General features: G+C 59.7%; 47 protein-coding genes and 3 tRNA genes (2 of these 50 only partly in view). 29 read left to right on the top strand and 21 right to left on the bottom strand.

Annotation, left to right across the window (positions count from 1 at the left end):
* Nucleotides 1-703 carry the 5' portion of a CmpA/NrtA family ABC transporter substrate-binding protein gene (locus tag ACQ4LH_RS04135; RefSeq protein ID WP_430696049.1) on the bottom strand. Its footprint begins 581 nt before the window's first position, so the window shows 703 of its 1284 coding nt (coding positions 1-703); the start codon lies at nt 701-703; the stop codon falls past the left edge of the window.
* Nucleotides 704-1151: 448 nt separating this feature from the next.
* Nucleotides 1152-1469: a transcriptional regulator gene (locus ACQ4LH_RS04130; protein ID WP_090386771.1), complete on the bottom strand. Its 318-nt coding sequence runs from the start codon at nt 1467-1469 to the stop codon at nt 1152-1154.
* Between the two features lie 211 nt (nt 1470-1680).
* Between ACQ4LH_RS04130 and ACQ4LH_RS04125 the strand changes: the two genes are divergently transcribed.
* Nucleotides 1681-2073, top strand: coding sequence for a hypothetical protein (locus ACQ4LH_RS04125; protein WP_430696048.1), 393 nt, complete (start codon nt 1681-1683; stop codon nt 2071-2073).
* Nucleotides 2074-2109: 36 nt separating this feature from the next.
* On the opposite strand, the gene alaC is transcribed toward ACQ4LH_RS04125, so the two are convergent.
* From alaC to acnB, 5 genes are all read right to left on the bottom strand, one after another.
* Nucleotides 2110-3336 carry an alanine transaminase gene (gene alaC, locus ACQ4LH_RS04120; protein ID WP_430696047.1) on the bottom strand — a complete coding sequence of 409 codons (1227 nt, stop codon included), beginning with the start codon at nt 3334-3336 and terminating at the stop codon, nt 2110-2112.
* Between the two features lie 172 nt (nt 3337-3508).
* Entirely contained in the window at nt 3509-4873 is a 1365-nt protein-coding gene (locus ACQ4LH_RS04115) for a pyridoxal phosphate-dependent decarboxylase family protein (protein ID WP_430696046.1), read from the bottom strand.
* 177 nt (nt 4874-5050) lie between these two features.
* The gene (locus ACQ4LH_RS04110) at nt 5051-5629 is read right to left on the bottom strand and encodes an ANTAR domain-containing response regulator (RefSeq protein WP_160014173.1); all 579 of its coding nucleotides are present in this window, start codon (nt 5627-5629) and stop codon (nt 5051-5053) included.
* Nucleotide 5630: 1 nt separating this feature from the next.
* Nucleotides 5631-6827 carry a CmpA/NrtA family ABC transporter substrate-binding protein gene (locus ACQ4LH_RS04105; RefSeq protein ID WP_430696045.1) on the bottom strand — a complete coding sequence of 399 codons (1197 nt, stop codon included), beginning with the start codon at nt 6825-6827 and terminating at the stop codon, nt 5631-5633.
* A gap of 503 nt (nt 6828-7330) precedes the next feature.
* Complete coding sequence (gene acnB / locus ACQ4LH_RS04100; RefSeq protein ID WP_430696143.1) at nt 7331-9940, bottom strand: bifunctional aconitate hydratase 2/2-methylisocitrate dehydratase; 2610 nt, start codon at nt 9938-9940, stop codon at nt 7331-7333.
* Between the two features lie 406 nt (nt 9941-10346).
* Between acnB and ACQ4LH_RS04095 the strand changes: the two genes are divergently transcribed.
* Nucleotides 10347-10823, top strand: a complete 477-nt coding sequence (locus ACQ4LH_RS04095) for a DUF1289 domain-containing protein (RefSeq protein WP_275962601.1) — start codon at nt 10347-10349, stop codon at nt 10821-10823.
* A gap of 61 nt (nt 10824-10884) precedes the next feature.
* On the opposite strand, the gene ACQ4LH_RS04090 is transcribed toward ACQ4LH_RS04095, so the two are convergent.
* Nucleotides 10885-11748, bottom strand: coding sequence for a universal stress protein (locus ACQ4LH_RS04090; RefSeq protein WP_430696044.1), 864 nt, complete (start codon nt 11746-11748; stop codon nt 10885-10887).
* 249 nt (nt 11749-11997) lie between these two features.
* Here ACQ4LH_RS04090 and ACQ4LH_RS04085 point away from each other — a divergent pair, with 249 nt between their 5' ends.
* Nucleotides 11998-12603, top strand: coding sequence for a tRNA-(ms[2]io[6]A)-hydroxylase (locus ACQ4LH_RS04085; RefSeq protein ID WP_430696043.1), 606 nt, complete (start codon nt 11998-12000; stop codon nt 12601-12603).
* Nucleotides 12604-12615: 12 nt separating this feature from the next.
* Here the strand turns inward: ACQ4LH_RS04085 and lpxH are convergent, their stop codons facing one another.
* A complete protein-coding gene (lpxH, locus tag ACQ4LH_RS04080; RefSeq protein WP_430696042.1) occupies nt 12616-13335 on the bottom strand; it encodes a UDP-2,3-diacylglucosamine diphosphatase in 720 nt (239 codons plus the stop codon).
* Nucleotides 13332-13826, bottom strand: a complete 495-nt coding sequence (locus ACQ4LH_RS04075) for a peptidylprolyl isomerase (protein ID WP_304867762.1) — start codon at nt 13824-13826, stop codon at nt 13332-13334. Before ACQ4LH_RS04075 ends, lpxH begins: the two co-directional genes overlap by 4 nt.
* Before the next feature lie 163 nt (nt 13827-13989).
* Here ACQ4LH_RS04075 and ACQ4LH_RS04070 point away from each other — a divergent pair, with 163 nt between their 5' ends.
* The 3 genes from ACQ4LH_RS04070 (at nt 13990) to ACQ4LH_RS04060 (ending at nt 18105) form a co-directional block, all read left to right on the top strand.
* Nucleotides 13990-15654, top strand: a complete 1665-nt coding sequence (locus tag ACQ4LH_RS04070; RefSeq protein WP_430696041.1) for a glutamine--tRNA ligase/YqeY domain fusion protein — start codon at nt 13990-13992, stop codon at nt 15652-15654.
* Nucleotides 15655-15859: 205 nt separating this feature from the next.
* Nucleotides 15860-17242, top strand: a complete 1383-nt coding sequence (gene cysS, locus ACQ4LH_RS04065) for a cysteine--tRNA ligase (RefSeq protein ID WP_430696040.1) — start codon at nt 15860-15862, stop codon at nt 17240-17242.
* Between the two features lie 74 nt (nt 17243-17316).
* Entirely contained in the window at nt 17317-18105 is a 789-nt protein-coding gene (locus tag ACQ4LH_RS04060) for an alpha/beta hydrolase (RefSeq protein WP_430696039.1), read from the top strand.
* 92 nt (nt 18106-18197) lie between these two features.
* On the opposite strand, the gene ACQ4LH_RS04055 is transcribed toward ACQ4LH_RS04060, so the two are convergent.
* Nucleotides 18198-19106 (bottom strand): polysaccharide deacetylase family protein, encoded by a 909-nt coding sequence (locus ACQ4LH_RS04055; RefSeq protein ID WP_430696038.1) that lies wholly within the window; start codon nt 19104-19106, stop codon nt 18198-18200.
* A gap of 195 nt (nt 19107-19301) precedes the next feature.
* Nucleotides 19302-21173: a sigma-54-dependent Fis family transcriptional regulator gene (locus tag ACQ4LH_RS04050; RefSeq protein ID WP_430696037.1), complete on the bottom strand. Its 1872-nt coding sequence runs from the start codon at nt 21171-21173 to the stop codon at nt 19302-19304.
* A gap of 260 nt (nt 21174-21433) precedes the next feature.
* Here ACQ4LH_RS04050 and ACQ4LH_RS04045 point away from each other — a divergent pair, with 260 nt between their 5' ends.
* The 6 genes from ACQ4LH_RS04045 (at nt 21434) to ACQ4LH_RS04020 (ending at nt 27419) form a co-directional block, all read left to right on the top strand.
* Nucleotides 21434-22528 carry an ABC transporter ATP-binding protein gene (locus tag ACQ4LH_RS04045; protein WP_430696036.1) on the top strand — a complete coding sequence of 365 codons (1095 nt, stop codon included), beginning with the start codon at nt 21434-21436 and terminating at the stop codon, nt 22526-22528.
* Nucleotides 22528-23640 carry an ABC transporter ATP-binding protein gene (locus ACQ4LH_RS04040; RefSeq protein WP_430696035.1) on the top strand — a complete coding sequence of 371 codons (1113 nt, stop codon included), beginning with the start codon at nt 22528-22530 and terminating at the stop codon, nt 23638-23640. The genes ACQ4LH_RS04045 and ACQ4LH_RS04040 overlap by 1 nt, the downstream gene beginning before the upstream one ends.
* The gene (locus tag ACQ4LH_RS04035; RefSeq protein WP_430696034.1) at nt 23637-24500 is read left to right on the top strand and encodes a carbohydrate ABC transporter permease; all 864 of its coding nucleotides are present in this window, start codon (nt 23637-23639) and stop codon (nt 24498-24500) included. Before ACQ4LH_RS04040 ends, ACQ4LH_RS04035 begins: the two co-directional genes overlap by 4 nt.
* Nucleotides 24501-24508: 8 nt before the next feature.
* The gene (locus ACQ4LH_RS04030; RefSeq protein WP_430696033.1) at nt 24509-25309 is read left to right on the top strand and encodes a carbohydrate ABC transporter permease; all 801 of its coding nucleotides are present in this window, start codon (nt 24509-24511) and stop codon (nt 25307-25309) included.
* 11 nt (nt 25310-25320) lie between these two features.
* The gene (locus ACQ4LH_RS04025) at nt 25321-25593 is read left to right on the top strand and encodes a DUF2160 domain-containing protein (RefSeq protein WP_090386722.1); all 273 of its coding nucleotides are present in this window, start codon (nt 25321-25323) and stop codon (nt 25591-25593) included.
* Between the two features lie 83 nt (nt 25594-25676).
* Nucleotides 25677-27419 (top strand): ABC transporter substrate-binding protein, encoded by a 1743-nt coding sequence (locus ACQ4LH_RS04020; RefSeq protein WP_430696032.1) that lies wholly within the window; start codon nt 25677-25679, stop codon nt 27417-27419.
* A gap of 72 nt (nt 27420-27491) precedes the next feature.
* Here the strand turns inward: ACQ4LH_RS04020 and folD are convergent, their stop codons facing one another.
* Nucleotides 27492-28346 carry a bifunctional methylenetetrahydrofolate dehydrogenase/methenyltetrahydrofolate cyclohydrolase FolD gene (gene folD / locus ACQ4LH_RS04015; protein WP_305591633.1) on the bottom strand — a complete coding sequence of 285 codons (855 nt, stop codon included), beginning with the start codon at nt 28344-28346 and terminating at the stop codon, nt 27492-27494.
* A gap of 271 nt (nt 28347-28617) precedes the next feature.
* Between folD and ACQ4LH_RS04010 the strand changes: the two genes are divergently transcribed.
* The 9 genes from ACQ4LH_RS04010 to ACQ4LH_RS03970 all read left to right on the top strand — a co-directional run bounded on the left by ACQ4LH_RS04010 (nt 28618) and on the right by ACQ4LH_RS03970 (nt 37553).
* Nucleotides 28618-28694, top strand: a tRNA-Arg gene (locus ACQ4LH_RS04010).
* Between the two features lie 34 nt (nt 28695-28728).
* A tRNA-His gene (locus tag ACQ4LH_RS04005) sits at nt 28729-28804 on the top strand.
* Nucleotides 28805-28856: 52 nt separating this feature from the next.
* Nucleotides 28857-28941: transfer RNA gene (locus ACQ4LH_RS04000), tRNA-Leu, on the top strand.
* A gap of 127 nt (nt 28942-29068) precedes the next feature.
* On the top strand, nt 29069-30379 hold the full coding sequence (gene tig, locus ACQ4LH_RS03995; RefSeq protein WP_430696031.1) for a trigger factor: 1311 nt from the start codon (nt 29069-29071) through the stop codon (nt 30377-30379).
* Between the two features lie 95 nt (nt 30380-30474).
* A complete protein-coding gene (clpP, locus tag ACQ4LH_RS03990; RefSeq protein WP_275962616.1) occupies nt 30475-31110 on the top strand; it encodes an ATP-dependent Clp endopeptidase proteolytic subunit ClpP in 636 nt (211 codons plus the stop codon).
* 112 nt (nt 31111-31222) lie between these two features.
* Nucleotides 31223-32503, top strand: coding sequence for an ATP-dependent Clp protease ATP-binding subunit ClpX (clpX, locus tag ACQ4LH_RS03985; RefSeq protein WP_430696030.1), 1281 nt, complete (start codon nt 31223-31225; stop codon nt 32501-32503).
* Nucleotides 32504-32652: 149 nt separating this feature from the next.
* Nucleotides 32653-35046 (top strand): endopeptidase La, encoded by a 2394-nt coding sequence (lon, locus tag ACQ4LH_RS03980; protein ID WP_430696029.1) that lies wholly within the window; start codon nt 32653-32655, stop codon nt 35044-35046.
* A 136-nt stretch (nt 35047-35182) separates the two neighbouring features.
* Nucleotides 35183-35455 carry a nucleoid-associated protein HU-beta gene (gene hupB / locus ACQ4LH_RS03975; RefSeq protein ID WP_010490206.1) on the top strand — a complete coding sequence of 91 codons (273 nt, stop codon included), beginning with the start codon at nt 35183-35185 and terminating at the stop codon, nt 35453-35455.
* Nucleotides 35456-35675: 220 nt separating this feature from the next.
* On the top strand, nt 35676-37553 hold the full coding sequence (locus ACQ4LH_RS03970) for a SurA N-terminal domain-containing protein (RefSeq protein WP_430696028.1): 1878 nt from the start codon (nt 35676-35678) through the stop codon (nt 37551-37553).
* A gap of 69 nt (nt 37554-37622) precedes the next feature.
* Here ACQ4LH_RS03970 and fabI read toward each other — a convergent pair whose 3' ends face one another.
* The 6 genes from fabI to ACQ4LH_RS03940 are packed head-to-tail and all read right to left on the bottom strand — an operon-like array spanning nt 37623 to nt 45832.
* The gene (fabI, locus tag ACQ4LH_RS03965) at nt 37623-38417 is read right to left on the bottom strand and encodes an enoyl-ACP reductase FabI (protein ID WP_275962620.1); all 795 of its coding nucleotides are present in this window, start codon (nt 38415-38417) and stop codon (nt 37623-37625) included.
* Nucleotides 38418-38447: 30 nt separating this feature from the next.
* Nucleotides 38448-40055 carry an ABC transporter ATP-binding protein gene (locus tag ACQ4LH_RS03960; RefSeq protein WP_430696027.1) on the bottom strand — a complete coding sequence of 536 codons (1608 nt, stop codon included), beginning with the start codon at nt 40053-40055 and terminating at the stop codon, nt 38448-38450.
* Between the two features lies 1 nt (nt 40056).
* Nucleotides 40057-41076 carry an ABC transporter permease gene (locus tag ACQ4LH_RS03955; RefSeq protein ID WP_430696026.1) on the bottom strand — a complete coding sequence of 340 codons (1020 nt, stop codon included), beginning with the start codon at nt 41074-41076 and terminating at the stop codon, nt 40057-40059.
* Between the two features lies 1 nt (nt 41077).
* Nucleotides 41078-42151: a microcin C ABC transporter permease YejB gene (locus ACQ4LH_RS03950; RefSeq protein WP_430696025.1), complete on the bottom strand. Its 1074-nt coding sequence runs from the start codon at nt 42149-42151 to the stop codon at nt 41078-41080.
* 1 nt (nt 42152) lies between these two features.
* Nucleotides 42153-44006, bottom strand: a complete 1854-nt coding sequence (locus ACQ4LH_RS03945) for an extracellular solute-binding protein (RefSeq protein ID WP_430696024.1) — start codon at nt 44004-44006, stop codon at nt 42153-42155.
* Nucleotides 44003-45832, bottom strand: coding sequence for an extracellular solute-binding protein (locus tag ACQ4LH_RS03940; protein ID WP_430696142.1), 1830 nt, complete (start codon nt 45830-45832; stop codon nt 44003-44005). The genes ACQ4LH_RS03945 and ACQ4LH_RS03940 overlap by 4 nt, the downstream gene beginning before the upstream one ends.
* A 167-nt stretch (nt 45833-45999) precedes the next feature.
* Between ACQ4LH_RS03940 and ACQ4LH_RS03935 the strand changes: the two genes are divergently transcribed.
* Nucleotides 46000-47424 (top strand): HDOD domain-containing protein, encoded by a 1425-nt coding sequence (locus ACQ4LH_RS03935; RefSeq protein WP_430696023.1) that lies wholly within the window; start codon nt 46000-46002, stop codon nt 47422-47424.
* On the opposite strand, the gene ACQ4LH_RS03930 is transcribed toward ACQ4LH_RS03935, so the two are convergent.
* Together ACQ4LH_RS03930 and gloB are read right to left on the bottom strand one after the other, a co-directional pair.
* Entirely contained in the window at nt 47425-49002 is a 1578-nt protein-coding gene (locus tag ACQ4LH_RS03930; RefSeq protein WP_430696022.1) for a LysM peptidoglycan-binding domain-containing protein, read from the bottom strand. It abuts the gene before it with no gap.
* 98 nt (nt 49003-49100) lie between these two features.
* On the bottom strand, nt 49101-49874 hold the full coding sequence (gloB, locus tag ACQ4LH_RS03925) for a hydroxyacylglutathione hydrolase (RefSeq protein WP_430696021.1): 774 nt from the start codon (nt 49872-49874) through the stop codon (nt 49101-49103).
* A 74-nt stretch (nt 49875-49948) separates the two neighbouring features.
* Here gloB and ACQ4LH_RS03920 point away from each other — a divergent pair, with 74 nt between their 5' ends.
* The 7 genes from ACQ4LH_RS03920 to nudC all read left to right on the top strand — a co-directional run.
* Nucleotides 49949-50710 (top strand): class I SAM-dependent methyltransferase, encoded by a 762-nt coding sequence (locus ACQ4LH_RS03920; protein WP_430696020.1) that lies wholly within the window; start codon nt 49949-49951, stop codon nt 50708-50710.
* Nucleotides 50711-50760: 50 nt separating this feature from the next.
* Nucleotides 50761-51213: a ribonuclease HI gene (gene rnhA, locus ACQ4LH_RS03915; protein WP_397493250.1), complete on the top strand. Its 453-nt coding sequence runs from the start codon at nt 50761-50763 to the stop codon at nt 51211-51213.
* A complete protein-coding gene (gene dnaQ / locus ACQ4LH_RS03910; RefSeq protein WP_430696019.1) occupies nt 51206-51949 on the top strand; it encodes a DNA polymerase III subunit epsilon in 744 nt (247 codons plus the stop codon). Before rnhA ends, dnaQ begins: the two co-directional genes overlap by 8 nt.
* Before the next feature lie 129 nt (nt 51950-52078).
* Nucleotides 52079-54337 (top strand): Orn/Lys/Arg decarboxylase N-terminal domain-containing protein, encoded by a 2259-nt coding sequence (locus ACQ4LH_RS03905; RefSeq protein WP_430696018.1) that lies wholly within the window; start codon nt 52079-52081, stop codon nt 54335-54337.
* Between the two features lie 228 nt (nt 54338-54565).
* On the top strand, nt 54566-55378 hold the full coding sequence (locus tag ACQ4LH_RS03900) for a crotonase/enoyl-CoA hydratase family protein (protein ID WP_430696017.1): 813 nt from the start codon (nt 54566-54568) through the stop codon (nt 55376-55378).
* A 50-nt stretch (nt 55379-55428) separates the two neighbouring features.
* Nucleotides 55429-57108, top strand: coding sequence for a ferrous iron transporter B (locus tag ACQ4LH_RS03895; RefSeq protein ID WP_430696016.1), 1680 nt, complete (start codon nt 55429-55431; stop codon nt 57106-57108).
* Between the two features lie 2 nt (nt 57109-57110).
* Nucleotides 57111-57471: the start of an NAD(+) diphosphatase gene (gene nudC / locus ACQ4LH_RS03890; protein ID WP_430696015.1), read on the top strand. Its footprint extends 467 nt past the window's final position; only the first 361 of its 828 coding nucleotides appear in the window; its start codon is at nt 57111-57113; the stop codon falls past the right edge of the window.

Below are 57471 nucleotides of genomic sequence, written 5' to 3'. Positions count from 1 at the left end.
CCCGCGCGCCCCAAGGCTCGCCGACGCAGAAACCGTCCATATTGCCGACGCGCATATTGGCGACCATTTGTGGTGGCGGCACGACGATGGTTTTCACATCGCTCATCGGGTTGATGCCCAGGCTCGCCAGCCAGTAATACAGCCACATGGCGTGGGTGCCGGTGGGGAAGGTCTGGGCGAAGGTCAGCGGGTTGCCGCCTTTTTTCACATGCTCGGCCAGTTGCGCACCGTTGGTGACGCCGGCTTCCTTGAGCTGCTTGGAAAGAGTGATGGCCTGGCCGTTCTGGTTCAGCCCCATCAGCACGGCCATATCCTTCTGCGGCCCGGCGATACCCAGCTGTGCACCGTACATCATGCCGTACAGCACGTGGGCGGCATCCAGCTCGCCGGTATTGAGTTTGTCGCGCACACCAGCCCAGGAGGCTTCCTTGCTCGGGGTGATGGTCAGCCCGTATTTCTCGCCAAAGCCCTGGGTAGCGGCAACTACTACCGAGGCGCAGTCGGTCAGTGGAATAAAGCCGACTTTCAGCGCAGCCTTTTCTGGCGCATCGGAGCCGGCGGCCCAGGCGACGCTACGCAGCGAGGCGGGCGCGCTAAGGCCAAGGGCGGCGACACCGCCGACGGTGCCGGCGACGGCAATCGAGGTTTTCAGGAAGTTACGGCGGCTATGCAGGCTTGGGTTCTTCGAATCACGATCAGTCATAGGTCTGTCCTTTCTGGCCGATAAAACGGCTGAAACAAAAAACGGCGTACGCCAGGCCACCTCAAGGAGGGGGCCTGACGGACGCCGTTGTCCGTGATCCGCGGCTCACCGCCGTTGGTGGGCTGCGCAGGAATCTTGTGAGGACAATTGCAAGGGGCTTGCCAGTTTTACTGGGGCACGGCGGCTAACAACCGCCAGTGCGCTCTGAGAATGGCTCGAACGAGCCTTAGGTTGGCAGGCTTAAACGCTATAAATCATAGGCTTAAGCGCAGTATTGAATGTTGGCTAGAGCAGAGTTTTCTTGCCGTAGCAGTGCGCCATGCCGCAGATCAGCAGCGCTGCCAGCCGGCTTATTGAGCCAATGCTGTGCATGGTCAAGCCGCTGCCAAGCGCTTTTGCTTCGCCTTGGTGCTGGGCGAGCCCAGGTGTTGATCGCGTGCCCCCTGCCTTAGCGGGACAGCGATTTGCCCTGAGCTTCCTCAACAAACTCCTTGAGCCAGCGCAGCACCTCCACCGCCTCCCAGCGCGAGGGGTCGAACATGGCATAGGCCAATCCCTGATAGCCGACCACATCCAGCTGACGGTGATAACCGGCGCGCTGCAGCAAGGCTTCGATCTCGGCAAAACAGGTGTTGAAGTGCACCCGGGAAAACGGCGTCTTGCCTTCAGTAACGATGCCTTCAAGCTGCAATTCATTGACGGTGGCCCGGACTTTTTCCAGGGGCATGCGGTTTACGCTGTGTTTCAGCTGCAGTACGTCGAGCATCTGGGTACTCCTGTTAACGCCTTGTATGGGCCCGATCTGCCGGGCGACATGGTTGGCTGGATGGCATGACCAAGGGTAATCGAAAAATACTGTACAAATAAACAGTATTCGATAATAGTAAGCCCAAGGCCCTAACCGGCACCTACTCGATCACTCGCGCCATCTGCCCGCAAAGCCAATGGCCACAGGCACTGCAGAGGAGTCACTAACAATGCAACAGATGCTGATGACAATTGTGCTGTTGGGTCTTTTGGCCGGTTGTGCGCAACCGCAGCTTGATCAACCGAGGGCCAATGGCACCTACCTGGTGATCGAGAACGGGCAGGCCTGGGCGGTGCTCGTATCTGACGGCAAACGCGTGGAAGAGCAAGGTACGGTGGTGGATGTGATCAGGCTGCCGAGCGAGAGCTCTGCAGTTGCTGCCAGTTATGTGATCGAAACGGCCAATTGCGGCCGCGTGCAGTGGCTGAGCGAACGCTCGGATGCGGCCGATGGCATGACCAACCTGATGTCGCTGCACAGCAATAACCAGCTGGGGCAGAGCGGCTGCGTCATTACCAGTGGTCTGAGCAAGGTTTGGACGGTGCTGGATTATTCCGGCTGAAACGAAAGAGGGCACCCTTAGGTGCCCTCTGTTTGCTTACTCGTCAGCCTTGGCCTTCTTGCCGGGTAACAGGCCATCGGCGCGGAACATTGTCTTGATCCCGCGAATCGCCTGACGGATGCGGTCCTGGTTTTCGATCAGGGCAAAGCGCACATGGTCATCGCCATAATCGCCGAAGCCTATGCCTGGGGAAACGCAGACCTTGGCCTCCAGCAACAGCTTCTTGGCGAACTCCAGCGAACCGAGCTGGGCGTACTGCTCGGGAATCTTCGCCCAGACATACATCGAGGCTTTCGGGTTTTCGACCATCCAGCCCAGCTCATGCAGGCCTTTGACAAGCAGGTTGCGGCGCTGGCGGTATTGCTCGGCGATATCGCGCACGCATTGCTGATCACCTTCCAGTGCGGCAATCGCTGCCACCTGCAGCGGGGTGAAGGTGCCGTAGTCGTGGTAGCTCTTGATTCGCGCCAGTGCGCTGACCAGCTCCTTGTTGCCGACCATAAAACCGATGCGCCAGCCGGCCATGTTGTAGCTCTTGGACAGGGTGAAGAACTCCACGGCAATGTCCTTCGCGCCCGGCACCTGCATGATCGACGGGGCTTTCCAGCCGTCGTAGACGATATCGGCGTAGGCCAGGTCGTGAATCACCAGCACGTCGTATTGCTTGGCCAGGGCCACCACGCGCTCGAAGAAGTCCAGCTCCACGCACTGCGCAGTGGGGTTGGAGGGGAAGCCGAGGATCATCATCTTCGGCTTGGGGATCGACTCGCGAATCGCCCGCTCCAGCTCGGCGAAGAAGTCCACGCCGGGAATCAGCGGCACCGAACGCACCTGGGCGCCGGCGATTACCGCGCCGTAGATATGAATCGGGTAGCTGGGGTTGGGCACCAGTACGGTGTCGCCATGGTCCAGTGTGGCCAGCATCAGGTGCGCCAGGCCTTCCTTGGAGCCGATGGTGACGATGGCTTCGCTTTCCGGATCGATCTCGACCTCGTAGCGGTCCTTGTACCAGCGCGAGATGGCCCGGCGCAGGCGCGGAATGCCGCGTGAGGTGGAGTAGCCATGAGTATCTTCACGCTGGGCGACCTGCACCAGCTTTTCGACGATATGTGGCGGCGTGGGGCCATCGGGGTTGCCCATGCTGAAGTCGATGATGTCTTCGCCACGGCGACGCGCGGCCATCTTCAGTTCGGCAGTGATATTGAAAACGTAGGGGGGGAGTCGATCAATGCGCGCAAAGCGGCGCGAAGCTTGGTCAGCCATGCTTTCCTCGGATACGTAAGCGCCCGGAACCGTCCGAGCGACGTTGGCCAGTGCACTGGCCAGGCGGCGAAGATAAGCGCTGCTGGAGGGCTTTGTCGAGCCCCATGGCAGCGCCGCTATTTAGAACCTACTCAGGATCTCTGGTAGTCGGTAGCGACTGCAGCAGATGCTCTTAAGCCGGAATCTGCCGCTTTAGGCGTAGCAGCAAATCGGCCAGCAGTTCGATATCGGCGTCCATGGTGCGCCACGACGAGACGCTCAGGCGAAAGGCTGGGCGGCCCTGCCAAATTGTCGGGCCGAACCAGACTTCGCCGCTGGCCTGCGCTGCTTCGCGAATGACCACGGTCTGGGTGTCGCTATCACCGCGTACCAGCACCTGGTTGAGCACTACGCGATTGAGCAGAGGGTAACCGCCATCGCGCAGGCGCTCTGCCAGCCGGCCTGCTTGGCGAATATGCCGGTCGATCAGTTCGCGCAGGCCGTCGCGGCCGAGGCTGGCCAGGGCTGCCCAGATCGCCACGCCGCGGGCGCGGCGGGAGAATTCCAGGGTCAGGTTTTTCTGCGCGTCCTTGCTCGCGCTGGCATAGGCGGCGTCGCTGTTCATCGCCGTGGCCAGGGCGTCGGCATCACGGCAGATGGCCATGGCGCCGTCGTAGGGAGTGTTCAGCCACTTGTGGCCGTCGCAGGTCCAGCTGTCGGCCAGCTCCACGCCAGTGGCCAGATGCGCAGAAGAGGAGGCGCGGGCCCACAGGCCGAAGGCGCCGTCGACATGCACCCAGGCGCCGGCGGCTTTGGCTTTGGGGATCAGCTCGGCGAAGGGGTCGAACTCGCCGGTGTTCACCTCCCCGGCCTGCAGGCAGAGGATGCTCAGGTCATCCAGGGCTGGCAGCTGCGCGGGGTCGATGCGGCCTTGGGCGTCGGTGGGGGCGACGATCAGCCGGTTCATACCGAAGCCGAGGATGCGCAGGGCCTTCTTCACCGTGATGTGGCAGGTGGCGGATACCACCACGCGTAATTCCGGCGCACCGCTCAGGCCATCGCCATCGAAGTCCCAGCCCTTGCGCGCCAGCAACGCGCGGCGGGCGGCCGACAGGCTGGCCAGGGTGCAGGCGGTGGCGCTGGTGCCGAAACCGACGGCGCTGCTGCGTGGCAGATCGAGGGCTTCCAGCACCCAGCGTCCGGCGGTGCGCTCCAGCACATCGGCGACTGGGGCATTGTCGAAGGAGGAAGCGCACTGGTCCCAGGCCAGTACCATGCGTTCCGCCGCGGCGGCTGCGGGCAGGGTGGCGCCGATAACGAAGCCGAAGTAACGCGGGCCGTTGCTGGCCACGGTGGCGGGGGAGCCGATCTCGTCCAGCTGGCGTAGCACCTCCTGATCATTCAGGCCCTGTTCGGGCAAGGGCTGTTCGAAGGCCTGCAGGGCGGCTATGGCGGAGGGCGAGGGGTAGACCGGGCGGCTGTCGATGCCATCGTAATAGCCGAGGGCGCGGCGATCCGCTTCGGCCAGTAGCTGGCGTTCTTCATGGGAGGTGGGCATGGCGTTCTCGGCGCTGGTGGTAATGCCTTCACCTTAGCCAGTCAGGGCCTGCCAGCGCAGATACACAGTTGTTGGGAGTGAGCCGTACAGTTGAAGTTGCTACGGTACGGATGGGGTAACAGTGCAAGGTTGGCCGGTACAGTTATGGCGCCCGTAGGCCGGGCGCCGCTGCTTGTTTCAGCCGCCGAGCATGTCGTGCATGGCGATGATCTGTTCGGCCACCTGCGCGAGCTTCTGCTGACGGCTCATGGCCTGACGGCGCATCAGGGTGTAGGCCTGTTCCTCGTCGCAGCTTTTCATCTTCATCAGCAGGCCTTTGGCCAGTTCGATGCGCTTGCGCTCGGCCAGCTGGGCATCACGTGCTTGCAGCTGCGCGCGCAGCGCCTGGTCGCTCTCGAAGCGGGCCATGGCCACGTCGAGAATTGGCTGCAGACGCTGGGCGTGGATGCCTTCGACGATATAGGCACTGACGCCGCTCTGAATCGCCTGACGCATAACGCCGGGGTCGTGCTCGTCGGTGAACATGACAATCGGCCGCGGCTGATCGCGGCTGACCAGCACCACCTGTTCCATCACGTCGCGGCTGGGCGATTCGGTGTCGATCAGGATCACGTCAGGGCGTACCGCCTCGACCCGTTCCGGCAGGTCGATGGTCAATCCGGATTCGTCGATTACTTCGAAACCGGCCTCGGTCAGGGCGGTTTTCAGGCGGCCCACCTTCTTTGCGGTGTCGTTGATCAGCAGGATGCGCAGCATGTTAGCGACTCTCCTGTTGGGCGCCGATGGATGCATCGGCCAGGGTGTGCAGGGCAAAGCTGCGTGCGTAGCCGGCTGGGTCGCTGCCGTCCCAGATCTGGCCATCAAGCAACTGGCTGCTGCGCATGTCGCTTGGTATGTCGATGCCGAGCGCTTCGGCAGCCTGGCGGTAGAGGTCGAGTTGCTGCACCTGGCTGGCAATAGCCAGGTAGTCCGGATCTTCGCGCAGCAGGCCCCAGCGGCGGAACTGGGTCATAAACCACATGCCGTCGGACAGGTAGGGCTGGTTGACCGCGCCGTGCGCATGAAAACGCAGTGGATGGGCGTCTTGCCAGGCGTGGCCGAGGCCGTCCTGATACTGGCCGAGGAAGCGCGGCTGGATCGCCGACAGCGGCGCATCGACATACTCGCTGCCGCTGAGCAGTTGCGCCGTGCTGCGCTGGTTTTCCTCGCTCTCATCGATAAACCGGCTGGCCTCCAGCACCGCCATGATCAGGGCGCGGGCGCTGTTGGGGTGCTGTTCGGCAAACTCACGGGTGCAACCCAGGACTTTCTCCGGGTGATCGGGCCAGATCGCCTGGCTGGTGGTCAGGGTGCAGCCCATCTGTTCATCCACTGCCTGGGCGCTCCAGGGCTCGCCGACGCAGAAGCCGTCGATACGCCGGGCCTTGAGGTGCGCGAGCATCTGCGGTGGTGGCACGACGACGCTGTCGACATCGCTGAGCGGGTGAATGCCCTGGCTGGCCAGCCAGTAATTCAGCCACATGGCGTGGGTGCCGGTGGGGAAGGTCTGGGCGAAGGTCAGTTTTGCGCCAGTCTGGTGCGCGCGTTGCGCCAATGCGCTGCCAGTGCTCACGCCAGCGGCCTGCAAGGCGGGCGATAGATTGATGCTCTGGCCGTTCTGGTTCAGACCCATCAGCACCGCCATATCGGTGGCTGGCGCACCGCCCAGGCCCAGCTGCACGCCATAGATCAGGCCGTAGAGGCTATGGGCTGCGTCCAGTTCGCCACTCAGCAGCTTGTCGCGCAAGGTGGCCCAGGAGGCCTGGCGCTGCAGGTTGAGGGTCAGACCATGCTTCTCGGCGAAGCCCTGGGTGGCGGCCACGATGACCGATGCGGCGTCTGTGAGGGCCATAAAGCCGATATTCAGTACCGGTTTTTCCGGTGTATCGCTGCGGCTGATGTCGTGCTCATTCATGGTGCGTTTCCTGTGCCCACACAAAAAGGTGCCGTACCAAACGCCGACTTCAGTCTGCGATCAGAACGACACCATTGTCTATTTCAGCCGTTTCCGCCGTTGGAAAGGCTTTGCTTCCTGATACATAGCAATGCATGTGCCAGTGCTGATTGGTGTGCTTCAGGCAAAACAAACCCCGCCATGGCGGGGTTTGTTTTGGAGCAGTTCAGGATTCGCGTTACCGCATTTTCCTGAGCGACGCTTGAGAGACTTGTTGCATGTGACTTTAGCTACCGCTGGTCAGCACTTGCCCGTCGGGGGTACTTACGATTTGTCCACTGCTGCAGCCAGCCAGGCCGATTACGCAGAGTGCGGCAATAATCAATTGCTTCATAAGTCTCTCCAGATGTTTTGTGGTGCATTGTGCATCCACATCCCAACAGTAGTTGTATGGCGTTTTTTAGCAAGCCTGGCAGAAAGAAAAAGCCCCGCACTAGGCGGGGCTTTCTTGTTGCGGGTAACGCTTAGACCTGAATAGCAGGGATCTGGGCGTTTGCAGCAGCTTCACGGAACTCGGCGATCTGGTCGAAACTCAGGTAGCGGTAAACGTCCGCTGCCATGGTGTCGATTTTCTTCGCGTAGACCATGTATTCCTCAACTGTCGGCAGCTTGCCGGTGATGGCTGCAACAGCCGCCAGCTCGGCCGAAGCCAGGTAGACGTTGGCACCATCGCCCAGACGGTTGGGGAAGTTACGGGTGGAGGTCGAAACCACGGTGGAGTTCGCCTCAACGCGTGCCTGGTTACCCATGCACAGCGAGCAGCCCGGCATTTCCATGCGCGCGCCGGCTTTGCCGTAGATGCCGTAGTAGCCTTCTTCGGTCAGCTGATGCTGGTCCATCTTGGTCGGCGGCGACAGCCACAGACGAGTCGGCAGGGTGCCTTCGACTTTCTCCAGCAACTTACCGGCAGCGCGGAAGTGACCGATGTTGGTCATGCACGAACCGATAAACACTTCGTCGATTTTCTCACCCTGAACGGAGGACAGCAGACGAGCGTCGTCTGGGTCGTTCGGGGCGCAGAGAACCGGCTCGTTGATCTCGGCCAGGTCGATTTCGATGATTTCGGCGTACTCGGCGTCCTTGTCGGCTTCCATCAGCTTCGGATCGGCCAACCAGGCTTCCATCGCTTGGGCGCGACGTTCCATGGTGCGGGCATCGCCGTAGCCTTCGCTGATCATCCAGCGCAGCAGGGTGATGTTCGAGCGCAGGTATTCGGCGATAGCCTTTTCTGGCAGCTTGATGGTGCAACCGGCAGCGGAACGCTCGGCAGAGGCGTCGGACAGCTCGAAGGCCTGTTCAACGGTCAGCTCGTCCAGACCTTCGATCTCGAGGATGCGGCCGGAGAAGATGTTCTTCTTGCCTTTCTTCTCGACGGTCAGCAGGCCTTTCTGGATGGCCACGTAAGGGATGGCATGCACCAGGTCGCGCAGGGTGATGCCTGGTTGCAGTTTGCCCTTGAAGCGCACCAGTACCGACTCCGGCATGTCCAGCGGCATTACGCCAGTGGCAGCGGCGAAGGCGACCAGGCCAGAACCGGCCGGGAAGGAGATGCCGATTGGGAAGCGGGTGTGCGAGTCACCACCGGTGCCGACGGTGTCCGGCAGCAGCATGCGGTTCAGCCAGCTGTGGATGATGCCGTCGCCAGGACGCAGGGACACGCCGCCACGGGTGCGGATGAAATCCGGCAGGGTGTGGTGGGTGGTGACGTCGATTGGCTTCGGATAAGCGGCGGTGTGGCAGAACGACTGCATGACCAGGTCAGCGGAGAAGCCCAGGCAAGCCAGGTCTTTCAGCTCGTCGCGGGTCATCGGGCCAGTGGTGTCCTGGGAGCCGACGGTGGTCATCTTCGGTTCGCAATAGGTGCCAGGACGCACGCCTTTGCCTTCCGGCAGGCCGCAGGCCTTGCCGACCATCTTCTGCGCCAGGGTGAAACCCTTGGTGCTGGCAGCTGGAGGTTCAGGCAGCTTGAACAGGTCGGTTGGGCCCAGGCCCAGTTCGGCGCGCGCTTTCTCGGTCAGACCGCGACCGATGATCAGCGGGATACGGCCGCCAGCGCGGACTTCGTCGAGCAGTACTGGGGTCTTCATTTCGAAGGTGGTCAGTACTTCGTCGGTGCCGTGCTTGCAGACTTTGCCAGCATGCGGGTACAGGTCGATCACGTCGCCCATGTGCATGTTGGAAACGTCGAATTCGATTGGCAGAGCGCCGGCATCTTCCATGGTGTTGTAGAAGATCGGGGCAATTTTGCTGCCGAAGCAGAAACCACCAGCGCGCTTGTTCGGCACGTTAGGGATGTCGTCGCCGAAGAACCACAGCACCGAGTTGGTGGCGGATTTACGCGAGGAGCCGGTACCGACTACGTCACCGACGTAGGCAATCGGGAAACCTTGGCCGCGCATGACTTCGATCTGCTTCATCGGGCCGGTTACGCCTTGCTCGTCCGGCACGATGCCGTCACGTGCCATTTTCAGCATGGCCAGGGCGTGCAGCGGGATATCCGGACGCGACCAGGCGTCTGGAGCCGGGGACAGGTCGTCGGTGTTGGTTTCGCCAGTCACCTTGAACACGCGCAGGCTGATCTTGTCGGCCAGAGTCGGGCGGTTCTTGAACCACTCGCCGTCAGCCCAGGATTGCAGTACGCCTTTGGCGTGAACGTTGCCGTTCTTGGCTTTTTCAGCGACGTCGTGGAAGGCGTCGAACATCAGCAGGGTGTGCTTCAGTTGCTCGGCAGTCACGGCAGCCAGTTCGCTGTCGTCGAGCAGCTCAACCAGGGTGGCGATGTTGTAACCGCCTTGCATGGTACCGAGCAGTTCAACAGCGTGTTGCTTGCTGATCAGTGGGGAAGTGACTTCGCCTTTGGCAAGGGCAGAGAGGAAACCGGCCTTGACGTAGGCGGCTTCGTCGACGCCTGGCGGCACGCGGTTGGTGATCAGGTCGAGAAGAACAGCTTCTTCGCCGGCTGGCGGGTTTTTCAGCAGCTCGATCAGGCCTGCGGTTTGTTCGGCGTTCAGCGGCTGGGGCACGATACCCTGAGCGGCACGCTCTGCTACATGTTTGCGATAGGCTTCAAGCACAGTTATTACCCTCATCAGTGGTCCCAAAGGGTTGTCCGGGACGCGATCCAGAAAGCAACAAACCAGGCGCTTCGTGGCTTTATGGGCCGCTCAGCCGAGGTTGCGCTGCTTTCTTGCAGAAGCTGTTTTCAAAGTTTTACGCCGGCAGGACGGGCTGGATGAGGGCTGGTGCAGACACTTGAAGGGTGGCTCAAGGGTCGGCACCAACATCGAACCTGCAGGATTGACTGTGCTCGTGACGCTTTGAAAACAGCTTCCAACGGACGTTGCTGCCTCTAAAAGGCCGGCCGATTCTACTGGAAAGCTTTGAAAAAGTTAAGCCAAAGGCCCTGTTTATCTGGGGGTGATCTGCCTTAGACAAAGGGCTAAGATGCCAGCCTGTCCGCCAGTACCCATGCCTTTCGTTATGTCCAACCAACGCATCAAAACCCCTTGTGTCGGCCTGTGCTCCACTGTTTACGGCGATTTGGTTTGCCGTGGCTGCAAACGCTTCCACCATGAGGTGATCAACTGGAACGGCTATAACGACGAGGAAAAACGCGCCGTGTGGCTGCGCCTGGAGGTGCTGTTGGTCCAGGTGATGGCAGCCAAACTGGAAGTTTTCGATGCCGATCGCCTGCGTATGCAGCTGGAACAGCGCAAGATCCGTTTTGTCCCGCAACAATCACCTTACTGCTGGGCTTATCAGCTGATTGCCCGTGGTGCGCGGGTGATCAGCCAGTTGAATGCCTATGGCATGGTGCTGTTGCCGGAGTTTCGCGACTGGGGCCTGCCGGAATTGCGCGATGCGATTGATCGCGAGTTCTTTCTGCTGTCCGAGGCGCACTACGAGCGCTATATCGCGCCGCGTTTTCTGCTCGAAGGGCTTGAGATAAGAGTCTGAACCCATCTTTCAAATGAAAAAGCCGCCTGGTTAGGCGGCTTTTTTGTTGCGGGCAGAAGGGTTAGCGCTGGGCGACCAGCTCTTCCAGGTGGGCGATAATGTCGTCTGGCTTAAGCACCAGGATGTCGCTTTCAAGGGAATCGAGAATCACCTCGGCGGTATTGCCGATCAGCGCGCCGGAAATACCGGTGCGCGCTACGGTGCCGATTACCGTGACGCCGGCGTTGAGTCGATGGGCGGTCTGCGGGATCAAGACATCGGCTGGGCCTTCGGCGATATGCAGACGCTCATCGCTGATCTCGTACTCGGCCTGGAACGCCTTGCATTGCTCGCGGTAGCGCGCCTCTATGGTTTCCTTGAGCTGGAAAGTCGGGTCGGCAGCCGAAAGCATGGGTGCAGGGTGAGCGCTGATCACATGCAGCTCTGCCTTGGCCAGGGCTGCAATATCAAAGCCATGGCTGACGATGCTGGTGTGCAGGGTGCGGTGCTCGCTGTCGGCGTTACCCACATCGACCGCCGCCAGAATCGCGGTGCCCGCCCAGGATTTTTCGGTTTTCACCATCAGCACTGGCGCTGGGCAGTAACGCAGCAACTTCCAGTCATCGGGGGTGAGCAGGGCCTTTTTCAGTGGGTTGTCGGGGAAGTGCTGCTTGATCACCAGGCCGCAGCCTTCGGCCTGCTGCACATTGATGATGGTCTGGTGCTGGTTTTCATCCCAGGCTTGTTGGCTGGAGGTGCTGAACCCTTCGCTGTTGAGCAGGCCGGTAAGGTCGCGCAGGTAACCGGTGTGATCACTTTTCTTGTCGCATACCAGCAGGTGCAGGTGCGATTGAGTGACGCCGGCAATCAGCTTGGCGCGTTTGAGGGCCAGGTCTTCCGTGTGATTGGGCTCCATCACCACCAGAATGCTGCGAATAGCTTGCATGATCATCTCCATGTGCAGTCAGTTGTACTGTTTATCACTATAGATCGCTGCCACTGGCTTGCTGCTTGATCGGCGTCAATCGAGTGGCTGTTCGCGCGCTCATTCGTATAATGGCCACGCTCTAGCCTTACCACTCCCGCCTGCCTGGTTTTGTGAATTTATGTATCTGTTAGCCGCAACCGATGATCTGCTGCGTTGTTCTGCCCCTTGTCTGTTGGCATATCGCCGTCTGGTTACGGAGACGCGCCGATGAACCTGCCGGAAATTCACGAGTTTCTCGGCTGCCGTACGCCGGATGCCTGGATCACTGCCGCCTTGGCTGACCAGCAGACCCTGCTGATTGACCACAAGAACTGCGAATTCAAGGCCGCCAGCACGGCCTTGAGCCTGATGGCCAAGTACAGCACCTATGTCGACCTGCTCAACGCCATGTCGCGCCTGGCCCGTGAGGAGCTGGTGCACCATGAGCAGGTGCTGCGCATCATGAAACGCCGCAAGATCGGCCTGCGCCCGGTATCGGCGGCGCGCTACGCCTCAGGCTTGCGTAAGGTGGTGCGTACCCATGAGCCGCACAAACTGGTGGATACCCTGGTGGTCGGCGCCTTTATCGAAGCGCGCAGCTGTGAACGCTTCGAGGCCTTGGTGCCGCATCTGGATGAAGAACTGGGCAAGTTTTACTTCGGCTTGCTGAAGAGCGAGGCGCGGCACTTTCAGAACTACCTGAAGCTTGCCTATCAGTACGGCGATGAACGCGACGTCAATCAGGCCATCGAGCGGGTGAGGGTGGCGGAGCAGGAACTGATCGAGTCGCCAGATACCGAGATGCGCTTTCACAGCGGTGTGCCACCGCTTTGAACCTCTGGTGGCTTAAAGGGTAAAGGGCGCCTGATTAAAGCCCTGTTTGTCGACCTGCAGTGCCCAACCCTGCTTGTCCCAGTCGCCAAGCACAATGCGCTGCGCCGCCTGGCCGTTGATTTGTAGTTGATGGTTGGCGGGGCGATGGGTGTGGCCGTGAATCAGCGTGCGTACGTCGTGCTTAGCCATGATGCGCGGCACTTCATCCGGGGTGACGTCGACAATCTCGCTGGCTTTCATCCGTGTTTGCGTGCGGCTTTCATTACGCAGCTTGCGCGCCAGTTTTTGTCGGGTGCTCAGCGGCAGGTTGCGTAGGATAAACAGCGAAATCGGGTTGCGTAGCCAGCGGCGCAGCTTCATATAGCCGATGTCCTGGGTGCACAGACTGTCGCCGTGCATCAGCAGCACGCGTTCGCCATTCAGTTCGATCACGCAGGGATCGGGCAGCAAGGTGCAGCTGGCTTCACGGCAGAAGGCCTTGCCGAGGAGAAAGTCGCGATTGCCATGCATCAGGTAGATGCGTGTGCCGCGCTCACTGAGTTGGCGCAGGGCCTGGGCAATCGAGCGTTGAAAGGGGCTGATGGCGTCGTCGCCGATCCACACTTCGAAGAAGTCACCCAGGATATACAGCGCCTGGGCCTGAGCCGCGCGGGTTTCGAGAAAATGCAGAAACGCCCGGCTGATGTCCGGGCGCTCCTGTTCAAGATGCAGATCGGAGATCAGTAGGATCACTCAACGATCTCGGCGCGCTCAATGATCACGTCATCAACCGGTACATCCTGGTGGCCGGATTTGCTGGTGGTGGCAACGGCCTTAATGGCGTTGACCACGTCCATGCCTTCAACCACTTCACCAAACACCGCATAGCCCCAGCCTTGTACGGTCGGCGCGCTGTGGTTGAGGAAGCTGTTGTCGCCAACGTTGATAAAGAACTGCGCGGAGGCCGAATGCGGCTCCATGGTACGGGCCATGGCCACGGTACCGATCTTGTTGGCGACGCCGTTGTTGGCTTCGTTCTTGATCGGTGCGCGGGTGGTTTTCTGCTTCATGCCCGGCTCGAAACCGCCGCCCTGGATCATGAAGTTGCTGATCACGCGGTGGAAAACGGTGTTGTCGTAATGACCTTCTTGAACGTACTGCTTGAAGTTGGCCACGGTTTCCGGGGCTTTGTCTTCGAACAGGTTGAGGGTGATAACGCCGTGGTTGGTGTGCAGCTTGATCATGTAGGTAATCGCTCTGTCGATAAATCCGTGAGCCGCTGAATTTCCAGCAAAGGGCGTTGCAGCGGTTCTTGGGCCTGTCAGGGGGTTGACAGCTTCGGCTATGATAAGCGCTTTGTTTTAGTCGGCCTACCCTACGCCGCGCACCTGCATGATCAAGGACCCCATGAGCAAGCCAGAAACTGTCGCCGCCGCTAACTTTCTTCGTCCCATCGTCCAGGCCGATCTGGATGCCGGCAAGCACGCGAAAATCATCACCCGTTTTCCGCCGGAGCCCAATGGCTACCTGCATATTGGTCACGCCAAGTCGATCTGCCTGAACTTCGGCCTGGCCAAGGAGTTTGGTGGCGAGTGCAACCTGCGCTTTGACGACACCAACCCGGCCAAGGAAGACCAGGAATACATCGACGCGATCAAGAGCGACGTGCAGTGGCTGGGTTTTCAGTGGGCTGGCGAGGAGCGTTATGCCTCCAATTATTTCGACCAGCTGCATGCCTGGGCCATTGAGCTGATCAAGGCGGGCAAGGCCTTTGTCTGCGACCTGAACGCCGAAGAAATGCGCGCCTACCGCGGCAACCTCACCGAGCCGGGCAAGAACAGCCCGTTTCGTGAGCGCAGCGTTGAAGAGAACCTTGATCTGTTCGCCCGGATGAAAGCCGGCGAATTCGCCGATGGCGCTCGTTCGCTGCGCGCGAAGATCGATATGACCTCGCCGAACATCAACCTGCGTGATCCGATCCTCTACCGCATCCGCCACGCTCATCACCATCAGACGGGCGATAAGTGGTGCATCTACCCGAGCTATGACTTTACCCATGGTCAGTCGGACGCCATCGAAGGCATCACTCACTCGATCTGCACCCTGGAGTTCGAAGACCACCGTCCGCTATACGAGTGGTTCCTCGCGCAACTGCCGGTACCAGCGCAGCCGCGTCAGTACGAATTCGCTCGGCTGAATCTCAACTACACCATCACCAGCAAGCGCAAGCTCAAGCAGTTGGTCGACGAAAACCACGTTAATGGTTGGGACGACCCGCGCATGTCGACCCTGTCCGGCTTCCGCCGCCGTGGCTACACGCCTGCGTCGATCCGTACCTTCTGCGACATGATCGGCGTCAACCGCGCCGGCGGTGTGGTTGATGTGGGCATGCTCGAGTTCGCCATCCGTGATGACCTGGATGCCAACGCGGGCCGCGCCATGTGCGTGCTCAAGCCGTTGAAAGTGGTGATCACCAATTATCCGGAAGGTCAGGTCGAGAATCTGGAACTGCCGCGTCATCCGAAGCAGGACATGGGCGTGCGTGTGCTGCCGTTCAGCCGCGAGATCTATATCGACGCTGGCGACTTCGAAGAAACCCCGCCGGACGGCTTCAAGCGCCTGGTTCCTGGTGGCGAAGCGCGTCTGCGCGGCAGCTACGTGATCCGCGCCGACGAAGCGATCAAGGATGCCGCTGGCAATATCGTCGAACTGCGTTGCAGCTACGACGAAAATACCCTGGGCAAGAACCCTGAAGGCCGCAAGGTCAAAGGCGTGATTCACTGGGTGCCGGCGGCTGAAAGCGTCGAGTGCGAAGTGCGTCTGTACGACCGTCTGTTCCGCTCCGCCAACCCGGAGAAGGACGAAGAGGGCGGCAGCTTCCTCGACAATATCAACCCGGATTCGTTGGTAGTGCTCAAGGGCTGTCGCGCCGAGCCATCGCTGGCCGATGCCGCACCGGAAGAACGCTTCCAGTTCGAGCGCGAAGGCTACTTCTGCGCCGATATCAAGGACAGCAAGCCGGGTGCGCCGGTGTTTAACCGTACCGTAACGCTGCGCGATTCCTGGGCCTAAGAGCCTGTCTCGGATCTGCTGCGTGTCGGCGATACTGCGTTAAAAATGGCCTCGGAATGCTCATTTACAGCTAGTAAACTCCGCTTCCTCGGCCATTTTTGCCTTGTCTCGCTCTAGCTCGCGAGATCCGAAACAGGCTCTATCGCTCAGTCGCTCTGATTAAAACCGGGCTGGTACGCCGGCCCGTGGTTTTCAAGGAACTGCAATGCTCTCGATCTACAACACGCTGACCAAAAGCAAAGACGTCTTCAAACCGCTGGTGGGTAACCAGGTGCGCATGTATGTGTGCGGCATGACGGTTTACGACTTCTGTCATATCGGTCATGCGCGGGTGATGGTGGCGTTCGATGTGGTGACTCGCTGGCTGCGCCATCGCGGCTATGACGTGACCTATGTGCGCAATATCACCGACATCGACGACAAGATCATCAAGCGCGCCAATGACAACGGAGAGCCGTTCGAAGCGCTGGTCGAGCGCATGATTGCGGCCATGCACGAAGACGAGGCGCGCCTGAATGTGCTGCGTCCCGATCAGGAGCCACGTGCCACCGGTCATATCGCCGGCATGCACCAGATGATCCGGACCCTGATCGACAAGGGCTTTGCCTACGCGCCTGGCAATGGCGACGTGTATTACCGCGTTGGCAAGTTCGTCGGTTACGGCAAACTGTCGCGTAAGAAGATCGAAGATCTGAAGATCGGCGCACGTATCGAAGTCGATGAGGCCAAGCAGGACCCGCTGGACTTCGTGCTGTGGAAAGGAGTCAAGCCGGGTGAGCCGAGCTGGGAATCGCCGTGGGGCGAGGGCCGTCCGGGCTGGCATATCGAATGCTCGGTAATGTCGACCTGCTGCCTGGGCGAGACCTTCGACATTCATGGCGGCGGGCCGGATCTGGTGTTCCCGCACCATGAAAACGAGATCGCGCAGAGCGAGGCGGCCACCGGCAAGCTCTACGCCAATGCCTGGATGCACGCCGGCGCGGTGCGTGTGGATGGCGAGAAGATGTCCAAGTCCCTGGGCAACTTCTTCACCATTCGTGAGGTGCTGGAAAAGTATCACCCGGAAGTGGTGCGCTACCTGCTGGTGTCTAGCCACTACCGCAGCCCGATCAACTACTCCGAAGACAGCCTGCGTGAAGCCAAGGGCGCGCTTGAGCGCTTCTATAACGCGCTCAAAGGCCTGCCGGCGGCTGCGCCTGTTGGCGGCGAAGCCTTTGTCGAGCGCTTTGCTGCGGCCATGGACGATGATTTCAACTCGCCAGAAGCCTGCGCCGTGCTGTTCGAACTTGCCCGTGAGATCAATCGCCTGCGTGACAGTGATCTGCAGGCTGCTGCCGGTCTGGCGGCGCGTCTGAAGGAACTGGCCGGGGTGCTGGGTGTATTGCAGCTTGAGCCTGAGGCGTTCCTGCAGGCAGGCGCTGCCGGCAAGGTTGATGCTGCCGAAGTTGAAGCCTTGATTGCCGCGCGACTGCAGGCTCGCGCTGAGAAGAACTGGGGCGAGTCCGACCGTATCCGCGACCAGATCACCGCCATGGGCGTGGTGCTGGAAGACGGCAAGGGTGGCACTACCTGGCGTTTGGCTGAGTAAGGCAGGCGTTGGATTAAACAGGCCGCTTTCGAGCGGCTTGTTTATTTGCGGCTATAGAGACAGAGGAAGACTCAATGCACGTCAGTCGTCTATCGCGAACCTTGCTTGCGTTTCTGCTCTGGGCGGCGGCCTTGTATGTGCTGCTCTGCGTTGCTTTGCTGGTGTTCCAGCGCTCGCTTATCTACTTCCCGCAGCCCCGCGCTATCGATAATCCCAACACGCTGCTCAAGCTGCCCATAGAGGATGCCAAAGTGCTGGTTTCCACCCGGCCACTTGAGGGGCGCAATGCCCTGATCTATTTCGGCGGCAACGGCGAGGACGTTTCCCTCAATCTGCCCGAGTTTTCCCAGGTCTTCAGCGACCATGCGCTCTACCTGCTGCATTATCGAGGCTACGGCGGAAGCAGCGGCTCGCCCGCAGAAGAGGCTATTCAAGCCGATGCGCTCGCCTTGTTTGACCAGGTTTATGCCCAGCACCCCTGCACTGTGGTGGTGGGGCGCAGTTTGGGTTCTGGCGTGGCGGTGCGCCTTGCCAGTCAGCGGCCGGCAGCCCGTTTGGTTCTGATTACGCCTTACAACAGCATCCAGGAACTGGCGCAGAGCCGGTTCCCGTATATCCCTGTGCAGTGGCTGCTTAAGGACAAATTCGAGTCCTGGAAGTATGCCCAGCAGATTCGTGTGCCAACGCTGTTGATCGCGGCGGAGCAGGATCAGGTCATCCCGCGCGCCAGCACCGATGCGCTGTTCAGCCATTTCACCCCGGGTGTGGCTGCACTCAAGGTTATTCCGGCAGCGGGGCATAACTCGTTATCGCAACGCCCGGAATACTTGGCGCTACTTAAAGGCGGTTTATGTAAGGGCTAACGGGTGCTCGCCTGCCTTGGCCTTGCTTGACTTACGCGCCTGAGATTGTGAACAGACTCATAGCGGTCACTTGTAACCGTTGGCCGCAGGGCTTAGTCCCACAACCAGTTCCACAGTCCCGGCAGGCGGGCGTATTGCAGTGGGTCGCCGAGGGCGCGCCTTAGTGCGGCACGTTGCAGGGCGTCGCGCTGGTCATAGAACGGCTGTTTATCGGTGGCCAGGCCAACATCTTCGGCCACATCCAGAAGAATTTGCAGGTATTCCTGCATATGCCGCGCGGTGTAGGGGTTGAGGTCGTGGAAGGTCACTACTACCGGGATAACCCCATCGACAGTCGGCAAGGCGCCGACGCTGATCTGCTGCGCCGCGCGGGCGAGCTGGTCACGCAGGTTGCTGCGCCGACGCAGGCTGCCATTGATGCCCCAGGTCTTGCCATCGTTGGCGCTCAGGTCGGTCAAAAGCAAACGCAAACCATGCGCCTGATAGGCGGCGAAGGTGCGTTCGTCGTAGTTCCAGAAGGGTGGCCGCACCAGGCGCGGCGCTGCGCCGCTAATGGCGGTCAGGTCGGCTACGCCATCTTTCAGCGACTGATCCAGAGCAGCCGGGCTGAGAAAGCGGTGATTGGCATGGCCTGGGGTGGCGGTGTGAAAGCCCAGCAGATGGCCCTCGCGTTGTTGGCGCTGCAGCAGCGCCTGGCCCTGAACGCTGCCGCCGGCTGCTGCGGCGCGAGTCTGCACAAAGAACAGCGCCTTGATCCCTGGCTGAATCGGGTTGTCTGCCAGGGTGTCGAGGATCTGCTCGGTTGGATTGTCGCGGGTGCTGGCGCTGGGGCCGTCGTCGAAACTCAGCAGAAAGCGTATCGGCTCAATCTCGGGGTTGGATTGTGGCGGTGCAAGGCTGCTGCAGGCACTCAACAGCACTATGGCCAGCACGGCGCAACTCCATCGCAGTGGCTGCGAGATTTGCGAAAAAGCGGTTGTTGGAGTTGCGGGGTAACGCATTAGGCTTTGGCTCGCGAAGGGACAGAGGGGGTGGCAGGGTGGAACGCGCAGGAGGCAGAGGGCGGGGCGCGGAGTCTATGCGGCTATGGCCGCAGTGGGAACCGATGATTAGCTATTAAGGGTTTTGACCCTATTGGGGCCGTATAGGTCCATCGCTAGGGAAAACGGTAACGATCACAGGCGCTGCGGCGTGTTTTAGCGCGCTGTCAGGCCCGTTTCCCGTAGCCGCTTGTACAGCGTGTTGCGGCTGACCCCGAGGCTGCGCGCCAGGTGCGAGATATTGCCGCCGCAGGCCTGGTACTGGCTGGCCAGATCATCCGCGCTGGTGCTGGGCAGAGGTTGTGGAGATGGCTGGGTGGAGGGCGTTTGCGCAGCTGCTGGCTGCAAATCCGCAAAGAAGTCATCCGGCAAGTGTTCGGCGCGGATCTGCTGGTCATCGGCCATGGCCAGGGCAATCTGCAGGACGCTGCTCAGTTGGCGCAGGTTGCCGGGCCAGGGATGGCGTTCGAACAGGCTCAGCACCTCATGGCTTAGCCCGGCCCATTGTTGCGGTTCGCGGTGGTAGTCCCAGATGCGCTGAACCATGGCGGCCTTGTCGGTGCGTTCGCGCAGCGGCGGCAGCTCCAGGTTAAGGCCGCTGATGCGGTAGTAAAGGTCCTGGCGAAACAGCCCGCCTTCCACATCCTGGCGCAGCGGGCGGTTGGTAGCGGAAATCAGACGGATATCCACCGGGTACAGCTCGCTACTCCCCAGCGGTTGTACACAGCGTTCCTGCAGTACCCGCAGCAGACGGGCCTGCACCCGCAGTGGCATATCGCCGACTTCGTCGAGAAATAGCGTGCCTTTATGGGCTTTGCGAATCAGGCCGATACTGCCTTTCTGGTTGGCCCCGGTAAACGCGCCTTTTTCATAGCCGAACAGCTCGGACTCCACCAGTTCGGCCGGAATGGCTGCGCAATTGACTGCGATAAAGGCCTGGCTGGCGCGCGAACTGGCGTGGTGCAGGGCTTTGACGAAAACCTCCTTGCCGACTCCAGTTTCGCCATGCACCAGGATCGGAATGTCTTTTTCCAGCAGTCGCTCCGCCTGGCGTACCGCTTTGTCGACACGCGGGTCGCCGAGGTTGAGCGAGGCCAGGGTGAAGTGGTTGCTAGTGGTGCTGGTAGGAGGCTGTTGGGCTGGGCGAAAGTCGCGGGCCTGGATTGGCGAAGGTTGCTGCGGGCGTTTGATTTGCGCGTGAAAGCGAAAGCGCCCGCTGGCGCGCAGGTTGAATGGCAGCGCTTCAGGCTGGTTGAGCAGTTGCTGCAGCGGCACGTCGAACAGGCTTTCGATATTTACCTGGGCCAGGCCCACACCTAACAGGCTGTCTGCACGGCGATTGGCGGATACCACCTGACCTTGCTCATCGAAAATCAACAGTCCGGCCCAGGGGCTGCTGAGGTTATCCAGGCTGGTGTTGAAGCTCAGCTGGAAGTAGCGCTGCTGGAACAGGTTGAGAATCAGGCGGTTTTCCACCGACTGACTCATCATCTTGACCATGCCCAGGGTGTGCGAGGGCGGCAGGTAGCTGTCGCTCGACACATCCAGCACCGCAATCATCTGCCGCTGCTCGTCAAAAATCGGCGAGGCCGAACCGGTCATAAAGCGGTTGGCTTTGAGGAAATGCTCATCGTGCTGAATATGTACCGCCTGGCCGCAGCTCAGGGCGGTGCCGATGGCATTGGTGCCGGTGTAACGCTCCAGCCAGGTGGCTCCGGCGACAAAGCCTGCGGCGCGGCTCGGTTCGATAAAACGTTGGTCGCCCCAGGACTGCAGCACCTGGCCCTGATGGTCGGCCAGCATGATCAGGCAATTGGAGTTGGCCAGGATGGTGCCGTAGTAAGGCAGCACTTCCTTGTGGGTGGTGTGCACCAGGGCATGCTGGCTTTCCAGCAGCGCGCTGATTTCGCCGCGTTCGGGCTGGTTGAAGATCGGTGTGCTCTGGTGGGTCAGGCCGTAGTCACGGCAGCGTGTCCAGGAGTCCTGGATGATGGTCTCGTGGGGCAGGGCAGTGACAGCGTCAGCCATGACAGGTATCTCGCGCGGGTTCTTGTTGTTATGGGCCTCGGTCTGCGCCGGGCCCCTGCAGTGTCGCCGAAGGCTGTTCAATGTCAACGCTGTGACTGTTCAGTTGTTCACTGTGCACTGTTCAAAATTGTTCAGTAGCGTTTTGGTGGGCTGCCTAAATTCACGTACAGCTGTTTTAAATCAATAGCTTGGAGGCGCTGCAGCGGGTTGGCACGGAACTCGCCTTGTTACTGGGCAGATAACAAGAAAAAGGACGGCCCATGTCACTTACCCTGGAGCATGTCACGCGGATCGTTGATCACCAGCTGCATATCGACGATGCCTGCCTGAGCTTCGAACCTGGCTCCTTCAATGTGCTGCTGGGGCGCACGCTGTCTGGCAAGACCAGCCTGATGCGCCTGATGGCGGGGCTGGATAAGCCCACTAGCGGACGCATCCTGATGAATGGCGCGGACATGACCAATGTCTCGGTGCGCCAGCGCAACGTGTCGATGGTCTACCAGCAGTTCATCAATTACCCGACCCTGACGGTGTTCGAGAACATCGCCTCGCCGCTGCGTCAGGCCGGGGTGAGCAAGGCCGAGATTCTGGAAAAGGTCCATGCCACGGCGAAGATGCTGCGTATCGAGGCCTTGCTCCAGCGTCATCCGCTGGAGCTGTCCGGCGGACAGCAGCAGCGCACGGCGATGGCGCGGGCGCTGGTCAAGGATGCTTCGCTGATTCTGTTTGATGAGCCGCTGGTCAACCTCGACTACAAGCTGCGAGAAGAGCTGCGCCAGGAGATGCGCGAGCTGTTCCAGGCTCGTCACACCATCGCCATTTATGCCACCACTGAGCCCAACGAGGCCCTGGCCCTGGGTGGCACCACCACCATCCTGCATGAAGGGCGGGTGGTGCAGAGCGGCAAGACCGCCGAGGTTTATCACCGTCCGCAGCAGGTGCTTGCCGCCGAGCTGTTCTCGGAGCCTGCGATCAACCTGATGCCGGGGCGCGTCAGCGGCACTGAAGTAAGTTTTGCCGATACCGTGCATTTTCCGCTCAACCCGGACCTGCAAGGCATCGCCGAGGGCGAATACCGCTTTGGCGTGCGCCCCAGCCATATCGGTCTGGTGCCGTCCAATGATGATGATCTGGAGCTGGCGGTAACGGTCGAACTGGCCGAGATCAGCGGTTCGGAAACCTTTCTGCATGTGCGCAACGAGCAGTTCGTGCTGGTGCTGCATCTGCCTGGGGTGCATGAGTACGACGTGGACACGCCGATCCTCATCTATATCCCCACACACAAGCTGTTTGTCTTCGCCGCTGATGGGCAGTTGATTCAGGCGCCCAGCCGCCGTCTGGGGAGGGTTGCCTGATGGCCGAGATCCGTTTGCACAACCTGGCCCACAGTTACAGTCGCGCGCCGACAGGCGCGGCCGATTACGCCATACGCGAGATGAACCATGTGTGGGAGCAGGGCGGCGCCTATGCGCTGCTGGGGCCGTCCGGCTGCGGCAAGTCGACCCTGCTGAATATCATTTCCGGGCTGCTTAGCCCGTCCCATGGCGAGGTGCAGTTTGATGGCAAGGTGGTCAACGCGCTGCCGCCGGAGCTGCGCAATATCGCTCAGGTTTTCCAGTTTCCGGTGGTCTACGACACCATGACGGTGTTCGATAACCTGGCCTTTCCGTTGCGCAATCAGGGCATGAACGAGGCGAAGATCCTCACCAAGGTCAACGAAATTGCCGAGGTGCTGGAGCTGCACCCGTTGCTGCACAAGCGCGCCCGTAACCTCACCGCCGACGAGAAGCAGAAGGTCTCCATGGGTCGCGGCCTGGTGCGTGACGATGTATCGGCGATCCTCTTCGATGAACCACTGACGGTGATCGACCCGCACCTGAAATGGAAGCTGCGGCGCAAGCTCAAGCAGATCCACGAGCAGTTCAATATCACCATGGTCTATGTCACGCACGACCAGCTCGAAGCCTCGACCTTCGCCGACAAGATTGCGGTGATGTATGGCGGGCAGATCGTCCAGTTCGGCACCCCGCGCGAGTTGTTCGAGCGGCCCAGCCATACCTTTGTCGGCTACTTCATTGGCAGCCCGGGGATGAACCTGGTCGATGTGGTGCCCTGTGCCGGCGGCGTGCGTTTCAATAACACCGTGCTGCCGTTGTCTGCCGCGCTCAATCGGCGGGTTACCGAGCTGCCTGGAGCTAGCCTGAAAATCGGTATTCGCCCGGAGTTCATACACGTCTGGGATGGCCCCAACGAGGACGCGCTGTGTGGCGAGGTGGTGCATGTCGAAGACCTCGGCACCTACAAGATTCTCACCCTCAAGCTCGATGGCCAATCGCTCAAGGTGCGCCTGCAGGAGGACCAGCCCGTGCCGCAGCAGCAGGTGTACCTGAGCTTTCCGGCGCAGTGGCTGATGCTCTACGCCGATGACTTTCTGGTTGAGGCGCAAGCGCAGGAGGTGCAGCCATGAAGGTGCAGAACAACAAGGCCTGGTGGCTGGTACTGCCGGTATTTCTGCTGGTGGCGTTCAGCGCCATCGTGCCGATGATGACGGTGGTCAACTATTCGGTGCAGGACATCTTCGACCATTCCACGCGCTATTTCGTCGGCGTCGACTGGTACAAGCAGGTGCTGCAGGACACCCGTCTGCATGATTCGCTGCTGCGTCAGTTCATCTTCTCCGCCTGCGTGCTGCTGATCGAAATCCCCTTGGGTATCGCCATCGCTTTGTGCATGCCGACCAAGGGGCGCATGGCCTCGCTGGTGCTGATCGTGCTGGCGATTCCGCTGCTGATTCCGTGGAACGTGGTTGGCACCATCTGGCAGATATTCGGCCGCGCCGACATCGGCTTGCTGGGCTGGAGCCTGAACAGCCTGGGCATCAGCTACAACTATGCCTCGAATACCAGCGACGCCTGGGTCACGGTGCTGATCATGGACGTCTGGCACTGGACCTCGCTGGTGGCGCTGCTGTGTTATTCGGGGCTGCGTGCCATTCCGGATGTGTACTACCAGGCCGCGCGCATCGACCGCGCATCCGACTGGGCGGTGTTCCGCCATATCCAGCTGCCCAAGTTGAAGAGCGTGCTGCTGATCGCGGTGATGCTGCGTTTTATGGACAGTTTCATGATCTACACCGAACCCTTCGTGCTCACCGGCGGCGGGCCGGGTAACTCCACTACCTTCCTTAGCCAGACCCTGACGCAGATGGCCATCGGCCAGTTCGACCTGGGCCCGGCGGCGGCGTTTTCGCTGGTGTACTTCCTGATCATCCTGTTGGTGTCCTGGCTGTTCTACACCGCCATGACCCACAACGATAAGACTCGCTGAGGCCGACCATGACCCTACGCAAGAAGGTGGTACTGGGGCTGTATGTCCTGTTCCTGCTGGTGCCGATCTACTGGCTGCTGAACATGTCGTTCAAGAGCAACACCGAGATCCTCGGCGGCCTGACGCTCTGGCCGCACGGCTTCACTCTGGACAACTACAAGGTGATCTTCACCGACCCGAGCTGGTACGAGGGCTATCTCAACTCGCTGTACTACGTGTGCTTGAACACGGCGATCTCGCTGACGGTGGCGCTGCCGGCGGCCTATGCGTTTTCCCGCTACCGTTTTCTCGGCGACAAGCACCTGTTCTTCTGGTTGCTGACTAACCGCATGGCGCCACCAGCGGTGTTTCTGCTGCCGTTTTTCCAGCTGTACTCGTCGATCGGCCTGTTCGATACGCATATTGCCGTGGCGCTGGCGCACTGCCTGTTCAACGTGCCGCTGGCGGTGTGGATTCTTGAAGGCTTTATGTCCGGGGTGCCGAAGGAAATCGACGAGACCGCTTATATCGACGGCTACAGCTTCCCGAAATTCTTCGTGAAGATCTTTATCCCGCTGATTGGCTCGGGCATCGGCGTCACCGCGTTCTTCTGCTTCATGTTTTCCTGGGTCGAGCTGCTGCTGGCGCGAACCCTGACCTCGGTGGATGCCAAGCCGATTGCGGCGGTGATGACACGGACCGTGTCGGCATCAGGGATCGATTGGGGCGTGCTGGCGGCGGCGGGGGTGTTGACCATTCTGCCGGGCATGCTGGTGATCTGGTTTGTTCGTAACCATGTGGCCAAGGGCTTTGCCCTGGGCCGGGTATAGGAGCCACGACTATGGATTGGATGGCCTGGACTCTGCCGACGGCGTTGTTTTTCGGTTTTATCGGCATGCTGCTGGTCGGCATGACGATCTGGGAACTGCGTTCGCCCTGTATCGAGCGCAAGGGCTTGTTGCCGATCAGCACCACCCGTGGTGATCGGCTGTTTATCGGTCTGCTTGGAAGTGCCTACCTGCACCTGCTGGTGGTGGGCGCGACCGATTGGAGTGTCTGGATAGCCTCGGTGCTGTCCCTGTTCTGGTTGTTTGCAGTGATGCGTTGGGGCTGAACCGGGCTGCCTTGGGCGCGCCTGCTGGCTGGGCGCGGCCATGACCCGCTTGCCTCATTCCAAACCCTGAGATGGAGGTCTCTATGTTCGACAATAACAACAAAACTCGACATAGCATGGCGCTGGCTGCCCTGCTGACGTTGTCCGGCTTGAGCGGCGCAGCCTGGGCTGATGCCTACGAAGAAGCGGCAAAGAAGTGGATCGGCGAGGAGTTCAATCCCTCGACCCTGACGCCTGAGCAGCAACTCGAAGAGTTGAAGTGGTTTATCAAGGCCGCCGAGCCGTTTCGCGGCATGAGCATCAGCGTGGCTTCGGAAACCATCGCCACCCACGAGTACGAGTCCAAGGTACTGGCCAAGGCCTTTAGCGAAATAACCGGAATCCAGCTCAAGCACGACCTGATGCAGGAAGGTGATGTCGTCGAGAAACTGCAAACCCAGATGCAATCGGACAAGAACATCTACGACGGCTATATCAACGACTCGGACCTGATCGGCACGCACTTTCGCTACGGCAAGGCCGTGGCCATCAGCGACATGATGGAAGGCGAAGGCAAGGCGGTGACCTCGCCGACCCTCGATCTGCAGGACTTTATCGGCATTTCCTTCACCACCGGGCCCGACGGCAAGCTCTATCAGCTGCCGGATCAGCAGTTCGCCAACCTGTATTGGTTCCGCGCTGACTGGTTCGAGCGCCCGGAGCTGAAGGCCAAGTTCAAGGAAATCTACGGCTACGAGCTGGGTGTGCCGGTCAACTGGTCGGCCTATGAAGACATCGCCGAGTTCTTCTCCGAGAAGGTCAAGGAGATCGATGGCCAGCGCATCTACGGCCATATGGATTACGGCAAGAAGGACCCATCCCTGGGCTGGCGCTTTACCGATGCCTGGTTCTCCATGGCGGGTGGCGGCGACAAGGGGCTGCCTAACGGCTTGCCGGTGGATGAGTGGGGTATTCGCGTAGACGGTTGCCGTCCGGTGGGTTCCAGCGTCGCCCGTGGCGGCGATACCAACGGCCCGGCGGCGGTGTATGCGACCACCAAATATGTCGACTGGATGCGCAAATACGCGCCTCCAGAAGCGCAGGGCATGACTTTCTCTGAGTCCGGTCCGGTGCCAGCGCAGGGCAGCATCGCCCAGCAGATCTTCTGGTACACCGCCTTTACCGCTGACATGACCAAACCAGGCTTGCCGGTAGTAAATGAAGACGGCACGCCGAAGTGGCGTATGGCGCCTTCACCAAAAGGGCCGTACTGGGAAGAGGGCATGAAACTGGGCTATCAGGACGCCGGCTCCTGGACCTTCCTCAAATCCACCCCTGAGAAACAGCGCCTGGCCGCCTGGCTCTATGCGCAGTTCGTTACTTCGAAAACCGTCTCGCTGAAGAAGACCTTGGTTGGCCTGACGCCGATTCGTGAGTCGGACATCAACTCGCAGGCCATGACCGACGTCGCGCCGAAACTGGGTGGCCTGGTGGAGTTCTATCGCAGCCCGGCGCGGGTGCAGTGGACGCCGACCGGTACCAACGTGCCTGACTACCCACGCTTGGCTCAACTGTGGTGGCAATTCATTGCCGAAACAGCCAGCGGTGATAAGTCGCCGCAAGAGGCGCTGGATGGCTTGGCAGCGGCGCAGGACACCATGTTGGGCCGCCTCGAGCGTTCCGGCGTGCTCGGCGAGTGTGGACCGAAGCTGAACGAGCCGAAAGATCCGCAGTACTGGCTGGATCAGCCTGGCGCACCGAAGCCGAAACTGGCCAACGAGAAGCCCAAGGGTGAAACCATCAACTACAACGAGTTGCTGAAATCCTGGGAACAAGCCCGCGACTGACGCTGTGGGTTGAGCTCAAGCATAAAAAAACGGCACCTGAGGTGCCGTTTTCTATTTCTGCTAGCGCAGCACTCAGTCGTGCAGGTGCTCGGCGGCATGCAGGGTATTTTCCAGCAAGCAGGCGCGGGTCATCGGTCCAACGCCGCCTGGCACCGGAGTAATCCAGCCAGCGCGGGGCAGGGCGGTTTCATACACCACATCGCCAATCAGCTTGCCGTCGGTCTGACGGTTGATGCCAACGTCGATGACGATGGCGCCAGGCTTGATCCACTCGCCGTGAACCAGGCCAGGTTTGCCAGCTGCGACTACGACGATATCGGCCTGGCCGACATGCATGGGCAGGTCTTTGGTGAAACGGTGGGTCACGGTGACGGTGCAACCGGCCAGCAGCAGCTCCATCGCCATCGGCCGGCCGACAATGTTCGAGGCACCAACTACCACTGCGTGCATGCCATAAAGGTCGACACCGGTGCTTTGCAGCAGGGTCATGATGCCTTTCGGGGTGCAAGGGCGCAGCAGCGGCATGCGCTGGGCCAGGCGGCCGATGTTGTAGGGGTGGAAGCCGTCAACGTCTTTATCCGGGCGAATGCGCTCCAGCAATAGAGACGCGTCGAGGTGTTCCGGCAGTGGCAGTTGCACCAGAATGCCGTCGATGCTCGGTTCGTCATTCAGGCGGTCGATCAATGCCATCAGCTCGTCCTGGCCGGTGCTGGCTGGCAGGTCATAGGCCTGCGAAACGAAACCGACTTCTTCGCAGTCTTTGCGTTTGTGCGAAACGTAGACCTGGGACGCAGGGTCGCTACCGACGAGAATCACCGCCAGCCCGGGTGCGCGCAGGCCTTGCTGACGTCGTTCGGCGACACGTTGGGCGATCTGCTGGCGCAGGCTGGCGGCAATTGCTTTGCCATCGATCAGTTGTGCGGTCATTGCGCTTGGTTAACCATAAAGAAAGGATGGAAAAAGGACGCGCATTCTCGCATGACCATGCTGTGGGGCAAAGGCGCACGCCGCGGTTTTCGCGTAACTCCTTTAAATGGCTGAATTTTTTTAACTTTTCCTGTTGACGACCTGAAACTGCCTCTATAACATTCGCCCCGCTTGTCGAGCACAGCCAGTCGCTGGGTAAGACGGCAAAGGGCGAAGCTGCAAAGTTTTTTCCGAAGCCGAAAGCTTTAAGTCTGCATCTGCAGATGGATAGGCGCCCGTAGCTCAGCTGGATAGAGCATCCGCCTTCTAAGCGGATGGTCGCAGGTTCGAGTCCTGCCGGGCGTGCCATTTGGCGGTCTTGGCTCAAGCAAAATGCAATATGGTGGGCGTAGCTCAGTTGGTAGAGCGCAGGATTGTGACTCCTGTTGTCGTGGGTTCGATCCCCATCGTCCACCCCATTTTCCAAGGCGCCAGGTTAATTCCTGGCGTTTTTGTATAAAGCTTTACCACGCGGACGTGGTGGAATTGGTAGACACACTGGATTTAGGTTCCAGCGCCGCAAGGCGTGAGAGTTCGAGTCTCTCCGTCCGCACCATCTTTTAACTCCCTCCCGTTTGCCGCCTGCATCTAGGGTGACTTCTGCAAATCGACCCTCTAGAATGCATGCCCTTGATTAGGGGCCGGCAAGCGGCCGGCTTATGTCTGTGCAACGAGGATTATCCATGCAAGTTTCTGTTGAAAGTACCTCTGCTCTCGAGCGCCGTATGACCGTTGGCGTCTCTGTTGAGCGCATCGAGACTGAAGTCAACAAGCGTCTGCAGCAGACTGCCCGTCGTGCCAAGGTCCCTGGTTTCCGTCCTGGCAAAGTGCCAATGAGCGTGATCCGCCAGCGTTATGAAGATGCTGCGCGTCAGGAAGCTCTGGGCGATCTGATCCAATCCACTTTCTACGAAGCCGTTGTTGAGCAGAAACTCAATCCAGCTGGCGCTCCGGCCGTTGAGCCGAAGTCGTTCGAGAAAGGCAAGGATCTGGAATACGTTGCGATCTTCGAAGTGTTCCCTGAATTCACCGTTGCTGGCTTCGAATCCATCGCTATCGAACGCCTGCAGGCTGACGTAGCTGACGCTGACGTCGACAACATGCTGGAGATCCTGCGCAAGCAGAACACCCGTTTCGAAGCCGCCGAGCGCGCTGCCGAGAATGGCGACCAACTGAACATCGATTTCGTTGGCAAGATCGACGGCGAAGCTTTCGCGGGCGGTTCGGCCAAGGGCACTCAGCTGGTTCTCGGCTCTGGCCGCATGATCCCTGGCTTTGAAGATGCACTGGTGGGCGCCAAGGCTGGTGAAGAGCGCGTAATCAACCCGACTTTCCCGGCTGATTACCAGAATCTGGATCTGGCTGGCAAAACTGCCGAGTTCGCCGTCACCGTCAACAGTATCGCGGCTCCTCAGCTGCCTGAGCTGAATGATGACTTCTTCGCCCTGTTCGGCGTGAAAGAAGGCGGTCTGGAAGGCTTCCGCGCTGAAGTGCGCAAGAACATGGAGCGCGAGCTGCGCCAGGCGATCAAATCCAAGGTTAAAAACCAGGTGATGGACGGTCTGCTGGCTGCCAACCCGATCGAAGTGCCGAAAGCACTGATCAGCAACGAAGTGAACCGTCTGCGCGTGCAGGCCGTTCAGCAGTTCGGTGGCAACCTCAAGCCTGAGCAGCTGCCAGCTGAGCTGTTCGAAGAGCAAGCCAAGCGTCGCGTTGTGCTGGGTCTGGTTGTGGCTGAAGTGGTCAAGCAGTGCGAACTGAAGCCGGATGACGCCCGCGTTCGCGAAATGATTCAGGAAATGGCTTCGGCTTACCAAGAGCCTGAACAGGTTGTGGCCTGGTACTACAAAAACGACCAGCAAATGAACGAAGTACGTTCGGTTGTACTGGAAGAGCAAGTTGTAGATACTGTTTTGCAGAAGGCCAACGTGACCGATAAAGCGGTCTCGTACGAAGAAGCTGTCAAGCCGGTAGAAGCACCACAAGCCGCCTGATTTCTTTACCTCGTTCGAACACGCCATAAGCCAGCCTCCGCGCTGGCTTATGCGTATTTGTGACATGACTATTTAGTTAGGGAGCGAGTGCACGCATGTCCCGCAATCCTTTTATGCAGCAAATGCCTGATATCCAAGCCGCTGGCGGCCTGGTACCGATGGTTGTCGAGCAGACGGCTCGCGGTGAGCGCGCTTACGACATCTATTCGCGCCTGCTCAAAGAGCGAGTGATCTTTCTTGTCGGCCCTGTAGAGGACTACATGGCCAACCTGATCTGTGCGCAACTGCTATTCCTTGAAGCGGAAAATCCGGACAAGGACATTCATCTTTACATCAACTCTCCAGGTGGTTCGGTGACGGCGGGTATGTCGATCTACGACACCATGCAATTCATCAAGCCTAACGTGTCCACCACCTGTATTGGTCAGGCGTGCAGCATGGGTGCATTCCTGCTGACTGCTGGCGCCGAGGGCAAGCGTTACTGCCTGCCGAACTCGCGCGTGATGATTCACCAGCCACTGGGCGGCTTCCAAGGCCAGGCGTCGGACATTGAAATTCACGCGAAGGAAATCCTCTTCATCCGTGAGCGCCTCAATATGCTGATGGCCAAGCACAGTGGACGCACTTTGGAAGAAATCGAGCGCGATACCAATCGTGATAATTTCATGAGTGCCGAAGCGGCTCGTGAATATGGGTTGATCGACGCAGTGATTGAAAAGCGCCCCGCTTAATATAAGCAACTCAAAATAAGGCGGGCCGGCGTGTCCAGTCTCTGGCGGGCTTGAAAAAGCCCGCATAAGCCTTCATCTTGTGTTGCAAGCCTATCGGATTTGGATTGAACGAATGACTGACACCCGCAACGGCGAGGACAACGGCAAGCTGCTTTATTGCTCCTTCTGCGGCAAAAGCCAGCATGAAGTGCGCAAATTGATTGCCGGCCCCTCGGTCTTTATCTGCGACGAGTGCGTCGACCTGTGCAATGACATCATCCGTGAGGAGGTGCAGGAAGCTCAGGCCGAGAGCAGCGCGCATAAATTGCCTGCTCCCAAGGAAATCAGCACCATCCTCGATCAGTACGTCATTGGTCAGGAGCGTGCGAAAAAGGTTCTGGCGGTAGCGGTGTACAACCACTACAAGCGCCTCAACCAGCGCGACAAGAAAGACGATGTCGAGCTGGGCAAAAGCAACATCCTGCTGATTGGTCCGACTGGCTCGGGTAAAACCCTGCTGGCCGAAACCCTGGCACGCTTGCTTAACGTACCGTTCACCATCGCCGACGCCACCACCCTGACCGAAGCCGGTTATGTCGGTGAGGACGTCGAGAACATCATTCAGAAGCTGCTGCAGAAGTGCGATTACGATGTGGAAAAAGCCCAGATGGGCATCGTCTACATCGACGAAATCGACAAGATTTCGCGTAAATCGGATAACCCGTCGATTACCCGCGACGTATCGGGCGAGGGCGTGCAGCAGGCGCTGCTCAAGCTGATCGAGGGTACGGTTGCCTCGGTGCCGCCGCAGGGCGGTCGCAAGCATCCGCAGCAGGAGTTCCTGCAGGTTGATACGCGCAACATTCTGTTTATCTGCGGTGGTGCGTTCTCTGGTCTGGAAAAAGTTATCCAGGGCCGCTCGACTAAGGGTGGTATCGGCTTCAGCGCCGAAGTTCGCAGCAAGGAAGAGGGCAAAAAAATCGGCGAGTCACTGCGCGCCGTTGAGCCTGATGATTTGGTCAAGTTTGGCCTGATTCCTGAGTTCGTGGGTCGCTTGCCGGTTATCGCCACGCTGGATGAATTGGACGAAGCGGCTCTGGTGCAAATTCTGACCGAGCCGAAGAACGCCCTGACCAAGCAATACGCCAAGCTGTTCGAGATGGAAGGGGTTGAGCTGGAGTTCCGTCCGGATGCGCTGAAATCGGTTGCGCACAAGGCGCTGGAGCGTAAGACCGGGGCCCGCGGCCTGCGTTCGATTCTCGAAGGTATCCTGCTCGATACCATGTACGAGATTCCGTCGCAGTCTGATGTCAGCAAGGTGGTTATCGATGAAAGCGTCATCGATGGCACCTCCAAGCCGTTGCTCATTTATGAGAACAACGAGCTGCCAGCCAAGGCAGCGCCTGACGCGTAACAGCTTTGCAACATGTTGAAAGCAAGGGGCCTGCGGGCCCCTTTGCTTTTGCTGCGCCAACGCTTGTTTTTTGTTGGGGCTGCCCCCATCTTAGGGTTAAGGGTCATCCCATCTGTTTACGGCCGTATGGCCGCCCTAGAGCCAAAATCATGAAGACAACCATCGAATTGCCTCTCCTGCCGTTGCGCGATGTTGTGGTCTATCCGCACATGGTCATTCCGTTATTCGTCGGGCGTGAGAAATCCATTGAGGCCCTTGAGGCTGCGATGACGGGCGACAAACAAATTCTGCTCCTCGCGCAGAAGAATCCTGCTGACGACGATCCGGATGAGGCTGGCCTCTACCGCGTCGGAACCGTCGCCACTGTGCTGCAGCTGCTGAAACTGCCAGACGGCACCGTCAAGGTGCTGGTCGAGGGCGAGCAGCGCGGCGAGATTGAGCGCTTTATCGAGGTCGATGGTCACTGCCGGGCTGAAGTGCAGCTGATCGATGAGGTTGTTGCTGCCGAGCGTGAGTCCGAGGTCTTCACTCGTAGCCTGCTCAGCCAATTTGAGCAGTACGTGCAGCTTGGTAAGAAGGTACCTGCCGAGGTGCTGGCGTCACTCAATGGTATCGATGAGCCGAGTCGCTTAGTCGACACCATGGCCGCGCATATGGTGCTGAAGATCGAGCAGAAGCAGGAAATCCTGGAAATCACTGATCTGCAGGCGCGGGTCGAGCATGTTCTGGCGCTGCTTGATGCTGAAATCGACCTGTTGCAGGTCGAGAAGCGCATCCGTGGTCGGGTCAAGAAACAAATGGAGCGCAGCCAGCGCGAGTACTACCTGAATGAGCAGATGAAGGCCATTCAGAAGGAGCTGGGCGACAGCGAAGAAGGTCATAACGAACTCGATGAGCTGAAAAAGCGCATCGAGAATGCCGGGCTGACTGCCGAGGCGCACACCAAGGCAAATGCTGAGTTGAATAAGCTCAAGCAAATGTCGCCGATGTCGGCTGAAGCCACCGTGGTGCGCTCCTATATCGATTGGCTGGTCAATGTGCCGTGGAAGGCCCAGAGCAAGGTGCGCCTGGATCTGGCGCGCGCCGAAGCGATTCTCGATGCCGACCATTACGGTCTGGATGAGGTCAAAGAACGCATCCTTGAATACCTCGCCGTGCAAAAGCGCGTGAAGAAAATCAAAGGTCCGGTGCTCTGTCTGGTGGGGCCGCCTGGCGTAGGTAAAACCTCGCTGGCCGAATCGATTGCCAGTGCCACCAACCGCAAGTTCGTGCGTATGGCGCTCGGCGGTGTGCGCGACGAGGCGGAGATTCGTGGTCACCGGCGTACCTATATCGGCTCTATGCCGGGCCGTCTGATTCAGAAGATGACCAAGGTCGGAGTACGTAACCCGCTATTCCTGCTCGACGAAATCGACAAAATGGGCCAGGACATGCGCGGCGACCCTGCGTCGGCGCTGCTTGAGGTGCTGGATCCGGAGCAGAATCACAACTTCAACGATCACTATCTGGAGGTCGATTACGACCTGTCCGATGTGATGTTCCTCTGCACGGCTAACTCGATGAATATTCCGGGTCCGCTGCTGGACCGCATGGAAGTGATTCGTCTACCGGGTTACACCGAAGCCGAGAAGATCAACATCGCGATCAAATACCTGGCGCCCAAGCAGATTCAGGCCAATGGTCTGAAGAAGGCTGAGCTGGTGTTTGAGGACGCGGCGATTCGCGACATCATTCGCTACTACACCCGCGAAGCCGGTGTGCGTGGCCTCGAACGGCAGATTGCCAAGGTGTGCCGCAAGGTGGTCAAGGAGCACTCCACCGAGAAGCGCTTCCAGGTCACTATTGCGGCCGACTCACTCGAGCATTTCCTCGGCGTGCGCAAGCACCGCTATGGTCTGGCCGAGCAGCAGGATCAAATCGGCCAGGTCACAGGTCTTGCCTGGACCCAGGTCGGCGGCGAGCTGCTGACCATCGAAGCGGTTGTGGTGCCTGGCAAAGGCCAGCTGATCAAAACCGGTTCGCTCGGTGATGTGATGCTGGAATCCATCACTGCCGCGCAGACGGTTGTGCGCAGTCGAGCCAAGAGCCTGGGCGTGCCTGTGGACTTCTATGAGAAGCAGGACATCCATATCCATATGCCAGAAGGGGCTACGCCCAAAGACGGCCCCAGCGCAGGCGTTGGCATGTGTACGGCGCTGGTTTCAGCCCTGACGCAGATACCTGTGCGTGCCGACGTGGCAATGACCGGTGAAATCACCCTGCGTGGTCAGGTATTGGCCATTGGTGGTTTGAAAGAAAAACTGCTGGCTGCTCACCGTGGTGGAATCAAGACCGTGATCATTCCGGAAGAGAATGTGCGCGATTTGAAAGAGATTCCGGAGAATATTAAGCAAGACCTGCAGATTAAACCGGTTAAATGGATTGACGAGGTCCTGCAAATTGCGCTGCAATACGCTCCGGAGCCCTTGCCTGATGCGGCTCCCATGGTTGCAAAGGATGAAAAACGCGAGACTGATTCCAAGGAGCGAATTAGCACGCATTAGCCGGAGGGGTTTCTTGACACATTTTTAGAGCCCTTGTTATAAAGCGGCTCTTATCGTGTCGGCAGGCTCTCCGCACCAGCTTCGCTTACATTTAAAAGCAAGAAATAAACTCAACAGAAATTAAGGGGACTTAAGAGTGAACAAGTCGGAACTGATCGATGCCATCGCTGCATCTGCTGATATCCCAAAAGCTGTTGCCGGCCGTGCGCTGGACGCAGTAATTGAATCCGTTACTGGCGCTCTGAAGGCTGGTGACTCCGTAGTACTGGTTGGCTTCGGCACTTTCGCTGTTAAAGAGCGTGCTGCTCGCACTGGCCGTAACCCACAAACTGGTAACCCGATCAGCATCGCTGCTGCCAAGATTCCAGGCTTCAAAGCCGGTAAAGCTCTGAAAGACGCTGTCAACTAAGCCTCTTTCGGTTCTACCCAGCAGATCAGTTGAATGGCTGATCTGACGCGGGGCGGGATGTTCAGTCAGGCATAACTTGCTGAACACGACGAATCAGTTGCTTGAGTTCGATCCGCTTCGCCAGTTACGAGAAGGCGCATCCACTGATGCGCCTTTCTTCTATCCGGATTTTACCCACACTGCGCGACTGCTTTATTTGTACAGTCGTTCTGGGGGACGCATGCTGCAAAACATCAGGGACAATTCACAGGGTTGGATTGCCAAAACCATCATCGGCATCATTGTCGCGCTGCTCGCGCTGACGGGTGTGGATGCCATTTTTACCAGCACCAGTAATAGCCAGAATGCCGCTGAAGTGAATGGTGAGAAGATCACTTCTGCCGAGCTCAGCCAGGCTGTCGAGATGCAGCGTCGTCAATTGCTGCAACAGTTGGGGCGCGATTTCGATGCCTCCCTGCTGGACGAGAAGCTGCTGCGTGAAGCCGCCCTGAATGGCCTGGTAGAGCGCACTTTGCTGCTCGATAGCGCCAAAGACGCCAAGTTCGCCTTTTCGCAACAGGCGCTGGATCAGCTGATCCTGAAAACACCTGAGTTTCTTGTCGATGGTCAGTTCAACGCTGAGCGTTTCGATCAGGTTATCCGTCAGCTGGGCTACAGCCGCTTGCAGTTCCGCCAGATGCTTGAGCAGGAAATGCTCATCGGTCAGTTGCGCGCAGGCCTGGCCAACAGCGGTTTTGTGACTGATGCCCAGGTACAAGCTTTTGCCGCCCTGGAAAAGCAGACCCGTGACTTCGCCACTCTGACTCTCAAAGCCGATCTGGATGCAGTCACGCTTAGCGATGACGACATCAAGGCGTATTACGACGCTCAAGCCAGCGAGTTCATGAGCCCTGAGCAGGTTGTGCTGGAATACGTCGAGTTGAAGAAGGATGCCTTCTTCGATCAGGTTGAAGTCACCGATGAGGCGCTGCAAAGCGCTTATCAGAGCGAAATCGCCAACCTCGCCGAACAGCGCCGTGCCGCGCACATTCTGGTTGAGGTCAACGATAAGCTGAATGACGAGCAAGCCCAGGCCAAACTGGTCGCGGTGCAGAAGCGTCTTGAGCAGGGCGAAGATTTCGCCGCGCTGGCCAAAGAAGTCTCCGATGACTCGGGTTCGGCAGGTGAGGGCGGTGATCTGGGCTTTGCCGGCCCTGGCGTATATGACCCTGCCTTTGAAGAAGCGCTGTACGCGTTGGACGAGAATGCTGTATCGGCTCCCGTACGCAGCGAGTTCGGCTGGCACCTGATCAAGCTCCTGGGCGTTCAGGCGCCGGAAGTGCCGAGCTTCGCCAGCCTGGAAGAAAAACTGCAGCGCGATCTCAAGGCGCGTCAAGTTGAGCAACGCTTTGTCGAGGTCTCCAAAGACCTCGAAGACGCCGCGTTTGAAGCTTCTGACCTGGCCCAGCCAGCTCAGGAACTGGGTCTTGAGGTCAAGACCACTGAAGCCTTCGGTCGTCAGGGTGGCACTGAAGGTCTGACCGCTAATCGTCAGGTGATTCAGGCTGCATTCAGCGATGAAGTGCTGGAAGACGGCAGCAACAGCAGTGTGATCGAGCTCGACCCGAACACTGTGGTGGTGGTACGTGTTAAAGAGCACAACAAGCCTGAGCAGCTGCCGCTTGAGCAGGTTGCCGATAGCATCCGCGCCCAGCTGACCAAGGTTCGCGCAAGCGAAGCCGTGAAAGCCAAGGGTGAGGAGCAGCTGGCTGCTCTGCGCGATGGTCAGACGCCGGTTACCCAGGCTGATGCTGCACAAGGCTGGAATGTTGTTGAAGCGGCCACTCGTAGCCAGGAAGGCGTTGAGCCGGTGGTGCTGCAGGCGTTGTTCCGCATGCCCAAGCCTGAAGCGGCCGACAAGCCGACCTTCACCGGCCTCAGCCTGAGTAACGGTGATTTTATGATCATCCGTCTCAATGGCGTGAGCCAGCCGGAGCAAACGCTGTCGGATGAGGACAAGGCCATGTACAGCCGCTTCCTCGCCTCGCGCGTAGGTCAGCAGGACTTCGAAGCGTTCCGCAAGCAGCTAGAAGAGACAGCGGATATCGAACGTTTCTGATCGATATCACTGAAGAATAAAAAAAGCCGCTTAATTAAGCGGCCTTTTTTATTGCTGCGATTTAACTGCTTACTCTTCCATGGCGCCCATGGCGGTGGTGTTGAAGCCGCCGTCGACGTACATGATCTCGCCGCTGACGCCCGAGGCCAGGTCCGAGCAGAGGAAGGCGCCGGCGTTGCCGACTTCATCGATGGTTACGTTGCGGCGCAGCGGGGTCTGCTTCTCGTTGGCGGCGAGCATCTTGCGGAAGCTCTTGATGCCGGAAGCCGCCAGGGTGCGAATCGGGCCAGCGGAGATGGCGTTGACGCGAGTACCTTCGGGGCCGAGGCTGCCGGCCAGGTAGCGTACACCGGCTTCCAGGCTGGCCTTGGCCATGCCCATGACGTTGTAGTTGGGCATGGTGCGCTCGGCGCCCAGATAGGAGAGGGTGAGCAGGCTGCCATTGCGGCCTTTCATCATCTCGCGGCCGGCTTTGGCCAGGGCGACGAAGCTGTAGGCGCTGATGTCGTGAGCGATGCGGAAGCCTTCACGAGTGGTGACGTCGGTGAAGTCGCCATCCAGCTGATCGCCTGGGGCGAAACCAACGGAGTGAACGATGCAGTCCAGGCCGTCCCACTTCTTGCTCAGGGCTTCGAATACCGAGGCGATTTCCTCATCGTTGGCCACATCGCAAGGGAAGCACAGCTCAGGACCTGAGCCCCAATCAGCGGCAAAGCCTTCGACGCGGCCTTTGAGCTTTTCGTTCTGGTAGGTGAAGGCCAGCTCGGCGCCTTCACGGTGCATGGCTGCCGCGATGCCGGAGGCGATGGATAGTTTGCTGGCGACGCCAACGATCAGTACGCGCTTGCCGCTTAGAAAACCCATGTGTGTCGTTCCTCTTCCTGTCTGCAGGGATTAGTCAGCTGGGACCATAAAGGCCGCTTCCAGCAACTGCTGTGTATAGATGTCCTGTGGCGCGGCAAAGACACGTGCCGCCGGGCCTTGCTCGACCACTTTGCCCTGTTTGACCACCATCACCTGGTGGCTCAAGGCCCTGACTACCGCCAGGTCGTGGCTGATAAACAGGTAGGTCAGGTTGTATTTGGCCTGCAGCGAGCGTAGCAGCTCGACCACCTGGCGCTGCACGGTGCGGTCGAGGGCCGAAGTCGGCTCATCCAGCAGAATTAGTGCAGGTTTCAGCACCAGAGCGCGGGCGATGGCGATGCGTTGGCGCTGGCCACCGGAAAACTCGTGGGGATAGCGATGGCGGGTTTCCGGGTCCAGGCCTACCTCCACCAAGGCGTCGATAATCGCCTGTTCCTGCTCGGCTTCGCTGCCCATGCGGTGGATCTGCAAGCCCTCGCCGACAATCTGGCCAACGCACATGCGCGGGCTGAGGCTGCCGAAGGGGTCCTGAAACACCACCTGCATCTGCCGTCGTAGCGGGCGTACATCCTCTTGCGACAGGCTGTCGATGGCCTGGCCCTGGAAGCGAATGCCGCCCTGACTGCCGAGCAGACGCAGAATCGCCAAACCCAAGGTGGATTTACCCGAGCCGCTTTCGCCGACGATGCCCAGGGTATGCCCCTGCGGCAGGCTGAAGTTGATGCCGTCCACGGCTTTGACATGGTCGACCGTGCGGCGCAGCAGGCCCTTTTTGATCGGGAACCAGACGCGCAGGTTGTCGATTTCCAGCATGGTTTTGCCAGGTGGCTGATCGACCGGGCCGCCAGTGGGTTCGGCGCCCAGCAGCTCGCGGGTGTAGGGGTGTTGTGGGTCTTTAAACAGCGTTTCGCAGGCCGCCTGTTCGACGATATGCCCGCGCTGCATCACGCACACACGATGGGCAATCCGCCGTACAAGATTGAGGTCGTGGCTGATCAGCAGAATCGCCATGCCCAGACGCGCTTGCAGGTCCTTGAGCAGCTCAAGGATTTTCAACTGCACGGTGACGTCCAGGGCAGTGGTGGGCTCGTCAGCGATCAGCAGTTCCGGCTCGTTGGCCAGGGCCATGGCGATCACCACACGCTGGCGTTGGCCACCTGATAGCTCGTGTGGGTAAGCCTTCAAGCGTTTGTGCGGTTCGGGAATGCCGACCAGCTCCAGCAGCTCCAGAGTCCGTGCTGTGGCGGCCTTGCCGCGCAGACCTTTATGCAGGGCCAGCACCTCGTTGATCTGCTTCTCGATGCTGTGCAGCGGATTCAGCGAGGTCATGGGCTCCTGAAAGACCATGGCGATACGGTTGCCACGAATGCCGCGCAGTTTGTTCTCGTTCAGTTTGAGCAGGTCTTGCCCTGCGTAGTGAATGCTGCCGCTGGGGTGCTGCGCCAGCGGGTAGGGCAGCAGGCGCAGGATTGAGTGCGCAGTGACCGATTTGCCGGAGCCGCTTTCGCCCACCAGGGCCAGGGTTTCACCGCGTTTGATGTCGAAGCTGACGCCTTCCAGCACACGCTGTTTCAGGCTGCCGGTGACGAATTCGACAGCCAGGTCGCGGACTTCGATGAGGGTGTTGGAGTCGGTCATGTCATTTCCTCGGATCGAAGGCATCACGTGCCGCTTCGCCGATAAACACCAGCAGGCTGAGCATTAGGGCGAGCACGGCAAAGGCGCTGATACCGAGCCATGGCGCTTGCAGATTGGATTTGCCCTGGGCCACCAGCTCGCCGAGTGACGGTGCGCCAGGCGGCAGGCCGAAGCCGAGGAAATCCAGCGCGGTGAGGGTGCCGATCGCGCCTGTGAGGATAAACGGCATAAAGGTCATGGTGGAAATCATCGCGTTGGGCAGGATATGGCGGAACATGATCGAGCCGTTCTGCATGCCCAGGGCGCGGGCTGCGCGCACATATTCCAGGTTGCGCCCACGCAAGAACTCGGCGCGCACCACATCCACCAGGCTCATCCAGGAGAACAGCAGCATGATGCCCAGCAGCCACCAGAAGTTCGGCTGCACGAAGCTGGCGAGGATAATCAGCAGGTAAAGCACCGGCAGGCCGGACCAGATTTCCAGAAAGCGCTGTCCGGCCAGGTCGACCCAGCCGCCATAGAAGCCCTGCAGGGCGCCGGCAAATACGCCGATTACCGAACTCGCGAGAGTCAGGATCAGGGCAAACAGTACGGAAATGCGGAAGCCATAAATCACCCGCGCCAGTACATCGCGGCCCTGGTCATCGGTGCCCAGCAGGTTTTCCGCCGAGGGTGGCGCGGGGGCGGGCACTTGCAGGTCGTAATTGATACTGGAGTAGCTGTAGCGGATCGGCGGCCAGATCATCCAGCCGTCCTTTTCCTTGATCAGCTCCTGGATGTAGGGGCTTTTGTAGTTGGCCTGCAGCGGGAATTCACCGCCGAAGGTGGTTTCCGGGTAGCGCTTGAATACCGGGAAATACAGTTCGCTGTCGTAGCTCACCACCAACGGCTTGTCGTTGGCGATCAGCTCGGCGCCGAGGGTGACGAAAAACAGCGCGAGAAACACCCACAGCGACAACCAGCCGCGTTTGTGCGCTTTGAACAGCTGGAAGCGACGTTGATTGATTGGGGAAAGTTTCATCTCAACCCTCCCGGCTTTCGAAGTCGATACGCGGATCGACCAGGGTGTAGGTAATGTCGCCGATCAATTTCACCACCAGGCCCAGCAACGTGAAGATAAACAGGGTGCCGAACACCACCGGGTAATCGCGGTTGATCGCGGCCTCGAAGCTCATCAAGCCCAGGCCGTCGAGGGAGAAGATCACCTCAATCAGCAGGGAGCCGGTAAAGAAGATGCCGATAAAGGCCGCCGGGAAGCCGGCGATGATGATCAGCATGGCGTTGCGGAATACATGGCCATAGAGCACGCGGTTGTTGCTCAGGCCCTTGGCGCGGGCGGTGACCACGTACTGCTTGTTGATCTCATCGAGAAAGCTGTTCTTGGTCAGTAGCGTCAGGGTGGCAAAGTTGCCGATTACCAGGGCGGTGACGGGTAGCGCCAGATGCCAGAAGTAGTCGAGCAACTTGCCGGTAAAGCTCAGTTCGTCGAAGTTGTTCGAGGTCAGCCCGCGCAATGGGAACCAGTCCCAGTAGCTGCCGCCGGCAAACAGCACGATGAGCAAAATGGCGAAGAGGAAGGCTGGGATGGCGTAGCCGACGATGATCATTGAACTGGTCCAGACGTCGAAGGCGCTGCCATGGCGGGTGGCCTTGGCGATGCCCAGCGGGATCGACACCAGGTACATGATCAGCGTGCTCCACAATCCAAGGGAGATAGACACTGGCATCTTCTCGATGATCAGGTCGATGACCTCGGCATCGCGGAAGAAGCTCGAGCCGAAATCCAGTTGCGCGTAGCTCTTGAGCATCAGCCAGAAGCGTTCCGGCGCGGATTTATCGAAGCCATACATGCGCTCGATTTCAGCCACCAGGTCTGGGTCAAGGCCCTGGGCGCCGCGGTAGTTGGAACCGGCCACCGATACTTCAGCGCCGCCGCCGGCAATCCGGCTGGTGGCGCCGTCAAAGCCTTCCAGCTTGGCGATCATCTGCTCGACTGGGCCACCGGGGGCGGCCTGGATGATGATGAAGTTGATCAGCAGAATGCCGAACAGCGTGGGGATGATCAGCAGCAGCCGACGAAAGATATACGCCAGCATGTTATTGCTCCACGTCGGCAGTGTTCTGCGCGGCAGCTTCGTCGGCCGCCGCTTCAGGTGATTTCGTGCGGGCCCACCAGGTGTGCAGGCCTATATCGTATTGCGGGGTGACCTTGGGGTGTTCGAAGCGGTTCCAGTAGGCCACGCGCCAGGTTTTGATATGCCAGTTGGGCACTACGTAATGGCCCCACAGCAGTACGCGGTCGAGGGCGCGAGTATGGGTGATCAGGCTCTTGCGCGAGTCGGCATTGATCAGCCCCTCGACCAGCTTGTCCACCGCTGGGTCTTTCAGGCCGATAAAGTTGCGGCTGCCAGGGTTGTCAGCGCTGCTGGAGTGCCAGTATTCGCGTTGCTCGTTGCCGGGGGAGTTGGATTGACCAAAGCCACCGACGATCAGATCAAAGTCACGCGAGCGCAGACGGTTGATGTACTGGGATACATCGACGCGGCGGATCACCAGATCGATACCCAGATCGGCCAGGTTACGTTTGAACGGCAGCAGGATACGTTCGAATTCGGTTTGCGCCAGCAGGAACTCGAAGCTCACCGGTTTGCCCGTGCTGTCGAGCATCTTGTCGCCATCCACACGCCAGCCGGCTTCCTGCAGCAGTTGGTAAGCGCGGCGCTGTTGTTCACGGATGATGCCGCTGCCATCGGTGGCCGAAGGCTGGTATTCGTCGGTAAATACCTGGGGTGGAATCTGCGCGCGCAATGGCTCCAGCAGCTTTAGCTCGTCAGCGGAGGGCAGACCGACGGAGGCCAATTCTGAGTTGTCGAAGTAGCTGCGGGTGCGCGTGTAGGCGCCGTTGAATAGCTGGCGATTGGCCCATTCGAAATCAAACAGCAGGCCCAGAGCTTCACGCACGCGGCGGTCGGTGAACAGCGGGCGGCGGGTGTTGAAGATAAAGCCCTGCATGCCGGTGGGGTTGTGGTTGGCGATCTCTTCCTTGATCAGCTGGCCGTTGGCAACTGCAGGGCTGTTATAGGCGGTGGCCCAGTTCTTTGCGCTGATTTCCAGCCAGTAGTCGAACTGCCCAGCCTTGAGCGCTTCCAGGGCGACTGTGTTGTCGCGGTAGTAGTCGATTTCCAGGGTGTCGAAGTTGTAGAAGCCGCGATTGACCGGCAGGTCCTTGCCCCACCAGTCCTTGACTCGCTCATAGCGGATCGAGCGGCCGGCCTGCACGTCCGCCACCTTGTAGGGGCCGCTGCCCAGGGGCACGTCGAGGTTGCCTTTGCTGAAGTCACGCTCGGCCCACCAGTGTTTTGGCAGCACCGGCAGCTGGCCGACGATCAACGGCAGCTCGCGGTTACCGGCATGCTTGAAGACAAAGCGCACGCGGTGGGTGCTTTCGACCTCCACCTTGTCGACGTCAGCGTAGTAGCCGCGGTACATCGGCGCGCCTTTACTCATCAGGGTTTCAAAGGTGAATTTGACGTCTTCGGCGGTCACTGGCTGACCATCATGGAAGCGCGCCTCGGGGCGTAGGTAGAAGCGTACCCAGGCGTTGTCCGGGGCTTTCTCGATCTTTTCGGCTATCAGGCCGTATTCGGTAAAGGGTTCATCAAGACCGTGGCGGGTCAGGGTGTCGTAGATCATGCCGATATCGTCGGCGGCCACGCCCTTGTTGATAAAAGGATTGAGGCTATCGAAGCCGCCGAAACCGGCCTGGCGCAGGGTGCCGCCTTTGGGCGCATCCGGGTTGACGTAGTCGAAGTGCTTGAAGCTAGCCGGGTACTTGGGTGGTTCGTCATACAGGGTTTGTGCGTGCTTGGGGCCGGCCAGGGCCAGGCTGGCAACGCCAAGCAGGGCAATGCTGCTGACGTGGATAAACAGGGCGCGCAATGCATGGGTCATTCAGCGTTCTCCATGGATTTCAGCCACCAGGTACGCAGGCCCAGGGTGTAGGGCGGCGTGGTGACGAAGGCAAATCGGTTGCGGTAAGCCAGGCGGTGGTAATCGATATACCAGTTTGGAATGCTGTAGTGCTGCCACAACAGTACCCGGTCAAGGGCGCGGGTGGCGGCGATCTGCTCGTCACGGCTCTGTGCCGACAGCAGTTTTTCGATCAGCGCGTCAACCACCGGATGGGTAACCCCGGCGTAGTTCCTGCCGCCTTTGATCTTGGCCTGGGAGGAATGGAAATACAGTGACTGTTCCAGGCCCGGGCTGAGGGTTTGCGGCAGGGTGAGCAGAATCATGTCGAAGTCGTACTGATCGAGGCGTTGTTTGTACTGGGCGCGGTCGACGGTGCGCAGGTTGGCCTGGATGCCAATGCTGGCGAGGTTTTCGGTAAAGGGCTGGAGAATGCGTTCAAGGTTCGGGTTGACCAGCAATATTTCAAAGCGCAGCGGCTGCCCCTCACTGTTGAGCAGGCGTTGGCCGGAGGGCTTCCAGCCGGCTTCGGCCAATAGACCGAGGGCACGGCGCAAGGTTTCCCGTGGGATGCCCCGGCCATCGGTCTGCGGCATGCTGAACGGTTCTTTAAACAGGCGCGCCTGCAACTGTTTGCGGTAGGGCGAGAGCAACAGCCATTCCGCACCTTCCGGTTTGCCGCTGGCCGAGAACTCGCTGTTGGGGTAGTAGCTTTTGGCGCGGGTGTAGGAGCTATTGAACAGTGCGCGGTTGGCCCACTCGAAGTCGAACATCAGGCCCAGGGCTTCGCGTACCTGGCGGTCAGCAAACACCTCGCGGCGGGTGTTCATAAACAGCGCCTGGGTCTGTGTCGGGATCTGGTGCGGGATCTCGGCGCGGATTACTTCGCCACGGCTTAATGCCGGGAAGCGATAGCCGTTGGCCCAGTTCTTCGCCTGCTGTTCTATATAGATGTCGAATTCACCGGCCTTGAACGCTTCGAACGCCACATGGCTGTCGCGGTAGAACTCCACGTCGACCCGGTCGAAATTGTATTTGCCGCGGTTGACCGGCAGTTTGGCACCCCACCAGTCCTTGACCCGCTCGAAGCGCAGGCTGCGCCCAGGGCTGACCTGGGTAATGCGGTAGGGGCCGCTGCCCAGCGGTGGCTCATAGGTGGTGGCCTTGAAGTCGCGGCCTTTCCAGTAGTGCTGCGGCAGCACCGGCAATTCGCCGAGGCGTAGGATCAGCAGGGAGTTGCCGGCACGCTTGAGAACAAAACGGATGCTGTGGCGATTGAGGATATCGACCCGTTTTACTTCCTGCAGGTTGGTGCGGTATTGCGGGTGCCCGTCCTTGAGCAGCAGGCGGTAGGAGAAGGCCACGTCATAGGCGGTAATCGGCTTACCGTCGTGAAAGCGCGCCTCGGGACGCAGGTTGAACACCACCCAGCTGCGATCATCGCTGTACTCAACCGACTCGGCGATCAGGCCGTAGCTGGAGGCCGGCTCATCACCGGACGGGTCATAGGCGCCGGTGCCAACCATCAACGGCGCGTTCAGCTCGTTGACTCCGTACTGCAGGAAGTTGGCGGTGCTGATCGGGCTGCTGCCCTTGAATGTGTAGGGGTTGAGCGTGTCGAATGTGCCGTTGGCCATCATCCGCAGCGTGCCGCCCTTGGGGGCTTCCGGGTTGACCCAGGCGAAATGGGTGAAGCTGGCGGGATACTTCAGCTCGCCAAACTGGGCGTAACCGTGGCTTTTATACAGAGTGGCCCAGGCAGATGAACTGATGGCCATGCAGAGAAGTAACGAGAGGAGGGGACGTATCAAGTGAAATATCCGATCCGTGGCGTCTTGTGGGCTGCTGGTCAGGCACATTAACAGCTTGTATCGGCTGGAAAAAGGGTAGGCTCGCGGCCAAGCAATAGCGGCACTTTGACTACACTGAATTAACTAATTCCGAGGGCATCATTTTGGTAACAGCCTGCCATGGTTTGCAGTCATGGATTGATCGCTTCAACCAAGCCGAATTACCCGCCCTGGCCGCGGTGGTGCAGGATCTGCACCGTCTTACTCAGGGCGACAAATCTTCTGTGCAGCAATTGGCAGATGTACTGCTACGCGATGCGGCCTTGACCACCAAGGTGCTGCGTATCGGCAATAGTGTGTATTACAACCCGTCCCAGGAACCTATTCGCACCATTTCCCGGGCCATAGTGCTGATCGGCTTTGATAACGTGCGCCAGATCGGTCTGTCGGTCAGCCTGATTGACGGTCTGCTGGCTCGCAGCTCCCGCGATCAGCTTGCTGAATTGCTGGCGCGCTCGTTCCATGCGGCCGTGCAGGCACGCAATATCGCCGGCTATGTGCTGACTAAAAATGACGAGGAAGTGTTTATCGCCGCCCTGTTGCATAACGTCGGTGAGCTGGCGTTCTGGGGCTGTGCCGGGGATGCGGCGGATGATCTGGCCAGCGCCCTGGCTCAGCCGGGTATTGATGAAGATGAGGTGGTGATGCAGCTGCTCGGCACCAGCTTTCGCCAGTTGAGTCTGTCGCTGGTGAAAAGCTGGAACCTCGGCGATACCGTCAGCCTGGCGCACCAGTCGACCAGCCAGAATGATCCGGCGGTCAAAGCTGTGACCCTGGGGGCGAAGATCAGTCAGGCTGCGCTGGATGGTTGGGATACTCCAGCCATGGAAGCGCTGGTCGGCCAGTTAGCGAGCTTTATTGGGGTGACCCCGCAGGAAGCCATGCAGCAGGTGCTGGCCAGTGCCGAGGAAACCGTGAAGATGGCCGCGACCTTCGGCGCTAGCCAGCTGTGCAAACTGATCCCCAATACCGACCCGGAACAGATTCGCTTGCAGCAGGAACAACGCAAGGCGCGTCTGTTGCAGCCCAACATGCTGGTTTTGCAGCAGGCCCTGCAGGACCTTGGACTGATGGTCTCGCGTCGAGGCGATCTGGGCCTGGTGCTCGATACCCTGTTCAAGGGGCTGCATCAGGGTGCAGGGTTGGAGCGGATCATGCTGGTGGTACTGGCGGACGGGCAAAGTTGTTTCCGCGCCAAGCGGGTGACTGGCGAGGGCACCGAGGGCTGGAGCCATGACTTTGTACTGCCCGTGGCGCAGCAAGAGCAGCCGCATATCTTCAGTTACGCGCTGCGTAATAAAGAAGCGCTCTGGATGGGCGTGCCGGCCAGTTACAACCTCAACGAGCTGGTCACCCAGCCGATTCGCCAGCGCCTGGGGCAGGGCATGTTCTTTATCGCGCCGCTGTTGGCCGGCACCCGCGAAATAGGCCTGCTGTATGCCGACAGCCGGGTATCCGGACGGGCGTTAAAGCATGAGCAGTTTGTTGCCTTTCAGCGCTTTACCCAGTTGACCGGGCGCTGCCTGGAGGCGATGAGCAAGAAGGCCTGATCAGTTGACGCTGTACAGCGTCAGGGTCTGACCCGGCTTGAGTGCCTTGCCGGCCCTCGGGTTCCAGTTCTGCAGGCTCTTCATCGGTACCTTGAAGCGCTTGGCGATCAGGTAAAGTGAGTCGCCCTGGCGCACCTTGTAGTAGGTCGCGCTCTGGCGCGCCGAGCTGCCACTGCTGCCGCTACTACCACTGCTAGGTTTGCCGGCTTGTAAGGTGAGCACCTGACCGACGCGCAGGCTATTGCCGGAAAGCTTGTTCCAGCGCTGCACATCCTTGACGGCAACCTTGTGGTTCTTGGCGATCTGCCAGAGGTTGTCGCCGCTTTTCACCCGGTAGGTACGGCTCGGCGCGCTATGTGCGACGTTGCGCTGGAACATTGGCTCGCGTGCCGGTACACCGGGTTGCGCTGGAATGCTTAGCATCTGGCCGATGCTCAGGTTGTTGCCGGACAGCTTGTTGATGTCCTTCAGGGTGTTCACGGTCAGCTGATGGCGGTTGGCGATGCTGTGCAGGCTGTCGCCTGAGCGCACCCGGTATTGCTGCCAGTCCACCAGTGCCTGCGGCTTCATCAGCGACAGGTTGGCGGTCAGCAGCTCGGCCTTGTCGGTCGGCACCAGCAGGTGCTGCGGGCCATCCAGTGTCACGCCTTTCTTGAACGCGGGATTGAGCAGGTACAGCTCGTCTTCATCCAGGTCAGCCATGGCGGCGACGCGCGATAGGTCCATGCGCTGGGTGAATACGACCTTCTCGAAATACGGCTCGTTGGCAATCGGCGCGAGGCTGACGCCATAGGCTTGCGGCGTCATCACCACTTGCGAGAGGGCCAGCAGCTTGGGCACGTAGTTCTGGGTTTCTACCGGCAGTGAGAGATTCCAGTAATCGGTCGGCAGGCCGAGCTTCTGGTTGCGCTCAATCGCCCGGCTGACCCGGCCTTCGCCCGCGTTATAAGCCGCCAGGGCCAGTAGCCAGTCGCCGTTGAACATTTCCTTGAGGCGCGTCAGGTAGCTGATCGCCGCATCGGTCGAGGCCATCACGTCGCGGCGGCCATCATACCAGTTGGTCTGGCGCAGGTTGAAGTTGCGCCCCGTGGACGGGATGAACTGCCACAGTCCGACGGCATGGGCATGGGAATAGGCCAGCGGGTTGTACGAGCTTTCGATCATCGGCAGCAGGGCCAGCTCCATCGGCATATTGCGCTGCTCCAGGCGCTCAACGATAAAGTGGATATAGGGGCTGCTGCGCTCGCCGGCTTTCTCGATAAACGAGGGGTTACTGACGAACCACAGGCGTTGCTGCTCGATGCGCGGGTTGAGGGTGATGGTGTCCTGCAACTGGTAGCCGTTGCGTACCCGTTCCCAGATGTCTTTGGGTTCTTCGGGGGCCGGCGCCACGCTGCTGTTGAGCCATTCCGGCTCTTGCTCAAGACCGACCGCGCGGTCGGTGTCGCGACCACTGTCCGGGCGGTATTGGCTGCTGGTCTGGCAACCTGCCAGGGTTACGCACATGATCACCACAAGCGTCTGAGCGCTTTGTGCCAATGCCTTTAAATTCAAGGTCTTGCGTGGTGATAGAGGCATTGGCGGCGGTGTACTTCCCGGCGAAAAGGTCGGGCGATTCTAGGAACCAGTCTGCCCCTGGTCAAGTTTTAACCAGTCTTTTGTGTGGTTGTCGAGGTTTAGAAATGGTCCTTCCAGGCGCGTAAGGCAGCGAAAACCTGCGCTGGCGAGCGGTTTGCAGGCCCTTCGCGTTCGCTGATGAGGGCCCCGACCGACGGTTGCGCGCTGCGCAAAAAGGGGTTGGTGGCACGCTCCAGGCCAATCGATGACGGCAGGCTGATTTGCCCAGCCTCGCGCCATTGGCTGACCTGCTCTAGGCGTTGGCTGATTTCCGGATTACCCGGCTCAACTGCCGCGGCAAAGCGCAGGTTGCTTAGGGTGTATTCATGGGTGCAGAACACCTGAGTCTGCTCGGGGAGGGCGGCCAGGCGGCTGAGCGAATGATGCATCTGCTCAGGGCTGCCTTCGAATAGGCGACCACAGCCGCCAGCAAACAACGTGTCGCCACAGAACAGCCAGTGCTGTTCGGGCTGGATATAGGCGATATGCCCAAGGGTATGTCCCGGTACTTCATATATATCGAAACGCTGGCCCAGCACGTCGGCCTGGTCGCCATCGCGCAGCGCCAGGTCACGTCCAGGGATTTTTTCGTTGGCCGGGCCCAATACCCGAGCACCGGTGGCTGCCTTGAGGCGTTCGATACCGCCGACATGATCGAAATGGTGGTGAGTAATCAGAATATCGCTCAACTGCCAACCGGGATTGGCTGCCAGCCAGGCTTCGACGGGTGCGGCATCACCCGGGTCGACAACCGCGCAGCGGCGCTGCTCTGGGTCTTGCAGCAGCCATATATAGTTGTCGGAGAATGCAGGCAGGGCGTCGATTTTAATCATGAGTGGGTCGCTAAGCAGGGCGCAAAGGTGCATCTTAGGACGCAATGGCGGTGCTGGCTACGCAGGTATTTCTTATGTCCGATCACCCTTTTGCCCACGCAGACAGTGAATGGCTAGACCTTATCGCCGCAGCGCGCAGCTGGCTGAGCGGCCCGCTCGGACAATTGTTGCTGGAGCAGGAGCGGCAATTGCTGGAAGAAGAGCTGGCGCGCTTCTTTGGTGGTTACCTGGTGCATTACGGCCCAGCCGCCGACATGCCGCCAGATGCTCAGCAGATTCAGCGCAGTGTGCGTCTTGGGGCGCCGTTCAAGGGTGTAGAGATCGTTTGTGAGGAGCAATCCTGGCCGCTCACCGAGCATGCCGCCGATGTGGTGGTGTTGCAGCATGGGCTGGATTTCAGCCTGTCGCCACATGGCCTGCTGCGTGAAGCAGCGCGCAGCGTGCGGCCGGGTGGTCATCTGCTGATCGTCGGCATCAACCCAATGAGCAGCTGGGGCATGCGTCATCTATTTACCCGCGACGCACTGCGTCAGGCTCGTTGCATTGCGCCCAACCGGGTCAGCGACTGGTTGCACCTGCTGGGCTTCGCGCTGGAGAAACGCCGCTTCGGGTGCTATCGTCCGCCGCTTTCTTCGCCGGCCTGGCAGGCGCGGCTGGCTGGGTTGGAGCGCCTGGGCGCGGCCTGGCAGCCGCCCGGTGGCGGCTTTTACGTGCTGGTGGCCCGCAAGCTGGTGGTTGGATTGCGCCCACTGCGTCAGCCGAGCCGACAACCGCTGGGCAAACTGCTACCGATGCCCGTGGCCAAAGTCAGTCGCCGCGAAACGCCACAGAAGTAGATGGCAGAAATAGAACCGGCCGGATTAATTGAGCGAGAGATTGCAGATACATGAGTGAACAGGTCGAGATCTACACCGACGGCGCCTGCAAGGGCAATCCTGGCGTTGGTGGCTGGGGCGCGTTGATGATTTTCAAAGGTGTGGAGAAAGAGTTGTGGGGCGGCGAGGCCGAGACCACCAACAACCGCATGGAAATGACCGCTGCGATCCGCGCCCTGGCCGAGTTGAAGCGTTCCTGCGACGTGCGCCTGGTTACCGACTCGCAGTATGTGATGCAGGGCATTCAGGACTGGATGCCGAACTGGAAGAAGCGCGGCTGGAAAACCGCCGCCAAACAGCCGGTGAAAAATGCCGACCTGTGGCAGCAGCTGGATGAGCAGGTAAACCGGCATAACGTCACCTGGCAGTGGGTCCGCGGTCATACCGGCCACCCAGGGAACGAGCGCGCCGACCAGTTGGCCAATCGTGGTGTTGATGAAGTAAGAGGGTTGAAGCATGCGTAGTGTGGTGCTCGATACAGAAACCACGGGTATGCCGGTGGCCGATGGTCATCGGATCATCGAAATCGGCTGTGTCGAACTGATCGGCCGGCGCCTGACCGGGCGGCACTTTCACGTTTATTTGCAGCCGGATCGCGAGATCGACGAAGGCGCGATCGCGGTGCACGGCATTACCAATGATGCGTTGAAGGACAAGCCGCGCTTCAAGGAAGTCGCTGATGAGTTCTTCGAATTCATCAAGGGCGCGCAGCTGATCATCCACAACGCGGCGTTCGACGTTGGCTTTATCAACAACGAGTTTGCCCTGATCAAGCAGGACGACCGCGCTGATATCAGCGAGCACTGCTCGATCCTCGACACCCTGATGATGGCCCGCGAGCGCCACCCAGGGCAGCGCAACAACCTCGATGCCCTGTGCAAACGCTATGGCGTCGACAACTCCGGCCGCGACTTGCACGGCGCCTTGCTCGACGCCGAGATCCTCGCCGACGTCTACCTGACCATGACCGGTGGGCAGACCAATCTGTCCCTGGCCGGTGATGGTTCGGAAGGCGACAGCAATGGTCGTCAGCAACCCAGTGCGATCCGCCGCCTGCCCGCTGAGCGCGCGCGTACACGGGTGATTCAGGCCAGTGCTGCCGAGCTTGCCGAGCATGCCGCGCGCCTGGCTATTATCGAAAAATCCGCTGGCGCGCCGCCGCTTTGGGTGCAGATGGAGCAGCTCAAGATCGAAGCCTGATCACGTCGCGAGTTATCCACTCGCGACCTTTTCGTACAGCGTCACGCAGAGGGGGTTCCGCCTGACGGAGCCAGCCTCTACCCTGAGGCGATAGGCAGGCTCGGGCCTGTCACTCCCAGGGACGCCACAATGTATAAAGACCTCAAGTTCCCCGTCCTGATCGTGCACCGTGACATCAAGGCCGATACCGTGGCCGGTGACCGGGTACGCGCCATCGCCCAAGAACTGGAGCAGGACGGCTTCAGCATTCTTTCCACCGCCAGCTCCGCCGAGGGGCGCATCGTTGCCTCCACCCATCACGGCTTGGCCTGCATTCTGGTCGCTGCCGAAGGTGCGGGTGAAAACAAGAACCTGCTGCAGGACATGGTAGAGCTGATTCGCATTGCTCGCCGTCGTGCACCGCAGTTGCCGATTTTCGCCCTCGGCGAACAGGTGACCATCGAAAATGCCCCGGCCGAGGCCATGGTCGATCTCAACCAGCTGCGCGGCATTCTCTATCTGTTCGAAGACACCGTGCCGTTCCTGGCCCGCCAGGTGGCCCGCGCCGCGCGCAATTATCTGGATTGTCTGCTGCCGCCATTCTTCAAGGCGCTGGTACAACACACTGCGCAGTCCAACTATTCCTGGCACACACCTGGCCATGGCGGCGGTGTGGCCTATCGCAAAAGCCCGGTGGGGCAGGCGTTTCACCAGTTTTTCGGGGAAAACACCCTACGTTCCGATCTCTCGGTATCGGTGCCTGAGCTGGGCTCGCTGCTTGATCACACCGGCCCGTTGGCCGAGGCCGAAGCCCGTGCGGCGCGCAACTTCGGCGCCGACCATACCTACTTCGTGATCAACGGCACCTCGACAGCGAACAAGATCGTCTGGCACAGCATGGTCGGCCGCGATGACCTGGTGCTGGTCGATCGCAACTGCCACAAGTCGATCCTGCATTCGATCATCATGACCGGCGCGATCCCGCTGTATTTGTGTCCGGAGCGCAACGAGCTGGGCATTATCGGGCCGATTCCGCTGAGCGAATTCAGCCGTGAGTCGATTCAGGCGAAGATCGATGCCAGCCCGCTAGCGCGCGGTCGTGTGCCGAGCAGCAGCGGGGCGATGGTCAAGCTGGTGGTGGTGACCAATTCGACCTACGATGGCCTTTGCTACAACGCCGAACTGATCAAGCAGACCCTGGGCAACAGCGTCGAAGTGCTGCATTTCGACGAGGCCTGGTACGCCTACGCGGCGTTTCACGAGTTCTATGCCGGGCGTTACGGCATGGGCACTGCGCGCACCGAGGATGCGCCGCTGGTGTTTACCACCCACTCGACGCATAAGCTGCTGGCGGCTTTCAGCCAGGCCTCGATGATCCATGTGCAGGATGGCGGTGTGCGCCAACTGGATCGGGATCGCTTCAATGAAGCCTTTATGATGCACATCTCCACTTCGCCGCAGTACGGCATCATCGCTTCGCTGGATGTGGCCTCGGCGATGATGGAAGGGCCGGCGGGTCGCTCGCTGATTCAGGAAACTTTCGATGAAGCCCTGAGCTTCCGTCGTGCCCTGGCCAATCTGCGGCAGAACCTCAGTAGTGACGACTGGTGGTTCAGCATCTGGCAGCCAGCCAAGGCCGAAGGCGCCGATGATGTGGTGACCCAGGATTGGCTGCTGCAGCCACAGGCTGATTGGCATGGCTTTGGCGATGTGGCCGAAGATTACGTGCTGCTCGACCCGATCAAGGTGACCCTGGTAACCCCGGGGCTGACCGCCGATGGCAAGCTGGACGCGCGCGGCATTCCGGCAGCAGTGGTTAGCAAGTTCCTTTGGGAGCGTGGCCTGGTGGTGGAGAAAACCGGGCTGTATTCCTTCCTAGTGCTGTTCTCTATGGGCATTACCAAAGGTAAGTGGAGCACGCTGTTGACCGAACTGCTGGAGTTCAAACGCAGCTACGACGCCAACCTGCCGTTAAGCGATGTACTGCCTTCGATTGCTCAGGCCGGTAAGACCTTTTATCAGGGCATGGGGCTGCGCGATCTGTGCGATGCCTTGCATGCCTGCTATCGCGAAAACGCCACGGCCAAGGCGCTCAAGCGTATGTACACAGTGCTGCCGGAAGTGGCGATCAAACCGGCCGATGCCTATAACCAGCTGGTACGTGGTGAAGTAGAGGCGGTGCCGATTGAGTTACTGGAAGGCCGAATTGCCGCGGTGATGCTGGTGCCATATCCGCCAGGTATTCCGCTGATCATGCCGGGCGAGCGCTTTACTGCGCAGACCCGCTCGATCATCGATTACCTGGCGTTTGCCCGTACGTTTGACCGCAGCTTCCCTGGTTTCGATGCCGATGTGCATGGCCTGCAGCGTGAGGAAGGCGTCTACACCGTGGATTGCATCAAGGCCTGATCCTGCTCTACCTGGCGGCACCGGCATTAGTTAGTCGGCCTGCCGCCAGTCTTTCTCAGTAGATCAAGTGCTTATCGCCGATAAGTAAAAAATGAGCTTAACTTTGATGACGTGTTCTGCGTCACAGTGGCCAGCATCGACATTTGTCAGTTGGTTGTTATAGTTGCTCGATTTTTAGCATAAGAAGACTTTCATTGTGCGCTTGCGCCCCAGCTGAGGATGACTGCCGTGTCCGACTACAAAGCCTTTAATGTCGTGTTGGCAGATAAGGTCGCCCATGTGGTGATCAATCGCCCGGAAAAAGTCAACGCGATGAACGCGGACTTCTGGCGCGAAATCATCGAGATTTTCCGCTGGGCCGATGACACCGATGAAGTGCGCGCAGTGGTGATCTCCGGTGCGGGTAAGCATTTCTCCTCAGGTATCGACCTGATGATGCTGGCCTCGGTCGGCAGCCAGCTGGGCCCGGATGTCGGCCGCAATGCTGAAAAGCTGCGGCGCAAGATTCTCGAACTCCAAGCCTCGTTCAATGCCGTAGACAACTGCCGCAAGCCGGTTCTCGCGGCCATTCAAGGCTATTGCCTGGGTGGTGCTATCGATCTGATCTCGGCCTGTGATATGCGTTATTCGACGGCTGATGCACAGTTCTCGATCAAGGAAATCGACATCGGTATGGCTGCCGACGTTGGCACCCTGCAGCGCCTGCCGCGCATTATTGGTGACGGCATGATGCGCGAGCTGGCCTTTACCGGCCGCACCATTGATGGTGAAGAGGCGCGCAGCATCGGCCTGGTCAACCGCACCTATGCCGATGTCGATGCCTTGCTCAATGGCGTGATGGGCATCGCCCGCGAGATCGCCAGCAAGTCGCCAGTGGCGATTCGTGGCACCAAGGAAATGCTTCGCTACATGCGTGATCACCGGGTCGATGACGGCCTGGAATATATCGCCACCTGGAACGCCGCCATGCTGCAATCGGCGGATCTGCGTGTGGCCATGACGGCTCATATGAGCAAGCAGAAACCGGAGTTCGCTGACTGATGCTGTCCTTCCACCTGTTTTTATCACCGACGCGGGAGGCGCAATAGCTCATGGTTTCTGGAGCCACGTCGCTTAATCTGGTGCGCGATGAACTGTTCACCACTATGGAAGAGGCAGAGTCGAGCCTCGAACACTTTATCGCCGACCGCCACAACGGCAGCCTGCTGCAACAGGCTGTGGAAAACCTGCATCAGGTACGCGGCACACTGAATCTGATCGAACTGGCCGGTGCCGAGCTGCTGGCTCAGGAAGTGCTGGATCAGGCCACCGATATTCCCGCAGGCGCCGGTGAAGAACGCGATGTGCAGCTTTCCGCCCTGAGCAACGCGCTGCACGTACTGCGCCGCTATCTGGAAAACGTTGAAGCGCATCGCCAGGAAATGCCGGAACTGCTGTTGCCGGCGATCAACGACCTGCGTCAGGCCGGCGGCCAACCCGCCTTGCCGGAAAGCTTCTTTTTCAGCGTGCGCCTCGATCATGCTCGTCCGCGTACCTCGCCGCCATCGGTTGATGGTGCGGCGCGTGAAAGTGAAGGGCGCCGTCTGCGCCATATGTATCAGGTGGGCCTGCTGGGCTTTATCCGTGAGCAGAACCCGCAGGCCAGCCTCAAGCTGATGGGCCGCGCACTGATGCGTCTCGACAGTCTGTTTGCCAACGAACCACGCGGTCGCCTGTGCTGGGTTGGCTCGGCTGCCGTTGAGGCGCAAGTTGATGGCCAGCTGCTGGCGCGCAAATCGCGTAAACAGCTGTTTTCGCGGATTGATCGCGAGCTCAAGCAGATGCTCGCCAACGGGCAGTACGAAGCGCCGCGTGGCCTGCTCAAGGAATTACTTTATCTGGTAGCCCTGGCGGACAGCCGCGGGCCGCAAGCGGCAGCCCTGAGCGAAGTCTTCGGCCTGACGCCGTTGCCCTTTACCGATCACCTGCTGGAAGAGGAATACCAGCGCCTGGCAGGCCCTGGGCAGGCGGTCATGCGTTCGCTGAGCTCGGCGATCCGTGAAGAGCTCAACAGCGTCAAGGACATGCTCGACCTGATTGAGCGCGGCACCTTGCAAAGTGACAGCCTCAACAGCCTGCACGCCTTGCTCGGCAAACTGAGCAAGACCCTCGGCATGGTCGGCCTGAGCTCGGCCGGCAACTCGCTGAATGCTCAATTGCCAGTTGTCGCGAGCTGGAGCGAGGAGAGCGCCCCCGCGCCTCAGGAGCTGCACAAGCTGGCCGATGCCGTGTTGTACGTCGAAGGTATGGTCGCCAGCCTGGAACGTGGCGAGCGTCGTGAAACGCGGCCTACTCAGGCGCAGCCTGGTGAAGAGGCTGACTCCTTCGCTCTGCATCAACTTAATGAAGCACGCATTGTGGTGGTCGATGAGGCCCAGGCTGGTCTGGCCTTGGCCAAGCGAGCGATTACTGCGTATCTGGAGTCAAGTGGCGAGCGCATGCACCTGTCCAACGTGCCGTTCAGCCTGCAAGCCGTGCGCGGCGGGTTGTGGTTCCTCGGTCAGGAGCGTGCCGCGTTGTTGGTCGGCGCCTGCGCCGATTACATCCAGCAGCATATGTTCGATGCGCCGCAGATGCCGTCCGAGCAGATGCTGGAAACCCTCGCCGATGCCTTGAGCAGCCTTGAGTATTACCTCGAAGCCGGCGCGGTGATGCGTCCGGAAACCCAGCCAAGCGTGCTTGACCTCGCCGCAGAAAGCGTGCGGGCCCTGGGCATGCCGCTGGAGGCTTGAGCATGCAGCGCTGGCAAGCCACTCTGCTCGACAGTCAGCAACCCGGTGGTTGGGTGGTCGCGCACTGCAAGCAGCACTTTCTGGCGGACAGCAACGGGGTGTTGTTCCCTCGTGAATGGTTGAAGAAGCAGGATTTGCCGATTATCGCCGAGCACGGCCTCGGCCATTTTGATGGTGATGCAGTCTACCTGCTGGAGCTGAGCCAGCCCTTCGACATGCCGGGCTGCGCCTGGCAAAGCCTGCGCCAGTTTATGCTGCAGGGCGATGCCGATACCTTCAAGTTGCTCAGCTACGCCACGCAAATTGGCACCTGGGCCAGCCAGCATCGGTTCTGTGGCAGCTGTGGTGGAGCGATGCAGCATG

This window comes from Pseudomonas peli, from assembly GCF_050563605.1.
GTDB lineage: Bacteria > Pseudomonadota > Gammaproteobacteria > Pseudomonadales > Pseudomonadaceae > Aquipseudomonas > Aquipseudomonas peli_A.
Note: the sequence above shows the minus strand (reverse complement) of the source record. Positions and strands in the feature narration are given on the sequence as shown.

What these genes read in the sequence shown, in the direction of transcription:
- ACQ4LH_RS04130 (WP_090386771.1), bottom strand. Translation starts at nt 1,469, where the DNA reads ATGCTCGACGTACTGCAGCTGAAACACAGCGTAAACCGCATGCCCCTG.
- ACQ4LH_RS04125 (WP_430696048.1), top strand. Translation starts at nt 1,681, where the DNA reads ATGCAACAGATGCTGATGACAATTGTGCTGTTGGGTCTTTTGGCCGGT.
- alaC (WP_430696047.1), bottom strand. Translation starts at nt 3,336, where the DNA reads ATGGCTGACCAAGCTTCGCGCCGCTTTGCGCGCATTGATCGACTCCCC.
- ACQ4LH_RS04115 (WP_430696046.1), bottom strand. Translation starts at nt 4,873, where the DNA reads ATGCCCACCTCCCATGAAGAACGCCAGCTACTGGCCGAAGCGGATCGC.
- ACQ4LH_RS04110 (WP_160014173.1), bottom strand. Translation starts at nt 5,629, where the DNA reads ATGCTGCGCATCCTGCTGATCAACGACACCGCAAAGAAGGTGGGCCGC.
- ACQ4LH_RS04105 (WP_430696045.1), bottom strand. Translation starts at nt 6,827, where the DNA reads ATGAATGAGCACGACATCAGCCGCAGCGATACACCGGAAAAACCGGTA.
- ACQ4LH_RS04095 (WP_275962601.1), top strand. Translation starts at nt 10,347, where the DNA reads ATGTCCAACCAACGCATCAAAACCCCTTGTGTCGGCCTGTGCTCCACT.
- ACQ4LH_RS04090 (WP_430696044.1), bottom strand. Translation starts at nt 11,748, where the DNA reads ATGCAAGCTATTCGCAGCATTCTGGTGGTGATGGAGCCCAATCACACG.
- ACQ4LH_RS04085 (WP_430696043.1), top strand. Translation starts at nt 11,998, where the DNA reads ATGAACCTGCCGGAAATTCACGAGTTTCTCGGCTGCCGTACGCCGGAT.
- ACQ4LH_RS04075 (WP_304867762.1), bottom strand. Translation starts at nt 13,826, where the DNA reads ATGATCAAGCTGCACACCAACCACGGCGTTATCACCCTCAACCTGTTC.
- ACQ4LH_RS04070 (WP_430696041.1), top strand. Translation starts at nt 13,990, where the DNA reads ATGAGCAAGCCAGAAACTGTCGCCGCCGCTAACTTTCTTCGTCCCATC.
- cysS (WP_430696040.1), top strand. Translation starts at nt 15,860, where the DNA reads ATGCTCTCGATCTACAACACGCTGACCAAAAGCAAAGACGTCTTCAAA.
- ACQ4LH_RS04060 (WP_430696039.1), top strand. Translation starts at nt 17,317, where the DNA reads ATGCACGTCAGTCGTCTATCGCGAACCTTGCTTGCGTTTCTGCTCTGG.
- ACQ4LH_RS04055 (WP_430696038.1), bottom strand. Translation starts at nt 19,106, where the DNA reads ATGCGTTACCCCGCAACTCCAACAACCGCTTTTTCGCAAATCTCGCAG.
- ACQ4LH_RS04050 (WP_430696037.1), bottom strand. Translation starts at nt 21,173, where the DNA reads ATGGCTGACGCTGTCACTGCCCTGCCCCACGAGACCATCATCCAGGAC.
- ACQ4LH_RS04045 (WP_430696036.1), top strand. Translation starts at nt 21,434, where the DNA reads ATGTCACTTACCCTGGAGCATGTCACGCGGATCGTTGATCACCAGCTG.
- ACQ4LH_RS04040 (WP_430696035.1), top strand. Translation starts at nt 22,528, where the DNA reads ATGGCCGAGATCCGTTTGCACAACCTGGCCCACAGTTACAGTCGCGCG.
- ACQ4LH_RS04035 (WP_430696034.1), top strand. Translation starts at nt 23,637, where the DNA reads ATGAAGGTGCAGAACAACAAGGCCTGGTGGCTGGTACTGCCGGTATTT.
- ACQ4LH_RS04030 (WP_430696033.1), top strand. Translation starts at nt 24,509, where the DNA reads ATGACCCTACGCAAGAAGGTGGTACTGGGGCTGTATGTCCTGTTCCTG.
- ACQ4LH_RS04025 (WP_090386722.1), top strand. Translation starts at nt 25,321, where the DNA reads ATGGATTGGATGGCCTGGACTCTGCCGACGGCGTTGTTTTTCGGTTTT.
- ACQ4LH_RS04020 (WP_430696032.1), top strand. Translation starts at nt 25,677, where the DNA reads ATGTTCGACAATAACAACAAAACTCGACATAGCATGGCGCTGGCTGCC.
- folD (WP_305591633.1), bottom strand. Translation starts at nt 28,346, where the DNA reads ATGACCGCACAACTGATCGATGGCAAAGCAATTGCCGCCAGCCTGCGC.
- tig (WP_430696031.1), top strand. Translation starts at nt 29,069, where the DNA reads ATGCAAGTTTCTGTTGAAAGTACCTCTGCTCTCGAGCGCCGTATGACC.
- clpP (WP_275962616.1), top strand. Translation starts at nt 30,475, where the DNA reads ATGTCCCGCAATCCTTTTATGCAGCAAATGCCTGATATCCAAGCCGCT.
- clpX (WP_430696030.1), top strand. Translation starts at nt 31,223, where the DNA reads ATGACTGACACCCGCAACGGCGAGGACAACGGCAAGCTGCTTTATTGC.
- lon (WP_430696029.1), top strand. Translation starts at nt 32,653, where the DNA reads ATGAAGACAACCATCGAATTGCCTCTCCTGCCGTTGCGCGATGTTGTG.
- ACQ4LH_RS03970 (WP_430696028.1), top strand. Translation starts at nt 35,676, where the DNA reads ATGCTGCAAAACATCAGGGACAATTCACAGGGTTGGATTGCCAAAACC.
- fabI (WP_275962620.1), bottom strand. Translation starts at nt 38,417, where the DNA reads ATGGGTTTTCTAAGCGGCAAGCGCGTACTGATCGTTGGCGTCGCCAGC.
- ACQ4LH_RS03960 (WP_430696027.1), bottom strand. Translation starts at nt 40,055, where the DNA reads ATGACCGACTCCAACACCCTCATCGAAGTCCGCGACCTGGCTGTCGAA.
- ACQ4LH_RS03955 (WP_430696026.1), bottom strand. Translation starts at nt 41,076, where the DNA reads ATGAAACTTTCCCCAATCAATCAACGTCGCTTCCAGCTGTTCAAAGCG.
- ACQ4LH_RS03950 (WP_430696025.1), bottom strand. Translation starts at nt 42,151, where the DNA reads ATGCTGGCGTATATCTTTCGTCGGCTGCTGCTGATCATCCCCACGCTG.
- ACQ4LH_RS03945 (WP_430696024.1), bottom strand. Translation starts at nt 44,006, where the DNA reads ATGACCCATGCATTGCGCGCCCTGTTTATCCACGTCAGCAGCATTGCC.
- ACQ4LH_RS03930 (WP_430696022.1), bottom strand. Translation starts at nt 49,002, where the DNA reads ATGCCTCTATCACCACGCAAGACCTTGAATTTAAAGGCATTGGCACAA.
- gloB (WP_430696021.1), bottom strand. Translation starts at nt 49,874, where the DNA reads ATGATTAAAATCGACGCCCTGCCTGCATTCTCCGACAACTATATATGG.
- ACQ4LH_RS03920 (WP_430696020.1), top strand. Translation starts at nt 49,949, where the DNA reads ATGTCCGATCACCCTTTTGCCCACGCAGACAGTGAATGGCTAGACCTT.
- rnhA (WP_397493250.1), top strand. Translation starts at nt 50,761, where the DNA reads ATGAGTGAACAGGTCGAGATCTACACCGACGGCGCCTGCAAGGGCAAT.
- dnaQ (WP_430696019.1), top strand. Translation starts at nt 51,206, where the DNA reads ATGCGTAGTGTGGTGCTCGATACAGAAACCACGGGTATGCCGGTGGCC.
- ACQ4LH_RS03905 (WP_430696018.1), top strand. Translation starts at nt 52,079, where the DNA reads ATGTATAAAGACCTCAAGTTCCCCGTCCTGATCGTGCACCGTGACATC.
- ACQ4LH_RS03895 (WP_430696016.1), top strand. Translation starts at nt 55,429, where the DNA reads ATGGTTTCTGGAGCCACGTCGCTTAATCTGGTGCGCGATGAACTGTTC.